Source organism: Pseudomonas sp. PWP3-1b2 (assembly GCF_049896045.1).
In the GTDB taxonomy this organism is placed as follows: Bacteria; Pseudomonadota; Gammaproteobacteria; order Pseudomonadales; family Pseudomonadaceae; genus Aquipseudomonas; species Aquipseudomonas antarctica_B.
The window spans coordinates 56164-109349 of the sequence record NZ_JAFCTN010000017.1 but is presented as its reverse complement, the minus strand read 5'-3'; the positions used below and the strand labels follow the sequence as shown (position 1 = coordinate 109349).

Annotated in this window: 52 protein-coding genes (1 of these 52 running past the window's edge); 29 read left to right on the top strand and 23 right to left on the bottom strand. The window is 61.5% G+C overall.

Annotation, left to right across the window (positions count from 1 at the left end; genetic code table 11):
• Positions 1 to 87 precede the first annotated feature (87 nt).
• Both ACP7A2_RS13660 and quiC read right to left on the bottom strand, forming a co-directional pair.
• Positions 88 to 753 carry a TetR/AcrR family transcriptional regulator gene (locus ACP7A2_RS13660; RefSeq protein WP_426134608.1) on the bottom strand — a complete coding sequence of 222 codons (666 nt, stop codon included), beginning with the start codon at positions 751 to 753 and terminating at the stop codon, positions 88 to 90.
• Positions 754 to 829: 76 nt separating this feature from the next.
• Positions 830 to 2731, bottom strand: a complete 1902-nt coding sequence (gene quiC / locus ACP7A2_RS13655; protein WP_426134607.1) for a 3-dehydroshikimate dehydratase QuiC — start codon at positions 2729 to 2731, stop codon at positions 830 to 832.
• 212 nt (positions 2732 to 2943) lie between these two features.
• Here quiC and ACP7A2_RS13650 point away from each other — a divergent pair, with 212 nt between their 5' ends.
• On the top strand, positions 2944 to 4278 hold the full coding sequence (locus tag ACP7A2_RS13650; protein ID WP_426134606.1) for an MFS transporter: 1335 nt from the start codon (positions 2944 to 2946) through the stop codon (positions 4276 to 4278).
• A 1-nt stretch (position 4279) separates the two neighbouring features.
• Here the strand turns inward: ACP7A2_RS13650 and ACP7A2_RS13645 are convergent, their stop codons facing one another.
• The gene (locus tag ACP7A2_RS13645) at positions 4280 to 5158 is read right to left on the bottom strand and encodes a DMT family transporter (protein WP_426134605.1); all 879 of its coding nucleotides are present in this window, start codon (positions 5156 to 5158) and stop codon (positions 4280 to 4282) included.
• Between the two features lie 185 nt (positions 5159 to 5343).
• Here ACP7A2_RS13645 and ACP7A2_RS13640 point away from each other — a divergent pair, with 185 nt between their 5' ends.
• The 3 genes from ACP7A2_RS13640 (at position 5344) to ACP7A2_RS13630 (ending at position 7805) form a co-directional block, all read left to right on the top strand.
• On the top strand, positions 5344 to 5760 hold the full coding sequence (locus tag ACP7A2_RS13640) for a membrane lipoprotein lipid attachment site-containing protein (RefSeq protein ID WP_426134604.1): 417 nt from the start codon (positions 5344 to 5346) through the stop codon (positions 5758 to 5760).
• A gap of 170 nt (positions 5761 to 5930) precedes the next feature.
• Positions 5931 to 6821, top strand: a complete 891-nt coding sequence (gene ypfJ, locus ACP7A2_RS13635; protein WP_426134603.1) for a KPN_02809 family neutral zinc metallopeptidase — start codon at positions 5931 to 5933, stop codon at positions 6819 to 6821.
• Positions 6822 to 7805, top strand: coding sequence for an alpha/beta hydrolase (locus ACP7A2_RS13630; RefSeq protein ID WP_426134602.1), 984 nt, complete (start codon positions 6822 to 6824; stop codon positions 7803 to 7805).
• A 164-nt stretch (positions 7806 to 7969) separates the two neighbouring features.
• Here ACP7A2_RS13630 and ACP7A2_RS13625 read toward each other — a convergent pair whose 3' ends face one another.
• Genes ACP7A2_RS13625 through ACP7A2_RS13615 form a run of 3 tightly spaced genes read right to left on the bottom strand, consistent with a single transcriptional unit; the run spans position 7970 to position 10031 of the window.
• Positions 7970 to 8557, bottom strand: a complete 588-nt coding sequence (locus tag ACP7A2_RS13625) for an HAD family hydrolase (protein ID WP_426134601.1) — start codon at positions 8555 to 8557, stop codon at positions 7970 to 7972.
• Entirely contained in the window at positions 8554 to 9423 is an 870-nt protein-coding gene (gene tesB, locus ACP7A2_RS13620; protein ID WP_426134600.1) for an acyl-CoA thioesterase II, read from the bottom strand. The genes ACP7A2_RS13625 and tesB overlap by 4 nt, the downstream gene beginning before the upstream one ends.
• 38 nt (positions 9424 to 9461) lie before the next feature.
• Entirely contained in the window at positions 9462 to 10031 is a 570-nt protein-coding gene (locus tag ACP7A2_RS13615) for a GNAT family N-acetyltransferase (protein ID WP_426134599.1), read from the bottom strand.
• Positions 10032 to 10106: 75 nt separating this feature from the next.
• Here ACP7A2_RS13615 and ACP7A2_RS13610 point away from each other — a divergent pair, with 75 nt between their 5' ends.
• The 3 genes from ACP7A2_RS13610 to ACP7A2_RS13600 all read left to right on the top strand — a co-directional run bounded on the left by ACP7A2_RS13610 (position 10107) and on the right by ACP7A2_RS13600 (position 12956).
• Positions 10107 to 11027, top strand: coding sequence for a histone deacetylase family protein (locus ACP7A2_RS13610; protein WP_426134598.1), 921 nt, complete (start codon positions 10107 to 10109; stop codon positions 11025 to 11027).
• A gap of 116 nt (positions 11028 to 11143) precedes the next feature.
• On the top strand, positions 11144 to 11371 hold the full coding sequence (locus ACP7A2_RS13605) for a hypothetical protein (RefSeq protein WP_348059160.1): 228 nt from the start codon (positions 11144 to 11146) through the stop codon (positions 11369 to 11371).
• A 358-nt stretch (positions 11372 to 11729) separates the two neighbouring features.
• On the top strand, positions 11730 to 12956 hold the full coding sequence (locus ACP7A2_RS13600; RefSeq protein ID WP_426134597.1) for a TIGR03862 family flavoprotein: 1227 nt from the start codon (positions 11730 to 11732) through the stop codon (positions 12954 to 12956).
• Positions 12957 to 13059: 103 nt separating this feature from the next.
• On the opposite strand, the gene ACP7A2_RS13595 is transcribed toward ACP7A2_RS13600, so the two are convergent.
• Both ACP7A2_RS13595 and yedA read right to left on the bottom strand, forming a co-directional pair.
• On the bottom strand, positions 13060 to 14394 hold the full coding sequence (locus tag ACP7A2_RS13595; RefSeq protein ID WP_348059156.1) for a DEAD/DEAH box helicase: 1335 nt from the start codon (positions 14392 to 14394) through the stop codon (positions 13060 to 13062).
• Positions 14395 to 14442: 48 nt separating this feature from the next.
• Positions 14443 to 15339 (bottom strand): drug/metabolite exporter YedA, encoded by an 897-nt coding sequence (yedA, locus tag ACP7A2_RS13590; protein WP_348059154.1) that lies wholly within the window; start codon positions 15337 to 15339, stop codon positions 14443 to 14445.
• A gap of 160 nt (positions 15340 to 15499) precedes the next feature.
• Between yedA and ACP7A2_RS13585 the strand changes: the two genes are divergently transcribed.
• The gene (locus tag ACP7A2_RS13585) at positions 15500 to 15961 is read left to right on the top strand and encodes an Lrp/AsnC family transcriptional regulator (RefSeq protein WP_426134596.1); all 462 of its coding nucleotides are present in this window, start codon (positions 15500 to 15502) and stop codon (positions 15959 to 15961) included.
• A gap of 266 nt (positions 15962 to 16227) precedes the next feature.
• Positions 16228 to 16536, top strand: coding sequence for a DUF3077 domain-containing protein (locus tag ACP7A2_RS13580; protein ID WP_426134595.1), 309 nt, complete (start codon positions 16228 to 16230; stop codon positions 16534 to 16536).
• A gap of 202 nt (positions 16537 to 16738) precedes the next feature.
• Here ACP7A2_RS13580 and ACP7A2_RS13575 read toward each other — a convergent pair whose 3' ends face one another.
• The 3 genes from ACP7A2_RS13575 to ACP7A2_RS13565 form a co-directional block, all read right to left on the bottom strand.
• Positions 16739 to 17350 (bottom strand): 3'-5' exonuclease, encoded by a 612-nt coding sequence (locus ACP7A2_RS13575; protein WP_348059150.1) that lies wholly within the window; start codon positions 17348 to 17350, stop codon positions 16739 to 16741.
• 25 nt (positions 17351 to 17375) lie between these two features.
• Positions 17376 to 17852 carry an NYN domain-containing protein gene (locus ACP7A2_RS13570; RefSeq protein ID WP_083356641.1) on the bottom strand — a complete coding sequence of 159 codons (477 nt, stop codon included), beginning with the start codon at positions 17850 to 17852 and terminating at the stop codon, positions 17376 to 17378.
• Positions 17853 to 17982: 130 nt separating this feature from the next.
• The gene (locus ACP7A2_RS13565) at positions 17983 to 18762 is read right to left on the bottom strand and encodes a DUF2076 domain-containing protein (protein ID WP_426134594.1); all 780 of its coding nucleotides are present in this window, start codon (positions 18760 to 18762) and stop codon (positions 17983 to 17985) included.
• A 180-nt stretch (positions 18763 to 18942) separates the two neighbouring features.
• Between ACP7A2_RS13565 and ACP7A2_RS13560 the strand changes: the two genes are divergently transcribed.
• Together ACP7A2_RS13560 and ACP7A2_RS13555 are read left to right on the top strand one after the other, a co-directional pair.
• Positions 18943 to 19602 (top strand): YciC family protein, encoded by a 660-nt coding sequence (locus ACP7A2_RS13560; RefSeq protein ID WP_426134593.1) that lies wholly within the window; start codon positions 18943 to 18945, stop codon positions 19600 to 19602.
• Positions 19603 to 19642: 40 nt separating this feature from the next.
• Entirely contained in the window at positions 19643 to 20731 is a 1089-nt protein-coding gene (locus tag ACP7A2_RS13555; RefSeq protein ID WP_426134592.1) for an endonuclease/exonuclease/phosphatase family protein, read from the top strand.
• A gap of 121 nt (positions 20732 to 20852) precedes the next feature.
• On the opposite strand, the gene hrpB is transcribed toward ACP7A2_RS13555, so the two are convergent.
• On the bottom strand, positions 20853 to 23360 hold the full coding sequence (hrpB, locus tag ACP7A2_RS13550) for an ATP-dependent helicase HrpB (RefSeq protein ID WP_426134591.1): 2508 nt from the start codon (positions 23358 to 23360) through the stop codon (positions 20853 to 20855).
• 254 nt (positions 23361 to 23614) lie between these two features.
• Here hrpB and ACP7A2_RS13545 point away from each other — a divergent pair, with 254 nt between their 5' ends.
• On the top strand, positions 23615 to 24034 hold the full coding sequence (locus tag ACP7A2_RS13545) for a polyribonucleotide nucleotidyltransferase (RefSeq protein WP_426134590.1): 420 nt from the start codon (positions 23615 to 23617) through the stop codon (positions 24032 to 24034).
• Between the two features lie 15 nt (positions 24035 to 24049).
• Positions 24050 to 24943, top strand: coding sequence for a cation diffusion facilitator family transporter (locus ACP7A2_RS13540; RefSeq protein ID WP_426134589.1), 894 nt, complete (start codon positions 24050 to 24052; stop codon positions 24941 to 24943).
• 2 nt (positions 24944 to 24945) lie between these two features.
• Here the strand turns inward: ACP7A2_RS13540 and ACP7A2_RS13535 are convergent, their stop codons facing one another.
• Positions 24946 to 25971 (bottom strand): DUF6515 family protein, encoded by a 1026-nt coding sequence (locus ACP7A2_RS13535; RefSeq protein ID WP_426134588.1) that lies wholly within the window; start codon positions 25969 to 25971, stop codon positions 24946 to 24948.
• 433 nt (positions 25972 to 26404) lie between these two features.
• Here ACP7A2_RS13535 and ACP7A2_RS13530 point away from each other — a divergent pair, with 433 nt between their 5' ends.
• Together ACP7A2_RS13530 and ACP7A2_RS13525 are read left to right on the top strand one after the other, a co-directional pair.
• Positions 26405 to 26884 (top strand): Lrp/AsnC family transcriptional regulator, encoded by a 480-nt coding sequence (locus ACP7A2_RS13530; RefSeq protein WP_003194418.1) that lies wholly within the window; start codon positions 26405 to 26407, stop codon positions 26882 to 26884.
• A 206-nt stretch (positions 26885 to 27090) separates the two neighbouring features.
• A complete protein-coding gene (locus ACP7A2_RS13525) occupies positions 27091 to 27300 on the top strand; it encodes a DUF2788 domain-containing protein (RefSeq protein ID WP_007975837.1) in 210 nt (69 codons plus the stop codon).
• Here the strand turns inward: ACP7A2_RS13525 and ACP7A2_RS13520 are convergent.
• From ACP7A2_RS13520 to ACP7A2_RS13500, 5 genes are all read right to left on the bottom strand, one after another.
• Positions 27295 to 27930 (bottom strand): pseudouridine synthase, encoded by a 636-nt coding sequence (locus tag ACP7A2_RS13520; RefSeq protein ID WP_426134587.1) that lies wholly within the window; start codon positions 27928 to 27930, stop codon positions 27295 to 27297. The two genes, ACP7A2_RS13525 and ACP7A2_RS13520, sit on opposite strands and share 6 nt — an antisense overlap.
• 70 nt (positions 27931 to 28000) lie before the next feature.
• Positions 28001 to 29473 carry an AMP nucleosidase gene (amn, locus tag ACP7A2_RS13515; RefSeq protein WP_426134586.1) on the bottom strand — a complete coding sequence of 491 codons (1473 nt, stop codon included), beginning with the start codon at positions 29471 to 29473 and terminating at the stop codon, positions 28001 to 28003.
• Between the two features lie 198 nt (positions 29474 to 29671).
• On the bottom strand, positions 29672 to 31324 hold the full coding sequence (locus ACP7A2_RS13510) for an acyl-CoA dehydrogenase family protein (protein ID WP_426134585.1): 1653 nt from the start codon (positions 31322 to 31324) through the stop codon (positions 29672 to 29674).
• 66 nt (positions 31325 to 31390) lie between these two features.
• Positions 31391 to 33790, bottom strand: a complete 2400-nt coding sequence (locus ACP7A2_RS13505; protein ID WP_426134584.1) for a hybrid sensor histidine kinase/response regulator — start codon at positions 33788 to 33790, stop codon at positions 31391 to 31393.
• On the bottom strand, positions 33726 to 34079 hold the full coding sequence (locus tag ACP7A2_RS13500) for a hypothetical protein (RefSeq protein ID WP_426134610.1): 354 nt from the start codon (positions 34077 to 34079) through the stop codon (positions 33726 to 33728). Before ACP7A2_RS13500 ends, ACP7A2_RS13505 begins: the two co-directional genes overlap by 65 nt.
• On the opposite strand from ACP7A2_RS13500, the gene ACP7A2_RS13495 reads away from it, so the two are divergent.
• The 4 genes from ACP7A2_RS13495 to ACP7A2_RS13480 all read left to right on the top strand — a co-directional run bounded on the left by ACP7A2_RS13495 (position 34078) and on the right by ACP7A2_RS13480 (position 37612).
• Complete coding sequence (locus ACP7A2_RS13495) at positions 34078 to 34875, top strand: hydroxymethylpyrimidine/phosphomethylpyrimidine kinase (protein ID WP_426134583.1); 798 nt, start codon at positions 34078 to 34080, stop codon at positions 34873 to 34875. The genes ACP7A2_RS13500 and ACP7A2_RS13495 overlap by 2 nt on opposite strands.
• Positions 34876 to 34907: 32 nt before the next feature.
• Positions 34908 to 35531, top strand: coding sequence for a thiamine phosphate synthase (gene thiE / locus ACP7A2_RS13490; RefSeq protein WP_426134582.1), 624 nt, complete (start codon positions 34908 to 34910; stop codon positions 35529 to 35531).
• Between the two features lie 17 nt (positions 35532 to 35548).
• Complete coding sequence (hemL, locus tag ACP7A2_RS13485) at positions 35549 to 36832, top strand: glutamate-1-semialdehyde 2,1-aminomutase (protein ID WP_375065131.1); 1284 nt, start codon at positions 35549 to 35551, stop codon at positions 36830 to 36832.
• A 225-nt stretch (positions 36833 to 37057) separates the two neighbouring features.
• Positions 37058 to 37612 (top strand): tetratricopeptide repeat protein, encoded by a 555-nt coding sequence (locus tag ACP7A2_RS13480; protein WP_426134581.1) that lies wholly within the window; start codon positions 37058 to 37060, stop codon positions 37610 to 37612.
• A gap of 128 nt (positions 37613 to 37740) precedes the next feature.
• Here ACP7A2_RS13480 and ACP7A2_RS13475 read toward each other — a convergent pair whose 3' ends face one another.
• The gene (locus tag ACP7A2_RS13475) at positions 37741 to 38067 is read right to left on the bottom strand and encodes a DUF1820 family protein (RefSeq protein WP_076952681.1); all 327 of its coding nucleotides are present in this window, start codon (positions 38065 to 38067) and stop codon (positions 37741 to 37743) included.
• Positions 38068 to 38198: 131 nt separating this feature from the next.
• Between ACP7A2_RS13475 and miaB the strand changes: the two genes are divergently transcribed.
• From miaB to lnt, 5 genes are all read left to right on the top strand, one after another.
• Positions 38199 to 39527: a tRNA (N6-isopentenyl adenosine(37)-C2)-methylthiotransferase MiaB gene (gene miaB / locus ACP7A2_RS13470; RefSeq protein WP_426134580.1), complete on the top strand. Its 1329-nt coding sequence runs from the start codon at positions 38199 to 38201 to the stop codon at positions 39525 to 39527.
• Positions 39528 to 39755: 228 nt separating this feature from the next.
• The gene (locus tag ACP7A2_RS13465; RefSeq protein ID WP_348059995.1) at positions 39756 to 40760 is read left to right on the top strand and encodes a PhoH family protein; all 1005 of its coding nucleotides are present in this window, start codon (positions 39756 to 39758) and stop codon (positions 40758 to 40760) included.
• Positions 40753 to 41211, top strand: a complete 459-nt coding sequence (gene ybeY, locus ACP7A2_RS13460) for an rRNA maturation RNase YbeY (protein WP_426134579.1) — start codon at positions 40753 to 40755, stop codon at positions 41209 to 41211. Before ACP7A2_RS13465 ends, ybeY begins: the two co-directional genes overlap by 8 nt.
• Before the next feature lie 42 nt (positions 41212 to 41253).
• Positions 41254 to 42093 (top strand): HlyC/CorC family transporter, encoded by an 840-nt coding sequence (locus ACP7A2_RS13455; RefSeq protein ID WP_015373027.1) that lies wholly within the window; start codon positions 41254 to 41256, stop codon positions 42091 to 42093.
• A gap of 8 nt (positions 42094 to 42101) precedes the next feature.
• Complete coding sequence (gene lnt / locus ACP7A2_RS13450; RefSeq protein WP_426134578.1) at positions 42102 to 43625, top strand: apolipoprotein N-acyltransferase; 1524 nt, start codon at positions 42102 to 42104, stop codon at positions 43623 to 43625.
• Between the two features lie 139 nt (positions 43626 to 43764).
• Here lnt and ACP7A2_RS13445 read toward each other — a convergent pair whose 3' ends face one another.
• Both ACP7A2_RS13445 and ACP7A2_RS13440 read right to left on the bottom strand, forming a co-directional pair.
• Complete coding sequence (locus tag ACP7A2_RS13445; RefSeq protein WP_426134577.1) at positions 43765 to 44526, bottom strand: YdcF family protein; 762 nt, start codon at positions 44524 to 44526, stop codon at positions 43765 to 43767.
• Positions 44527 to 44624: 98 nt separating this feature from the next.
• Positions 44625 to 44942, bottom strand: a complete 318-nt coding sequence (locus ACP7A2_RS13440) for a hypothetical protein (protein ID WP_426134576.1) — start codon at positions 44940 to 44942, stop codon at positions 44625 to 44627.
• Positions 44943 to 45203: 261 nt separating this feature from the next.
• On the opposite strand from ACP7A2_RS13440, the gene leuS reads away from it, so the two are divergent.
• From leuS to ACP7A2_RS13415, 5 genes are all read left to right on the top strand, one after another.
• Positions 45204 to 47810, top strand: coding sequence for a leucine--tRNA ligase (gene leuS / locus ACP7A2_RS13435; protein ID WP_426134575.1), 2607 nt, complete (start codon positions 45204 to 45206; stop codon positions 47808 to 47810).
• An 88-nt stretch (positions 47811 to 47898) separates the two neighbouring features.
• Positions 47899 to 48504: an LPS assembly lipoprotein LptE gene (gene lptE, locus ACP7A2_RS13430; protein WP_348060004.1), complete on the top strand. Its 606-nt coding sequence runs from the start codon at positions 47899 to 47901 to the stop codon at positions 48502 to 48504.
• Between the two features lie 39 nt (positions 48505 to 48543).
• Complete coding sequence (gene holA / locus ACP7A2_RS13425; RefSeq protein WP_426134574.1) at positions 48544 to 49581, top strand: DNA polymerase III subunit delta; 1038 nt, start codon at positions 48544 to 48546, stop codon at positions 49579 to 49581.
• 233 nt (positions 49582 to 49814) lie between these two features.
• Positions 49815 to 49979 (top strand): alternative ribosome rescue factor ArfA, encoded by a 165-nt coding sequence (gene arfA, locus ACP7A2_RS13420; protein WP_065908951.1) that lies wholly within the window; start codon positions 49815 to 49817, stop codon positions 49977 to 49979.
• Between the two features lie 61 nt (positions 49980 to 50040).
• Positions 50041 to 51366 carry a lytic murein transglycosylase gene (locus ACP7A2_RS13415; RefSeq protein WP_426134573.1) on the top strand — a complete coding sequence of 442 codons (1326 nt, stop codon included), beginning with the start codon at positions 50041 to 50043 and terminating at the stop codon, positions 51364 to 51366.
• A 108-nt stretch (positions 51367 to 51474) separates the two neighbouring features.
• Here the strand turns inward: ACP7A2_RS13415 and ACP7A2_RS13410 are convergent, their stop codons facing one another.
• Together ACP7A2_RS13410 and lipA are read right to left on the bottom strand one after the other, a co-directional pair.
• Positions 51475 to 52404 (bottom strand): S66 peptidase family protein, encoded by a 930-nt coding sequence (locus tag ACP7A2_RS13410; RefSeq protein WP_426134572.1) that lies wholly within the window; start codon positions 52402 to 52404, stop codon positions 51475 to 51477.
• 153 nt (positions 52405 to 52557) lie between these two features.
• Positions 52558 to 53186: the 3' portion of a lipoyl synthase gene (gene lipA / locus ACP7A2_RS13405; protein ID WP_375065436.1), read on the bottom strand. The gene runs 373 nt beyond the window's last position; only the last 629 of its 1002 coding nucleotides appear in the window; the start codon falls outside the window, past its right edge; the stop codon is at positions 52558 to 52560.

Below are 53186 nucleotides of genomic sequence, written 5' to 3'. Positions count from 1 at the left end.
CGGTGTGTCATTCACTGCAATGCTGACTGATCCACCGCATTCGCGAGCAAGCCCGCTCCCACATTGATTGCATTTCAGCCCGAGTGCTCAGGCCTGCAAATACCGCAGCACCGACTCACAAATCATCTCCCGATGCCGTTGCTTCACCGCTTCATCCGACAGTTCGATCTGAAAAATCTCACTGAACGTATGGCGGTTGGACACCCGGTAAAAGCTGAACGAGTTGATCAGCAAATGCACGTCCAACGGCTCCAGCCCCGCGCGAAATACGCCACTCTCGGCACCGCGCTGCAAGGTCGCGCCCAACGCTTCGAGGATGTTGCTGTTCATCGCCTTGATCGAATCCGAACGCTTCACGTACTCGGCATTGTGGATATTTTCGATGCTGACGATGCGCACGAAATCCACGTTCTGATCGTGGTGATCAAAGGTGAATTCCACCAACCGGCGGATCGCTTCGCGCGGTTCCAGCTCGGTAAGGTTCATGCGCGTTTCGGTGGTACGGATGTCGCCGTACAGCTTCTCCAGCACCTCAAGGTACAGCTGTTCCTTACTGCCGAAGTAGTAATAGATCATGCGCTTTGAGGTGTGGATGCGCTCGGCAATGGCATCGACACGCGCACCGGACAGGCCCTGCTGAACAAACTCGACAATGGCTTCCTGAAGGATGTTTTCGCGGGTCTTTTCCGGGTTGTTCTTGCGACTCTTGCGCGGTGCGTCTGACACCGCGGGGAGTTCGGGACTCGAGGTCATGGTGCGCTCACGGCCATTGTTGTTCGGCGGTGATTATGGGGCGCGATGCTCGCCGAAGGAAGCACCCGCCCCGCCCTTATAAACGCGCCTGACGCACCGCGCCGCTGCGCGATTTGGCCATCGCCGCCAGGCGCACCGCCACGTTGGCCGCGCCGTAGCCAGCGTAACCGTTTTTGCGCTGAATGATCTCGAAGAAAAACCGCCCCTCGAACGGTTCGGTGTACACGTGAAACAACTCACCGCCAGAGGCGTCGCGGTCATACAGCACGTTGTAGTACGCAAGCTCGCTGAGGAATTGCTCGTCGAAATCAAAGCGCGCCGCAAGGTCGTCGTAATAGTTGAGAGGGATATCCAGCAGCGGCACACCCGCCTCCTTGGCCCGGCTCACCTCGGCGAAAATGTCCGCGCAGTCGAAGGCAATATGGTGCACGCCCGAGCCGCGATAGCTCGACAGCGCGTGGGAAATGGCGGTGTTGCGGTTCTCGGAAATATTCAACGGCAGGCGAATCGAACTGCAACGGCTGCGCAACGCACGGCTTTTCACCAGGCCGTACGGGTCGGGCAACACCACTTCATCGTCGGCTTCGAAATCCAGCAGGCTCTTGTAGAACAGCACCCAGCTGTCGAGGCTGTCGGCCGGCAAGGCCATGGCCATGTGGTCGATGCGCAGCAAACCACCGCTGGACGCCGTCGCGGCTTGCAGGTTGAAGTCGGTGTCGTAGAGCGAACCCTCGCAGGAATCCACCAGATAAATCAGGCTGCCGTCCGGCGCGCGCACCGCCGCCAGCTCCTGCTCGTTCGGCCCGACCAGCCCGCGATACGGCTGGCCCTTGTAGGCCACCGCGCGTTCCAGGGCTTTGGCGCTGTCCTTGACCCGAATCGCCGTGGCGCACAGCGACGGCCCGTGGGCTTCGAAAAAATTGTGCGCGAAGGAATAGGGTTCACAGTTGAGGATCAGGTTGATATCACCCTGGCGCAACAGGCTCACGCTCTTGGAACGATGCTGCCCGGCCTTGACGAACCCCAGGCGTTCCAGCCAGTGCGTCAGCTTGGCGCCGAGGTTTTCGTCCACGGCAAATTCGAGAAATTCGATGCCGTCGTAGTCGCTGGCGGCGGGGGTATCAAACAGAATCTCGACGGGCTGGGCCGGCGCTTCCTGCTGCAAGCGTTCGCGGGTTTTCTCTTCCAGGTACAACAGCGAGCGCAAGCCGTCCGCCGCATTCGCCCGTGTCGGTGCCGCGCGGAAACCGTCGTTGAAAATCTCCAGGGACAGCGGCCCGGTGTAACCACTCTTGATGATCGGCGCCAGAAAGCCCGCCAGGTCGAACTCGCCCTGCCCCGGGAAGCACCGGAAATGCCGGCTCCACTCCAGCACGTCCATCGCCAGGATCGGCGCGTCGGCCATTTGCACGAAGAAGATTTTGTCGCCAGGGATCCCGGCGATAGCACTCGGGTCGCCTTTCAAAGACAAGGTGTGAAAGCTGTCGAGCAACACACCCAAGGCCGGATGATCGATCTGCCGCACCAGGTTCCACACCTGTTGCCAGGTGTTCACGTGCTTGCCCCACGCCAGCGCTTCATAACCGATACGCAAGCCGCGCTGCCCGGCCCGTTCGGCGAGCAGGCTGAGATCATCGAGCAAAATGCGTTCATCGCCCACCGAATCCGCTGAGGCATTGCTGCACACCAGCACCAGGTCGGTGCCCAGTTCCTGCATCAGGTCGAACTTGCGCTCGGCACGCTCCAGGTTGCGCGCGAGGCGGTCGCGGCGGCAGCCTTCAAAGTCGCGAAAGGGCTGGAACAAGGTGATGGCAATGCCCAGATCGGCGCACATTTGCTTAACTTCGCGCGGGCTGCCGTCGTAATACAGCAGGTCGTTCTCGAAGATCTCAACTCCGTCAAACCCGGCGGCGGCAATGGCTTCGAGCTTTTCCGGCAGGGTGCCGCTCAAGGAAACGGTGGCAATGGAACGTTGCATAGGGCGACTCCCGGCACTTGTTATTTGTGGCAAATTATTCGCCCCCAGCCTACAGGCAGCAATAAAAATGTACGAACCGGTTAGTTTTCGGTGCGATTATCGAACACTATGCCCCTTTGGCGAATTGACGATTTTTTAGTCGCTGCGCACCATCGAAAACGTAAGCAGACCCAGAACACACCATAAAAATTTCAAAAAACGGGTACGACCTCATGCCTTCGCAAAACTCCGTCCTGGCCGCGCGCCCGGGCAACCCGCACGCCGGCATCGGCGACAAAATCCGCGGCGCCCTGGCCGTGGGTAAAACCCGCTGGGGCATGCTGGCCCTGGTGTTTTTCGCCACCACCCTGAACTACATCGACCGCGCCGCCCTCGGTGTGATGCAGCCTATCCTTGCCAAGGAAATGAGCTGGACGGCGATGGACTACGCCAACATCAACTTCTGGTTTCAGGTCGGCTACGCGATAGGTTTTGTGCTGCAAGGCCGCCTCATCGACCGCGTGGGCGTGAAACGCGTGTTCTTCTGCGCGGTGCTGCTGTGGAGCCTGGCCACCGGCGCCCATGGCCTGGCCACCTCGGCGGTCGGCTTTATGGTGTGCCGCTTTATCCTCGGGCTGACCGAAGCCGCCAACTACCCGGCCTGCGTCAAGACCACGCGGTTGTGGTTCCCGGCGGGTGAACGCGCAGTCGCCACCGGCATCTTCAACGCCGGCACCAACGTTGGCGCAATGATGACGCCGATGCTGCTGCCGTTAATTCTGCACGTGTGGGGCTGGCAGGCGGCGTTTCTGTGCATGTCGGCACTCGGCGGCATCTGGCTGGTGTGCTGGGGCTTGAAGTACTACAACCCGGAAGACCATCCGAGCGTTAAACAATCCGAATTGGACTACGTGCAACAGCAAGCCGAACCGGAACAACCGCGCGTGCCGTTCAGCCGCATCCTGCGCATGCGCGGCACCTGGGCGTTCGCCCTCGCCTACTCGCTGACCGCGCCGGTGTTCTGGTTCTACCTGTATTGGCTGCCGCCGTTTTTGAATCAGCAATACAACCTGGGCATCAACGTGACCCAGATGGGCATTCCGCTGATCATCATCTACCTGACGGCCGACTTCGGCAGTGTTGGTGGGGGGATTCTGTCTTCGTTCCTGATCGGCCGTGGGATGAATCCGATCAAGGCGCGGCTGTTGTCGATGCTGCTGTTTGCCTGCTGCATCGTCGGCGTGATCATGGCGGCCGGCTCGAGCCAGCTGTGGGTCGCGGTGTTTGCCATTTCATTGGCCATCGGCGCGCACCAGGCCTGGACCGCCAACATCTGGAGCCTGGTGATGGACTACACGCCCAAGCACATGATGAGCACGGTGTTTGGTTTCGGCGGGATGTGCGCGGCCATCGGCGGCATGTTCATGACCCAGATCGTCGGCCATATCCTGACCGTGACGAACAACAACTACACCGTGTTGTTCACACTGATCCCGGCGATGTACTTCATCGCGCTGGTGTGGATGTACTTCATGGCGCCGCGCAAGATCCCGACCGTAGACGCCTGACCTAGCGCCGCCGCTGCTGCCAGGCGGCGGCCAGCCCGCTCATGCAGATCACCCCGATGCCGACCACCGTGGTCAGGTCGGGGGTATGGTTGAACACCAGCCAGCCCAACAACCCTGCGAACACGATCTGGCAATAGCCAAACGGCGCCAGCAAGGCCGGCGCCGCGAAGCGGAACGCCTGGGTCAACATCAAGTGCGCAGTCATGCCACAGGTACCCAGCGCCAGCATCAACACGCCGTGCCACAGCGTCGGCAACTGCCAGAAGAACGGCACCATCGCGCTCATCACCAGGGTATTGCACAAGCCGGCGAAGAAGTTGCTGGTGGTGGGCGTGTCGTATTTGCTGAGGATGCGCGTGAGCAACTGGTAGAAGCAGAAGAACAGCGCCGAACACAGCGGCAGCAACACCGCCGGGGTGAACAGCTCGCCGCCGGGGTGGATGATCACCAGCACGCCGATAAACCCGCAAATCACCGCCAGCCACTGGCCACGCGTCACGTGTTCGCCGAGCAACGGCACTGAAAGCGCGGTGACCAGGATCGGCGCCAGGAAGTTCACCGCCGTGGCCTCCGCCAACGGGATGTAATGCAATGCTGCGGTGAAAAACAGGCTGGTGCCCAACAGGCACAACGCCCGCACCACCTGCATGCCCGGCCGTTTACTGCGCAGCACGCGCAAGCCCGACTGCGGCAGGAAAATCCCGGCCATCAGCAAGGTGTGCACCAGGTAACGCGCCCACACCACCATCACAATCGGATAGAACCCGGCCAGGTATTTGGACAAAGCGTCGTGGCTGGAAAACAGAAACGTCGCCACCACAATCAGCAAAATGCCTTTGAAGGGATGGTTGACGCCGGAGAGAGGTGTGCTGACAGTCATTGAATTCTCTTGCATGGCGGGCTGAACGCTTTTGCACTCAACCCGGTAATCTAGCAGCCAAGCTTGCGTCTGCCCCAAGAGCATAACCAAACACCGTGCGAACAGCGCACTAAATCACGGGATACCAGTCCAACGCTGCACTTCTCACCGCGCGTTGAACACTTTTTAAACAAGGCCTGCCCGCTATGAAAAAAACTCTGTTTGTTCTGTCTGCCCTTGCCCTGCTCACCGCATGCAATAAAGAGCCAAAGGAAGCGTCCAAGCCCGCGCCAGCCTCGGTGCAAGCCACCCTCGTGCCAGCCACCCCGCCCACCGATAAATGGGTTGGCAAATGGATCGGCGTGGAAGGCCTGAACCTGACCATCGCCAAAGACGAAAGCATTGGCCGTGGGCATTATATTTTGACCATGCAATACGGCCTCGACGCTGACGACTCCGGCACCTTCAAGGGTGAAGCGAACGAAGATGGCATCGCATTTACCCGCCCGGACGGCCCGCAACAGCTGAGCGCCGGCGACGGTGAAGCCACCGGTTTGAAATGGCTGGCGGATAAAAAGGACTGCCTGGTGGTCGATACTGGCGAAGGTTACTGCCGCGACTGACCTGGCAAACCTGACACAACTTTCATCTGGCGCCCCTGCCGACACGGCCTGATAGCAGCGATACTAGGCCGCTCTCGTACCTGTCGGACAGCCGGGCTGGCGCCATGCCCATGCACCAACAACACTGCTTTGAACTAAGTGTTTCGCAGGTTTAACGAGAGGATTGCCCCATGCTATGGAAAAAAGGCCGACGCAGCGACAACGTGGTAGATGCGCGAAATGACAGTGGCGGCGGCGGTGGCGGGGGCATGCGGTTTGGCGGCGGCAAGGGCCTGAGCCTGACGGCGATTGTGCTGATCGTGGGCATCGGCTGGCTGACCGGCCAGGACCCGATGCAGATCCTCGGCCAATTGACCGGCCAAGGGGAACAAGCACCGTCGGTAAGCACGCAATCGCAGCAGGCGCCGCCGGCGAATGACCAACAGGCGGATTTTGTGCGCGCCATTCTGGGCGACACCGAAGACACCTGGGGCCAGGTCTTCAAGGAAAACGGGTTGGTGTACCAGAACCCGAAACTGATTCTGTTCCGCGGGCGTGTGAATTCCGCCTGCGGTGGCGCCAGCTCAGCCAGCGGCCCGTTCTATTGCCCGGCTGACCGGCAGGTGTATCTGGACCTGGATTTTTTCCGGGAAATGTCCCAACGCTTCCAGGCCGCCGGCGATTTTGCCCAGGCCTATGTGATCGCCCACGAAGTCGGGCACCACGTGCAAACGTTGCTGGGCATCTCGGCCAAGATCCAGACCGCGCGCGAGCAAGGTCGGCCGATGCAAGGCGACGGCGGCCTGCTGGTGCGCCAGGAGCTGCAAGCCGACTGCTTTGCTGGCGTGTGGGCCAACCGTGCACAAAAACGCCTGAACTGGCTGGAGCCCGGCGACATTGAAGAAGCACTGAACGCGGCCAACGCCATCGGCGATGATCGTTTGCAGCAACAGGGTCAAGGGCGCGTCGTGCCGGACTCGTTTACCCACGGCACCTCGGCACAGCGGGTTCGCTGGTTCAAGACCGGCTTTGCAGGGGGCCAGATCAATCAATGCGACACCTTTAACTCCAAGAGTCTCTAAATGAATAAACGATTGGGTTTGCTGCTCGGCTTAATGATTACCTGTTCCACCACTTGGGCCGCCGAGAAAGAACAGGGCGTCAAGGAAGTCAGCCCCGATCGTTTTCACCTGGATGGCGGCGACCTCAGCCTGGGCCTGAGCCAGGACTGGAGCAAGCCGCTGCCCCAAGTTACTCGCGCGTTGATCATCGTCCACGGCCGCCTGCGCAATGCGCAAACCTACCTGCAAAGCGGTGAAGATGCCGCCAAGCATGCTGGCCAGGCGGGCAATACGCTGGTGATCGCGCCGCAGTTTCTCAATCAATCCGACGTGAAGCGCAACCACCTCGACAACGGCGTGCTGCGCTGGAATGGCAATGACTGGATGGCCGGCGATGCCTCCACCGGGCCTGGCCAGATCAGCTCCTTCGGTGCCCTCGACCAGCTCATCAAGCACTTGGGCAACCGCAAACTATTCCCGGCGCTGAAAGAAATCGTGGTGGCCGGGCATTCCGGCGGTGGTCAGGTGGTGCAGCGTTTTGCGCTGACCGGCCATGATCACCCGATGCTGCAAACCGAAGGCATCAGCCTGCGCTACGTCGTTGCCAACCCGTCGTCTTACGCCTACTTCACGCCGCAGCGCCCGGTGAAGTTTGATGTCGCCAGTTGCCCAGGCTTCAACGACTGGAAATACGGCATGCAGCACCTGCCCGACTATGCAAAGGGCCAGAGCGCCCAGCAGCTTGAGCAAGCTTACGTTTCACGCGACGTGACCTACCTGTTGGGCCAGCAGGACACCGACCCGAACCACCCGGCGCTGGATAAAAGCTGCGAAGCCGAAACCCAGGGGCCGTATCGCCTGATTCGCGGGCACAACTATTTTGATTACCTCAAGGCGCGCCATCCGCAGTTGACGCACAAACTGGTGGAAGTGCCGGGGGTTGGGCATAACGGCGACGGGATGTTTACCTCGCCTGAAGGCGAGAAGGTACTCTTTGCTCAATAGTCACTGAAAAAATGCGATAAGAAATGTGGGAGCGGGCTTGTGTGGGAGCTGGCTTGCCTGCGATGGCATCACCTCGGTCTGTCAGCTATACCGAGGTGATGCTATCGCGGGCAAGCCCGACTCCCACACAAACTGGCTCCCACATTTGAACGCCATCGCCTGGGCTAAATCATTCGGCGCAAGGCAGAGCAATCTTCAGCATGCCAATCGGCAAGCCCCGGCCACGGGTTTTCCGGCAGGTTCACCAACACTGTCCGCGCCCCCGCCGCCCGGCCGCAATCCAGGTCAAAGCGGTAATCGCCCACCATCACCATCTCGCTCGGCGAAACGCCCCAGGCTGCAGCCAGCTTCAACAGGCCACCAGGGTCAGGCTTGGGCGGCGCATCTTCCCGCCCCAACACGTCTTCAATCGCAAAGCAGTCCGCCAACCCAATCGCTTCCAGCGTCACATGCGCCAACTCCTGCGCATTGCGAGTCAAAATGCCCAGGCGATAACCACGCCCGGCCAACTCGCGCACCAGTTCCACCGCACCCTCGGCCGCCACTGAAGCCAACGCCAGTTCACGCTCATGCTCCAGCAACCAGGCGTGTTTGGCCGCCGACACTTGCGCAGGCAACGCCGCCAGATGTGTGAGGATGTCGTCCTCGGGCGGAATCTCCAGCGCCACGCGAATCGCCGCAAAGTCATGCACGCCCACGGTCAGGGTGCCGTCCATGTCGAACACCCAATGCTTGATCTGCGTCAGGCTCATGCCCAATCCTTGCGATGGCGAATCAAGCCTTCCTGTGTCACCGAGGCCACAAGTTGCCCGGCGCGGTTGTACACGCTGCCCCGCGAAAACCCACGGGAATTACCGGCCCACGGGCTGTCCATGGCGTACAGCAACCAGTCATCGGCGCGCAGGTCGGCGTGGAACCACAGCGCGTGGTCGAGGCTGGCGACCTGCATGTCTTTTTGCCAAACGGTCTTGCCATGGGGCAGCAAGGACGTGGTCAGCAAACCGAAGTCCGAGGCGTAGGCCAGCAAGTATTTATGCAGCGCTGGCGAGTCGGCCAAGGCACCGTCGGCACGAAACCACACGTATTTGACCGGGTCCGACGCCTGCGGGTTGAACGGGTCTTTCTCGGTGACCGGGCGTACTTCGATCGGCTTGGGGCACAGCAGCTTCTCGCGCATGTGCTCAGGAATCAGGTGCGCACGCTGTTGGGTCAGCTCCAGCTCCGACGGCAGGTTCTCCGGGCCCACCACCACCGGCATGGTGGTCTGGTGCTCAAAGCCCTCTTCGTCGTACTGGAACGAGGCGCTGCAGGTGAAAATCGGGTTGCCCTTCTGGATCGCGGTCACGCGGCGCGTGCTGAAACTGCCGCCGTCGCGCACGCGGTCCACCGAATACACCACCGGCAACGAGGCGTCGCCTGGGCGCAAAAAATAGCCGTGCAGGGAATGCACGTGCCGCGCTTCTTCTACGGTCTGGCTGGCGGCCGACAACGACTGGCCGAGCACCTGGCCGCCGAACAACTGGCGAAAACCCAGGTCCTGGCTGCGGCCGCGAAAGAGGTTTTCCTCGATCGGCTCCAGTGTCAGCAAGTCCACCAGATCTTCCAATACTTGGCTCATAGAGCAACTCCTACAAACGGTGAGGCATTCCGGGCTGCTTATCCGTGCAGCGTGTCCAACCATTGGGCGCGGGTGATGCGGTACAAAACATGATGGCGCAGCGCGTCATCGGCTGCGACCTTGGGGTGTTCAAAATCTGCCTGCGGATCGTAATGCATACCGATGGCCTGCATGACTTTTTGTGATGGCAGATTGGTCTCGGTGGTAAAGGCCAGCACCTCATCCAGCTGCAAGCGATCGAAGCCGCAGCGCAATGCCGTCCACGCCGCCTCGCTGGCATAACCCAGGCCCCAATGCTCACGGGCCAGGCGCCAGCCGATTTCCACTGCCGGGGTGAAGCCAGCCTCGAAATTGACGTTTTGCAGCCCGGTCAGGCCGATGAATTCGCCGGTGTCCTTGCGCTGCAACGCCCAGAAGCCAAAGCCATACTCAGCAAAGTGCCCACGAATGCGGCCGATCAGCGCCGCGCTTTCCAGATGGCTCAGCTTGGCCGGGAAATAACGCATGACCTGCGCGTCGGTGCACATGCGCGCAAATTCCGTCAGGTCGCTGTCGCGCCATTGGCGCAGCACCAACCGTGCGCTTTCCAATTCCAGTATCGGCTCCATGGGGCCCCTCCCTTGCCATGTGCGTGAGTGTACAACGCGGGTAAGATGCGTCGCAGGTTCCCGTCAGAAAATCCCATGCCACTGCCCCTGATCTACCACGATGACTACAGCCCCGAGTTCCCGGCGGACCATCGCTTCCCCATGGACAAATTTCGCCTGTTGCGCGACCACCTGGTGGACAGCGGCCTGACCAAGGACAGCCAACTGCTGCGCCCCGAACTGTGCCCAACCGAGATTCTGGCCCTGGCCCATGACACCGGGTATATCGAACGCTACATGAGTGGCGAGTTGTCCCGCGAAGACCAACGGCGCCTCGGCCTGCCGTGGAACGAGGCCCTGGCCCGACGCACCGTGCGCGCGGTCGGCGGCTCAATCCTCGCCGCCGAACAGGCGCTGGAACACGGCCTGGCCTGCCACCTGGCTGGCGGCACCCACCACGCTCACTACGATTACCCGGCGGGCTTTTGCATCTTCAATGACCTGGCCGTGATCAGCCATTACCTGCTGGCCAGCGGCCGGGTCAACCGCGTGCTGATCTTTGATTGTGACGTGCACCAGGGCGACGGCACCGCGCGCATCCTCCATGACACGCCGGATGCCATCACCGTGTCGCTGCACTGCGAAAAGAACTTCCCCGCGCGCAAGGCCCAAAGCGACTGGGACATCCCGCTGCCCATGGGCATGGGCGATGCCGACTACCTCCAAGTGGTCGACGACGCGCTCAACTACCTGCTGCCGCTGTATCAGCCCGACCTGGTGCTGTACGACGCCGGCGTGGATGTGCACAAGGACGACGCCCTCGGTTACCTCAAGCTGACTGACGCAGGGGTTGCGGCCCGTGATGAAAGCGTGATGCGCCACTGCCTGGGCCGCGACATCCCGGTGATGGGCGTAATCGGCGGCGGCTACAGCAAAGACCGCCCTGCCCTGGCCCGCCGCCACGGCATCCTGCACCACAGCGCACAACGGGTGTGGACGTCATCAGGTTGTCATTGAGGTGTGAGCGTTACCCACAATGGCTGTGGAACCACCTGTGGATAACTTGAGTGTAAGCCTCTGAAAGCACGCAAGCACTTGGGCTGCAGAAAACTGTACGTTTTTTGACCAGATACTTGTCCACAACCTTCGCCGGTGTGCTGGGCTGGGCGGCAGCAGGCGTGGGCATCATCACCTCGTTCGTGTTCCCGATCATCGAAGTGGTCAAGCGCGAGAAACAACAAGACCAATTCTTCGGCGCCCTGGTGCCGGTGCTCGACAAATACGGCCTCACCGGCGGCCCGATCACCGACGCCGACCGCGCCGACGAGTACCCGCCAAACACCAACACCGGCTTTGCCTGACCCCGCCGGCTGCGCTCCCCCTTGTGGCGAGCGAACTTGTTGTGGCGAGCGGGCCTGTTGTGGCGAGCGGGCCTGTTGTGGCGAGCGGGCTTGCCCCGCGTTGGGCTGCGTAGCAGCCCCAATAAAGTCGCTGCGTTTCCTCAGAAAGAACGCGGTAGCAGTATTGGGGCTGCTACGCAGCCCAACGCGGGGCAAGCCCGCTCGCCACAACAAGCCTGCTAACCACAACAGGCCCGCTCACCACAACAAGCTCGCTAACCACAACAGGCCCGTTCACCACAACAACCCTTTTCCCACCCCCACAACCGCGCGGCATCTCTTACAATGGGCGCCCTTTCTTTACACGCCAGGCCTGCTGATGTCCGCCACTGCCCCTTCCCACGTCGCCATTATCGGCGGCGGCCCTGCCGGGCTGATGGCCGCCGAAGTCTTGAGCCAGGCGGGCGTGCGGGTAGACCTTTACGACGGCATGCCGTCGGTGGGCCGCAAGTTCCTGCTGGCGGGCGTGGGCGGCATGAACATCACCCACTCCGAAGACTACCCGGCGTTTTTGTCGCGCTATGCCGAGCGTGCGCCGCACGTGGCGCCGCTGCTGCGAGCGTTTGGCGCCGAGGCGTTGTGTGAGTGGATTCATGGTTTGGGGATTCAGACCTTTGTCGGCACTTCCGGTCGGGTGTTTCCTACCGACATGAAAGCCGCCCCGCTGCTGCGCGCGTGGCTCAAGCGCCTGCGCGATCAGGGCGTGGTTATCCACACCCGTCATCGCTGGATAGGCTGGAATGCTGACGGTGACTTACTTATCCACAGCCCGGACGGCGAGAAAGTTGTCCACAGCGACGCGGTGCTACTGGCGCTCGGTGGCGGCAGTTGGTCACGCCTGGGCTCCGACGGTGCCTGGCTCAAGTTGCTGGAGGACAAAGGCGTGCCTTACGCCCCGCTGCAACCGAGCAACTGTGGTTTCGAGGTGTCGGCCTGGACTAAATTGATGGTCAGCAAATTCGCCGGCGCGCCGTTGAAAAACGTTGCCATCGGGTCGGCGGATGACAAGCCCCGGCTGGGCGAATGCGTGGTTACCGCCAGCGGGATCGAAGGCAGCTTGATCTACGCGCTGTCGGCGCCGATTCGGGAAGCAATCAACCGTGACGGCTCGGCGACCGTGCACATCGACCTGCTGCCGAGCAAGCCACTGGACAAGGTGCAGGCCGCCTTGGCCAAGCCCCGTGGGTCGCGGTCGATGAGCAAGCATTTGCACAGTCACTTGGGGCTGGATGGGGTGAAAGCTGCGCTGTTGCGTGAACTGGCGCCCGCTGAGCACTTCAATGACCCGGCGCAACTGGCGGTGGATATCAAGGCGTTGCCGCTGACCCTGGTGAAAACCCGGCCGATGGACGAAGCGATCAGCACCGCCGGTGGCGTGCCGTTTGAAGCGCTGGACGAGCGTTTGATGCTCAAGCAACTGCCGGGGGTGTTTTGTGCGGGGGAGATGCTGGATTGGGAAGCGCCGACCGGCGGGTATTTGCTGACGGGGTGCTTTGCCAGTGGCAGAGCGGCTGGGCGCGGCCTGTTGGAATGGCTTAGCCGCTGAGACCGCTATCGCAGGCAAGCCAGCTCCCACATTTTGATCGGTGAATACGGTCAAAGGTGGGAGCTGGCTTGCCTGCGATGAGGCCATCAGCCACACCGCACCATCACTTCTTCTTACGCGGGCCTGTATTAAACACCGGCACCTTGCGCACCGGCTTGATCGAAGGCTCCGGCGGCGTCGCCTCCCCGCTGTCCACCCACTTGCCCAGGTTGCGCTTGCCGCCACCGCCCGACGTTTTAGGTTTCTTCGGTTTCTTCGGCTTCTTCACCACCTGCCCGCTGGCATCGGTGTCCGGCACGCGGTGTTCCGGTTCGAAATCCTGCTCCATCTGGCGGGTCAAGGTCTGACGCGTCAGCATCTCGATGGCCGAGAGCATGTTCACTTCATCGGCGCACACCAGGGAAATCGCTTCACCGGTGTTGCCCGCGCGGCCCGTGCGGCCGATACGGTGGATGTAATCCTCGGCCACGATCGGCAGGTCGAAGTTGACCACCAGTGGCAGGTCTTCGATATCCAGGCCACGGGCCGCCACGTCGGTGGCTACCAGAATCTGCACATCACTGGACTTGAAACGGTCCAGCGCGCGTTGGCGGGTCGCCTGAGGTTTGTCGCCATGGATGCCGTCGGCATTGATGCCCAGGCCCTGCAACTTGTCCACCAGCGCGTCCACGCCGTTACGGGTTTTGGCGAACACCAGCACCTGCTTCCAGCGGCCTTTGCGCATCAAGTGCACGAACAGCTCGGCCTTGCGCTTCTTGTCCACCGGCACAACCCATTGCTTCACGGTGTTGGCAGCCACGTTGCGCGGGCTGACTTCAATGCTCAGCGGGTCGTTGAGCATCTGCCCGGCGAGCAGGCGGATATCATCAGAGAAGGTCGCGGAGAACAGCAGGGTCTGGCGCTTCTTCGGCAGCATGCGATAAATGTTCGCCAGCTCCTCGGAGAAGCCTAGGTCGAGCATGCGGTCGGCTTCATCGAGCACCAGGGTTTGCAGCTGGTTGAGCTTCAGCGCGTTCTGGCGGAACAGGTCAATCAGGCGGCCCGGCGTGGCGACCAGAATGTCGACGCCCTTGCGCAGCTTCATCATCTGCGGGTTGATGCTCACGCCGCCGTAGACCGCGTACGTGGTCAGCGGCAGGTGTTGCGCGTATTCGGCGACGCTGGCGTGAACCTGCTCGGCCAGCTCGCGGGTCGGGCACAGGATCAGCGCGCGCGCCGAGTTGGCGGCGACTTTCGGCCCTTCCATCGTCAGCAGTTGCAACAGCGGCAGGGCGAAACCGGCAGTTTTGCCGGTGCCGGTCTGGGCCGCGGCCATCAGGTCGCGACCGGCCAGCACCGCCGGAATGGCTTGCGCCTGCACCGGCGTCGGGGTCTGGTAGCCAAGCGTCTCAAGGGCGCGCAGCAAGGGTTCGATCAGGCCAAGGGAGGCGAAAGTCATGTATTTACCGTAGGAAAAATTCAGCGCAAAGCCGTAATGCGCCGCAGTTTACCTTATTTCCGGCTTCGGCTTGCGCCACTGGGGCAGGCTGATCAATAGCACCGCGCTGATGATCACCAGCATCGCCAGGGCTTCTTCCATGCCGATGGTTTCACCGACGAACACAATTCCCAGCAACACCGCCACCGCCGGGTTCACATAGGCATAGCTGGTCGCCGCCGCCGGGCGCACGTGCTTGAGCAAGTACATATAGGCATTGAAGGCGATGATCGAACCGAACACCGCCAGGTAAGCCAACGCGAGCCAGCCCTCAATCGGCGGTATGGCGTGCAGGCGCTCACCGGTCAGCGCACTGCCGACCAACAGCAGCGCACCGGCGATCAGCATTTCCGCCGCGCTGGCCATGGCGCCCGCAGGCAGCGGCAAATGCCGGCTCCACACCGAGCCAAAGGCCCAGGAAGCGGCAGCAAACAGCAACAACATCGCGCCAGTCGGGCTCGATTGCAGGTTGGAACCCATGTTGAGCATGGCAATGCCGATAATCCCCAGCACCACGCCAGCCCACTCCAACCGCGTATTACGCGCGCCCCAGAAATAACCGCACAACAAGGTGAACAAAGGCACCGTCGCCACCGCCAGCGCAGCTACACCCGAGGCCACGCCTGTGTGCTCGGCCACCGTCACCGCGCCATTGCCAAAGGTCAGCAGCAACACGCCAATCTTGGCCGCCGCCTTCCACTGCACCCACGTCGGCGCCGGCGCCCCGCGCCAGCGTAAATAGCCATACATCGCCGCGCCCGCGAGCAAAAAGCGAATCCCGCCGAGCATCAACGGCGGCCAGTATTCCACGCCAATGCGGATCACCAGGTAGGTAGACCCCCAAATCACATACAACGCAAAAAAGGCGGCGATCAACGGTAAAGGGAAGCGACGTGGGCCAGGCATTGGGCAGCTCTACGGCAGGAAACGGGAGGTTTATTCTAGAAAAGCAGCCCGATAAAAATAAGTTACAAAACCTGTTTAAAGCGCCCGTACACTTTTCAAAACATGGTTATGAAGGCTATAAACCGTGCTTTCGAAAGCCCTGCGCAATTGGAGCCTTATCATGGACAAATACGACCGCATGCTCCTCAGCGCCCTGCTCGAAGACGGCCGCGCGTCCTACGCGCAACTGGCCCGCACGGTAAACCTCTCCGCCCCCGCCGTGGCCGAACGCGTGGCCAAGCTGGAAGCCAGTGGCGTCATCACCGGGTACCAGGCCAAGGTGGACATGTCCAAAGTGGGCTTGCCGATTCAGTGCGTGATTGAGCTGCGGCTGACCAACCATGGCAGCCAGAAAGTGTATGACGCACTGAGTGAAATCCCTGAACTGACAGAATGCCACCGCGTGACAGGCGACCCGTGCGTGATCTTGCAGGCAGCGGTGGGCTCGATGCCGGAGTTGGAGAACTTGATCAACCGGATTGCGAAGTTCGGGTTCAGCAAGACGTCGATTATTTTGTCGAGTGCGATAGAAAGGCGGGTGCCGTTGGGGCAGTTGGAAGGCAATGGGAAAAATGGTGGCTGAACCAGCGCTATCGCCGGCAAGCCAGCTCCCACAGTGACCGAGTCGTCAGGGCTGGATGCAATCTACTGTGGGAGCTGGCTTGCCGGCGATGGCGTCAGTTGCTTCACCACTTCCCGTTCTCTTGCAGGACATTTCCGAGCGACGTTTCAAGCCTTGTTCTGCCGGGATCTCACCACTAATCTGCACAACGTCGTCGGCCCTTCGATGACCGGAAGTGCAAGTCCGAATACGCAGGAGGAGATGGTTAAAGATTCGGGAGATTCACCATGGTCAAAGCAACTTCTACTTCAACTGACACCCAGGCAAACTTCCTCAGCGAAGACGCCCTGCTCAACCGCCGAGCCATCGACTACTACCTCAAAGCCTGCGCCCCGGATGCGCCCAATTTCGTGCTGAACGACAACCTGAGTTTCGAAGATGCCCTGGCCCATGCGGCTGACTTGCTGCATTGCGCGGTGGAGACAGCGCCTTCACTGGATGAGGCGGCGAACCCGCAGCAGCGGGCGGTGATGCATTTGGTGGGGATGGCGAAGGAGGTGGTGGATCGGGCGTTGGAGTGTGTGCAGCCTCGATAGCCTCAAGGACGCCATTTTGTGGCGAATGGGCTGTTGTGGTGAGCGGGCTTGCCCCGCGTTGGGCTGCGCAGCGGCCCCAATAAGGGCGCCGCGTTCTTTCAGTTAAGACCGAGTGTCAGGTTTGGGGCTGCTGCGCAGCCCAACGCGGGGCAAGCCCGCTCGCCACAACTGGCGCTCTAGCCGCATGAGATGCGCGCGGGGGTTAGAACCCGCGATGTTTTCTCAGGTGTTCATTGATCTTCGCCGCCGGCACTTTCTGCAAGGTGCACAGCAGGTCGTGGGACAGTTCGCGCAAGCCGTGGGTGCCGCGCAGTTCCTGGGCCAAATGCGCCGTGAGGTTGGCGGCCATTTCCGCATCCGCCATCGCTCGGTGAGCCTTGCCGGTGTGGGGCAGTTGGGCGAAGGTGTTCAGGGTGCCGAGCTTGTGGTTGGGCGCCGACGGCATCAGGCGGCGCGCCAGCAGCAGCGAACAGGCGAATTTCTGCAGGCGGGTGCGGCGGATCTGGCTCAGTTCGTAATCCCAGAATCGTTGGTCGAACGCGGCGTTGTGCGCCAGCAATGGCGTGGCGCCGACGAATTCATTCACTTCATTCATCACCCGCTCAGCCGGCGGCGCGCTGCGCAGCATGGCGTTGCTGATGCCGGTGAGTTGTTCGATGAAGCCCGGCACGCGTACGCCTGCGTTCATCAGGCTCTGGTAGCGGTCCACAATTTGGCCACGCTCAAGGATGACCACCGCGATTTCCGTGGCGCGGCAATAGCTGCTCGGGGTGATGCCGGTGGTTTCAAAGTCGATGACCGCTATACGTTCCAAACCTGTTCCAACTCCGTCTAACTGATTATTTGAGCAGCAACGCGCCTTCGATGGGCACGTAGCGGCTGGCAGCGCGTATCAGTGAATTGGCCGTCAGCCCAGGCACGCCGTAGGCCACGGCTTCAACGCCATGCTTTTGGATGATGCGGTCGAGCAGCATATCGAAGTCACCGTCGCCGGAGGCCAGCACCACTTCGTCGACGTGGTCGGCAGCGTCCATGATGTCGAGGGTGATGCCCACGTCCCAGTCGCCTTTGGCCGAGCCGTCGGCGCGCTGGATGTAGGGCTTGAGTTTTACCGTGAAGCCCAGGTTGCGCAGGATCTGCTGGAATTGCTGCTGCTTGCTGTCACCACGGTCGATGGCATACGCGTACGCCTCGACGATCTGCCCGCGCGAGCTGATGTCAGCCCACAGGGCGGCGTAGTTGAAGTGGCAGCCATACGCCTGGCGCACGGTGTAATAGAGGTTTTGTACATCGGCGAACACCGCAATTTTCTTCACCGCACTTCCCCATGGCTGCCGCTCGGGCCTCGGACGCGTAGGTCCGCAAAGGCGCCAGTATGCCAGCCATGGGAAAGTTTCAGCGAAAAATCAGCCCGGGGCGACGAAGCGCACCGGGCTTGAGGGAGTGTCAGACGAAGGTATCGTCGTCGCCGAACGAGGAGGAGTCGTCGGAATAGTCGCTGTCGGCGAAGCTGTCCGAGGCATTGTCGCTGCCCCAGCTGTCGTTACCGCCGGCAAACTTCTGGTCGTCATTGCCCCAGTTGCTGTTGCCGTTGTCGCTGGCAGGCGCCGGCTCTTCGCGGATGATTTCTTCCACCACTTGCGGCTGTTGCGAGTTGTGGTTGAACAGGCTGCTGATACCTTCGGCCAGCATCACACCACCGGCCACGCCGGCTGCGGTTTTCAGCGCACCGCCGAGGAAACCACTGCCAATGGGCGCGGCGGGTGCTTGCGGCGGCTGTTGATAGTTCTGCTGTGGCGCGCCGTAGTTTTGCTGTGGCGCAGGCTGGCCAAACTGAGGCCGCGCCGGTTCACGCCAGCCGCCACCCGATGAAGGGGGCGCGCTCTGTGCCGGTTGCGAATCGCGGGCGCCGCCGCCACCAAAGATGCTCGACAGGAAACCGCCGCTGCTCGGCGCCGATTGCGCGGCCTGAGACTTGGCTTGTTGCAGTTCATCCTGCAATTGCTGGATTTGCAGCGCCTGCTGCTTGTTCTGCGCGTCGAGGCTTTTGATCGCGTGTTCCTGCACCAGGATCGACTGGGTCATGTAATACCCGGCCGCCGGTTGGCGAGTCATGTGTTCCTTGATCCGCGCTTCGGCCAGGGCGTCGCGGGGGGCTGAGTCCGTTTCGGCTTGTTGCAACCGTGAAAACAGTCCATCGATCAGGGTTTGCTCTTCGCTGTTCATGGCGACCTCGTTAGATTGCCGGTAAAAATCATGGTCCTGCCTGAGTTCAAGCAAGCTACGCCTTAGTTATGGGGGTGTTACGAAACGTTTCAATGGTCTTTACCTAAGGTTTACGTTTGCGTGTGCCCAGTCATGATCGGTTAAAGTGTGGCCCTTGCTTTCAGGCCTGTGATCAAGCTGATGAATCCGTTAGACGTGCTGCGCGACTCCTTTCGTTTCACTCGAGGCAACCTGGGCGCCATCGTCCAGTTGTGCCTGCCGTTGGTGATTCTCGAAGCCCTGCTGCAACAGGTGCTCGACCACACGCTCGGGCCGGATGCCTTCCCCGGTTACAGCGTGGTGGTGGGGTTGCTGGTGTACCCGCTGTACACCGGCGCCTTGATCCTGTTTCTCGACGCGCGCACCCGTGGCGAGTCGCCGAGCACCAAGGATGTGTGGGCCATGGCCCTGGCGCTGTGGCCGCGTTTCGCGCTGCTGACGGCCATGAGCACCCTGCTGATTTTGCTCGGCCTGTCGCTGTATTTCCTGCCGGGGCTGTGGCTGATGGTGGTGCTGGCGTTTGCCGAGTACCTGCTGGTGTTGCGCGGCATGTCGGCGCTGGAAGCGATGAAGGAAAGTTTTCGCCTGACCCGTGGGCATTTCTGGCGGATCCTGGTGTGCCTGCTGTGCGTGATGACGCCGTTGTGGTTGCTCAAAGGCGTCAGCGTCGAGGCCTATCCAGACCCCGCGCCGCTGCTGGGTGTGTTGATCGACAGCGCCCACAGCTTCCTGCAACTGTTCACCAGCGTAGTCCTGTTCCGTTTATTCATGCTGATCGGTGGCGACGCCGACGCGCGGTGATATGCTCCGCGGCACCTTCCAAACGCTATAAGCCGAGCCGATGACCCGTTTATTGCGCATAACCGTGCTGAGCCTGTTGATGCTCGCCGCCGTGTTCACGGCCCTGGTCTACAGCCTGACCTGGCGCCCTGACGACAAACACGTCCTGCCCGTGCGCTGCGTCGCGCCCCGCGCGCCAACCTTGCTGCCAGGGCAGGCGCTCAAGGTCATGACCTGGAACGTGCAATACCTGGCCGGCAAGAACTACGTGTTCTGGTACGACACGGCCAATAGCAGCGGCCCGGACGACCGCCCTACCGTCGAAGACATGGCCGCCAGCCTGGATGAAGTGGCGCGGGTGATTCGCGATGAACAGCCCGACATCCTGTTGTTGCAGGAACTCGACGAAGGCGCCAAACCGTCCCACTATCAGGACCAGGTTGCGCTGCTTCAGGAGCGCCTGGTCGACCTCTACCCGTGCAGCGCCCAGGCCTTCGACTGGAAAGCCGACTTCGTGCCCAGCCTGCATATCTTCGGCAGCGTCGGCCGCAAGCTTGTGACCTTGAGCCGCTACCAGATCGAACACGCCGAGCGCCTGCAACTGCCGGTGTCCCCGGCGAATTTCATCACCCGCCAATTCCAACCCAAACCGGCCTTGTTGCTGACCTACCTGCCGTTGAGCGACGGCGGCCAATTGGCCGTGCTCAATACACGCCTGGATGGCGACATGCCAGGGCGTACGGCGGTGCAGGAGCAAGTAAAAGCCACGGTGAAGTTGCTGGATAAATTCGAAGGCCGTGGCACGCCGTGGCTGATTGGCGGAGATTTCAACCTGCTGCCGCTGGGGCAATTTTTGCGGTTGGACGCCGGTAAGCGCGGGCGGTATTCGCCGGACAGTGAGCTGCATTTGCTGTGGGATAAATACCCGATGATTCCGAGTAACAGTGAGTCCAGCGGGATTGATCGAGCGAAGTGGCTGACAAACTTCCCCAATGACCCGAGCCTGGATGGGCCGGATCGGACGTTGGATTACCTTTTCTACAGCCCACGCATCAAGCGGGTCGAGGCCAAGGTGCGCCAGGAAGACACGCTGCGCATCTCCAACCACTTACCCGTGATTGCGCGGTTCCTGCTGCCCGCCGCGCAATAAAAACACTACGGAACCCCTGTGGGAGCTGGCTTGCCTGCGATGCAGACAACTCGGTCCCTCAGTTACACCGCGGCGATGCTATCGCAGGCAAGCCAGCTCCCACAGGTGATCTTTGTTGTGGCTACTTGCGGGGTTTGATCCGGGCGGTTGCTTCGGCCACCAAGGGGTCGTCCGGCCAATAGTGCTTGGGGTAGCGCCCCTTCAAATCCTTCTTTACCTCGGCGTATGTGCTGCGCCAGAAATTCGCCAAGTCCTGCGTCACCTGCACCGGCCGCCTTGCCGGGGACAGCAGGTGCAGTTTCACCACCTGACGCCCACCGGCAATGCGCGGCGTGTCTGCCAGCCCGAACAGCTCCTGCAAACGCACCGCCAGAATCGGCGGCTGTTCGCTGTAATCCAGACGCACCGACGAGCCTGAGGGCACTTTTACATGCTGCGGCGCCAGCTCATCCAGGCGCTGGGGCAGCGGCCACGGCAGCAGGTTGTGCAGGAAACTGGAAATATCCAGGTTGGAAAAATGGCTCAAGCGCGAAACTTTGCCCAGGTACGGCATCAGCCAGTGTTCGAGGCTGGCAAGCAGGGCGCTATCGCTGATATCCGGCCACTCGCTGGTGTTGCCAGCATCCAGGTGGCGCAGCAGCATGACGCGGGATTGCCATTGGCGCAGTTCCGGCGTCCACGGCAACAACTCCAGCCCTTTGCGCCGCACCAGGTTAACCAGCGCCTGGCTGCGCGCGGATTCGTCCAGGCCAGTTAACGGCTCTCGGCTCAGCACCAGTTCGCCGACTTTGCGCTGGCGTTCAGCGCGCAACACGCCTTCGCGTTCGTCCCAATCCAGCTGGTCAACGTTGCGCACTTGCTCGGCCAACACCGTGTCGAACAGCGCCGGATCAAAGTCCGCCGCGAGGTAGATACGTTCTTCGCGCTGACCCTGGCGGCTGCCGAGGTCGGCGATCACCAGCCAGGGTTGTTTCATCAGGCTGTCGGCTTCGGCGAACAGCGCGGCGCGCCCGTTGGCCAGGCGGTATTCGGCACCACCGGAACGGCGTTGCTGGGCGACGCGGTCCGGGTAGGCCAGCGCCAGCAAGGCGCCGAGCCAGCGCGGGTGGTCAGGGTCGGCCACGGGTTGGGTCGCCTTTCCTCTTAGATAGCCGCGATATTGCCGGGCGAGTTGCTTGGCGCGCTGCACGCCGCCTTGCGTTCCGCGCGCGCGTTCTTCGCCGCTGAGCAAGGCCAGACGGCTGTGCACATCCGCGCCGCCGCCGCGCAAGATATCGCGCTCACCCAACAGCGCGGCAACATCACACGCGGTGGTCGCCAGCCCCAAGTCCTGCCCGCGCAACAGCAGATGAGCGATACGCGGGTGCGCAGGCAGCTCGGCCATCTTCTGGCCGTGGGCGGTGAGTGTGTTGTCATTCAAGGCACCCAGGCGCATCAGCAAATCCTGGGCCTGGGCGTAGGCGGCGCTCGGCGGCACATCCAGCCACACCAGTTGCGCAGGCGTAACGCCCCAACGCGACAGCTGCAAGGCCAGGCCTGCGAGGTCGGCCGCGAGAATTTCCGCACTGCCATACGCGGCCAGACCTTCATGCTGGTCTTCGGACCACAGGCGATAACACACGCCCGGCTCCAGCCGCCCTGCCCGACCGGCGCGCTGGGTGGCACTGGCGCGGGAGATGCGCTGGGTGTCGAGGCGGGTCATGCCGCTGCCGGGGTCGAAACGCGGCACCCGCGCCAGACCGGCGTCGATCACCACACGCACGCCGTTGATGGTCAGGCTGGTCTCGGCGAGGTTGGTGGCCAGCACCACTTTGCGTTTGCCGGCGGGCGCAGGGTCAATGGCGGCGCGCTGGGCGTTGAGGTCGAGTTCGCCATGCAGTGGGCAGAGCAGCACCTGCGTGCGATCGCCGAGGGCATCGGCCAGTTGCTGGTTGACCCGGCGAATCTCAGCCTGACCCGGCAGAAACACCAACACGCTGCCGGTTTCGTCGTGCAGCGCTTCGAGGATGGTTTGCACCACACGCGGCTCGATAAATTCACCGGCCTGATACGGCCGCCCCCAGCGCATCTGCACCGGGAACATGCGCCCTTCGCTGCGCAGGATCGGCGCGTCGTTCAGCAACGCCGACAGGCGCTCGCCTTCGAGGGTGGCCGACATCAGCAGGATTTTCAGCGGTTGCTCGTCGCGAAACAGCTCGCGGCCGTTGAGGCTCAGGGCCAGTGCGAGGTCGGCGTCGAGGCTGCGTTCGTGGAACTCGTCAAAGATCAGCAAGCCCACGCCGTCCAGCGCCGGGTCGTCCTGCAAGCGCCGCGTGAGGATGCCTTCGGTGACCACTTCGATGCGCGTGTTGGGGCCGACTTTGCTGTCCAGGCGAATGCGATAGCCGACGGTTTCGCCGACCTTTTCGTCCAGCTCGCTGGCCAGGCGTTCGGCCGCTGCGCGTGCAGCGAGGCGGCGCGGTTCGAGCATCAGGATGGTCTGCCCGGCCAGCCACGGCTCGTTCAACAGCGCGAGGGGCACACGGGTGGTTTTACCGGCGCCGGGCGGCGCTTCCAGCACGGCTTCATGGCGAATCGCCAAGGCGTCACGCAGGGCGGGTAAAACATCATCAATCGGCAACGAATTCATACTGGCTCCAAAGCAGAGCGGCGAGTATAACGGCGAACTGCCGGATGCCGATGCTGGTCTCACAGGCACCGCTCATTGACTGGACAACACCATCACATGTGGGAGCGGGCTTGTGTGGGAGCTGGCTTGCCTGCGATGCGAACAACTCGGTTTGCGCAGTGATGCTATCGCAGGCAAGCCAGCTCCCACATTAGAGCGGCGGCGTTCGGTACATCTGGCTTATAGTCTCGTAATAACTGTTCAGGAGAGTCCCAATGCGTATCGCTTCCCGTGTCATCGGCGGTGTCCTCGCCGTTACCCTGCTGAGCCAACTGACGGCCTGCGGTTCGATTTTCTACCCTGACCGCCGTGGCCAGATCGACGGCAAGATCGACCCGGCCATCGCCGTGCTCGACGCCGTGGGCCTGCTGTTCTACGTGATCCCGGGCCTGATTGCGTTTGGCGTCGACTTCGCGACTGGCGCCATCTACTTCGAACCGGGCAAGACCGCCCAGGTCGCGCCGGAGAAACTTCACGAAGCCATCGGCGCCGACGGCAAGGTCGACACCGCCAAGCTGCAAAGCATCATTCAGAAAGAAACCGGCCGCACCTTGCCGCTGGACGACCCGCGCATGATCCAGTTCAAGGGCAGTGTGCAACAGCTCGCATCCCTGGGCCTGCAACCCGCCGCCTAAGGACGTGAGCCGCCTATGACCAGCAGCCCCGAACACGCCAGGCTCTTGCGCCTGGCCACCCGCGCGTCGGTGGGCGTGGCCTGTGCGCTGATTATCACCAAGGCCATCGCCTGGTGGTTCAGCGGCTCGGTGAGCATGCTCGCCGGGTTGACCGACTCGCTGCTCGACGGCGTAACCTCGCTGCTGAATTTGCTGGCAGTGCATTACGCGCTGCGCCCGGCCGATGACGACCACCGTTACGGGCATGGCAAGGCAGAGTCGCTGTCGGGTATGGCCCAAGCACTGTTTATTGCGGGCAGTGCGGTGTTGATCGCGTTTCAGGCATACCAGCGCTTGCAGCACCCGGAACCTGTGGGCGCGCCCTGGCTGAGCATCGGCGTGATTGTGTTTTCGCTGGCGATGACGGTGGCGCTGCTGATGCTGCAACACCGGGTAATCCGTGAAACCGGCTCCAACGCGGTGCGCGCGGACTCGCTGCATTACCGCTCGGACCTGATGCTCAACGGCAGCATCCTGGTGGCGCTGGTACTGGCTGGGTTTGGCTATCACCAGGTGGACGCCTGGTTTGGCCTGGGCATCGCCGCCTACATTTTGTGGAGCGCGATCCAGATCGCCCGGGAAAGCTTTGCGGTGTTGATGGATGAGGAACTGCCGCCGGACGTCAGCCAGCACATGCTGGAACTGGCGCGCGGAGTGCCGGGGGTGTTGGGTGCGCATGATTTGCGCACGCGGATTTCCGGCAGCCACTGGTTTGTGCAGCTGCACCTGGAATTGCCGGGGGAATTGACGCTGTCAGTCGCCCACGGCATCAGCGATCAAGCCGCCGACGCCATTCACACCGCCTACCCGCGTGCCGAAGTGCTGGTGCACGCCGACCCGCGGGAAGTGGTGACGGGCAACAAACCCTAGCACTACTGCACCTGATACCCGCGACTGCTCAAGCAGTTGCCCTGGGCCTGGCGGTAGGTTTGCACAACCGCAGGGTCCGGGGCGTAGGTAACGGTGCGTGGGTCGAAGCCACTTTGTTGCACCGCCCAGCGATAACAGTCGTAGCCGTCCTGCTGCACCTGGGCCGGTGACTGGCCGTTGGCCGGATAGGCAACCACGTCATAGCCATTGCTCTGCGGCGCAGGCGCCGGTGCTTGCGCCGGCGGTTGCACCACCACGTACTGCTGGGAGGTGCTTTCGTAGGTGTAATACGCGCCGGCTGCGACGAAGAACAGCGTACTGCCGACCCACACTTCCCGCGCGTAGTCCGGCAGGGTTTGCACGCGAATCCCATACGGCGGCGTCACCACCACATAACGCGGGCCTTGCGGGCGATACCAGTAGCCGCCGGAGTAGAAGTAATCCTGGCCACGGTATGGCACGCGGTAATTGCGATCGGGGAAGCGGTCGACGATAAAACCGGGGCGATACTGCGGGCCTGGGCCCCAGCCATTGCCATGCCCATCGGGGCGGCCTGGCCAGCGGTTGTCGTTGGGATGGCCATTGTTGAAGCCGCCGCCCGGACGCGGGCCGGGGCCATTGCCGGCTTGCCAATGCGGGTTGTCATCGTTGCGACGCGGGATGTCTCGGTAATAACCCTGACGCGGTTCCTGAGTCTGGCGAACCGTGTCCGGGCGGCCCTGGATCGGCAGGTTATTCGAAGGCTGCTGCGCGGGCCGGGGCTGCTCGGCGCCTTGCGGGCGACCTTGCCACTGGCCACGGCCCTGCTGCTCGGCACGCTCGAAGTGCTGATTTTGCGGGCGTGGCTGATTATTCTCGGGGCGCGGCTGGTTGTTTTGCGGGCGCGGCTGCTCGTTGCCTGGCCGCCCACCTTCGGGCCCTCGTTCATGCTGACCACCGTTCTCGGAACGCGGGTCGTCGGCCATTACTTGCGTGCCGATGCTGATCATCAACAAACCTACACCTGCCATACGCCAGATGCGCTTCATGCTATTCCTCACTGCGGGTTTGGGCCTGGAATGTCGGGCCTCACGGTATAAGACTGGAAAAGCCTCACCCGGTTCTGAGACAGGTTATCAGTCACGAGAACAATTTTCTGAAGACAAAGAAAAAGGGGCGACCCGTCGGCCACCCCTTGAGAACTTCGTCCGTGCTCAACGCTTTTGACGTTGGCTCACCTCACGCCGTCTTGTGGACAGTGTGCAGCCTGGAGGCCGGCTCAACCCTGCTGGGGCGGCGGCCGCAGCGCACCTGATTCGGCGAGCTGCTGTGGACTGTTTGTCCAGGCGGTGATTCTGTTAATAAAGATACCCGCAGGCGCCCGACAGATGATTGCGAAGATTGCGTCAATAAACAGTGCTTGCGCAATTTTTAACCCTTCATGGATAATTCACCGCAATAGTTACGACAAAGGCCAACCCAATGAGCAAGCTTGACCGATACGACCTGAGTATTTTGGCGGAATTGCAGCGCGACGCGAGGATCTCCAACCAGGAGTTGGCCGAGCGTATCGGCCTGTCGCCTTCGCCCTGCTCGCGGCGGGTCAAGCAATTGGAAGACGACGGCTACATTGCGCGCCAGGTGGCACTGCTCGACCGCAAGATGCTCGGCTTGAGCCTGACGGCCTACGTGCTGATCGGCATGGACCGGCATACGCCTGAGCGTTTCGAGAATTTCGAAGCCGCCATCCGCACCCTGCCTCAGGTGCTGGAATGCAGTTTGGTGACGGGAATGGATGCGGACTATCAGTTAAAAGTGGTGGTGCCGGACATGGACCACTATCAGAAACTGCTGCTGGGGCATTTGACGCGCATTGAAGGCGTGACCAGCGTCAGGTCGAGTTTTGTGCTGAATCAGGTACTCAACAGCACCGAATTGCCGCTGACTCACCTGCGTACCTGATCCCAAGCCCAATGAAGATCCATTGTGGAAACTGGCTTGTGTGGGAGCTGGCTTGCCTGCGATGCAGGCAACTCGGAGTACCAGGCAGACCGAGGTGATGCTATCGCAGGCAAGCCAGCTCCCACATCGATCCAGGTCAATGTTGAACCTGCAGCCCTGCCTTATACTTCCCGCCTGCCCTGTCGGAAAAATCCCCCATGAACAACATCGACCCCGCCGTTTTTGAAGAATGGATGATGACGGGACTGGTCACCATCCTGATCATTTTCATGGGCTTTATCGTCTGGGACCTGGCGAAGAAATCCAAGGCCGGGCGCTTTGGTTCGTTCATCCTGTTTTTTGTGCTGGGGCTGGGCGTGGCCGCGTTCATCATCAAGAGCGTGGTGATCGGCCTGATCGAGTCCGGCGCGTTATAACCGCGCCGGTACTTCCTTCCATTGGCCTTGATCCAGGCCGTCAATTGACCACTCGCCAATGCGCACGCGCACCAGGCGCAGGGTCGGCAAGCCCACCGCCGCTGTCATGCGTCGCACCTGGCGGTTGCGCCCTTCACGAATCACCAATTCCAGCCAATGGGTCGGCACGCTTTTGCGAAACCGTACGGGCGGGTTGCGCGGCCATAACTGCGGCTCGTCCAGTTGCCGCGCTTCGGCGGGCAAGGTTTTGCCGTCATTCAGCTCAACGCCGTCGCGCAGGCGTTGCAGCTGCTCTTCGGTCGGCTCGCCTTCCACTTGCACCCAATAGGTTTTTGCCAGTTTGTGCTTGGGGTCGGCAATACGCGCCTGCAACTGGCCGTCGTTGGTCAGCAGCAACAGGCCTTCGCTGTCACGGTCCAGACGGCCCGCCGGGTAGATGCCGGGGACGTCGATAAAATCCTTGAGCGTCGCGCGGCCGCCTTCGTCGCTGAATTGGGTCAGCACGTCGAAAGGTTTATTGAACAGCACCAGCTTCGGCTCCGCCGGTGGCGCCTTGGCGACACGACGGGAAGCTGCGTGTGGAGGTTTCACGCCAGGGCGGCGCGAATCGGGACGGGTGGGACGGGACATGGCGAAGGCAATCTAACGGTCAGGACCGACAATGCTAGTGGCCTGACCGTTAAATGACCATCCCAACCGCTTAGCGGAACGGCGGTTCGTCGAAGCTACGCAGTTTGCGCGAGTGCAGCGAGTTGAGTTCGGTGCGCAACAAATCCACCGCCTCGATGCCGATCTTCAAGTGCTGGCTGACCGCGCGCTCATAGAACGCGTTGGCCGAACCCGGAAGCTTGATTTCACTGTGCAGCGGTTTGTCCGACACGCACAGCAAGGTGCCGTACGGAACCCGCAGGCGATAGCCCTGGGCTGCGATGGTGCCGCTTTCCATGTCCACGGCCACGGCGCGGGACAGGTTGATCAGCGGCCGTTCCTGGGCCCAACGCAACTCCCAGTTACGGTCGTCGTAAGTCAGCACGGTGCCGGTGCGCAGGCGTTTTTTCAGCTCTTCGCCTTTTTCGCCGGTGACGTTGGCCGCCGCTTGCTGCAAGGCCATCTGCACTTCGGCCAGCGCCGGAATCGGGATGTTCGGCGGTACCACGCGGTCGAGAATCCCGTCGCGGCGCATGTAGGCGTGAGCCAGTACGTAATCGCCGATGGTCTGGGATTGGCGCAGGCCGCCGCAGTGGCCGATCATCAGCCAGCAATGCGGGCGCAGCACGGCCAGGTGGTCGGTGATGTTCTTGGCGTTGGAAGGGCCGACGCCGATGTTGACCAGGGTGACGCCGTGGCCATCAGATGCCTGCAAGTGGTAGGCCGGCATTTGGTAACGGTGCCACACCACGCCGGCCGCAATAGCCGACGCTTCGCCGTGGTCCATGCTCTTTTCGATCACCACGTTGCCCGGCAGCACCATGCGGATAAACCGCGGGTCGCTGCGCAATTGCTCCAGGCCATGCACGATGAACTGGTCGACATAGCGGTGGTAGTTGGTCAGCAGAATCCACGGCTGCACATGGCGCCAGTCGCTGCCGGTGTAGTGCACCAGGCGGCGCAGGGAGAAGTCCACGCGGGCCGCATCGAACAGCGCCAGCGGCAGCGGGTCGGTGTTTTCCCAATCGTAGAGGCCGTCGGCGATGCCATCGGTGGCAGCCGACAGGTCGGTGCTCGGGAACACACGGGCCAGCGTTGCTGCGGTTACGCCGGAGCCGGCCAGTTCGTCGCCCTGCTCCACCACGTACGGGTACGGAATGTTTTGCTGGCTCACACCCACTTCCACCGTCACGGTGAAGTCGTGCATCAGCGGCACCAGTTGCTCCAGCAAATATTTACGGAACGCGGCGGGATGGGTGACGGTGACGCTGTAGGTCCCCGGCAATTGCACCTTGGCGTAGGCGCGGGTGGTCTGTGGGACTTCGCCCTGTACCAGGTAAGTCAGGCGCAGTTCCGGGTAACGAAACATCGCGCGTTGTGCGGCGTCAGGCTCGACGCGGTCTTTGAGGTATTGCTTGAGGGCTTGGTTAAGTGCGCCGGTGGCGCGCTCATGCAGAGCCGCCAGCCGATCCACGGCCTCTTCGGCGGTTTGAACGACAACAAAAGCTTCGGTCACGGTAAGCATCCTGTGTTCTGACGTGCAGGCCGTTATCTTGCCTGTATCCCTGTCAGACGCAAACTTTGAATTGGAGTGCCCACTCAAGATGGGTGCAATCCCTGTGGGAGCTGGCTTGCCTGCGATAACGGTAGGTCAATCAGCAATAATGTGACTGATAGACCGCTATCGCAGGCAAGCCAGCTCCCACAGTTTGACTGTATTTATTCAGAGGGATTGAGGCGTTGAGCGGGCGACGATAGCTTCAACATCAACGCCGCGTGGCAGGGTGCCGTAGACGCGGCCGGACGACTCACCCAAGCGGCTGGCGATAAAACCGTCGCTGACCGCCGCGTTCCCCGCCTCCAGCAACAGCTTGGCCTGCAACGCCACGGCAATATCCTCAGTCAATTGCCGCGCGCGGTATTGAATATCCTGGGTGTCCATAAACGCCAATTTCAGCTGCTCGATATGCCGCGCCAGCCTGTTGTCGCCATGCACGTCTCCCAGTTCAACAAACAACGCCTCCAGCACGCCCGGTTCTTTCGACAGTGCACGCAGCACGTCCAGGCACTGCACATTGCCGGAACCTTCCCACGTCGAATTCACCGGCGCCTCACGGTACAGGCGCGGCAGGATGCTGTCTTCGACATAGCCGGCACCGCCCATGCACTCGGCGGCCTCGTTGATCATCGCCGGCGCACGTTTGCAGATCCAATACTTGCCCACCGCCGTCACCAACCGGGCGAATTTGGCCTCTTGTTCATGATCGAGATGGTCCAGCGCGCGCCCCATGCGCAGGCTCAAGGCCAATGACGCTTCGCTTTCCAGGGCCAGGTCGGCCAGCACGTTTTGCATCAACGGCTGTTCGCTGAGCACTCGACCGCCGACCAAACGATGGGCGCAATGATGGCTGGCCTGGGTCAGCGCCTGGCGCATCAGGGCGCTGGAGCCGACCATGCAGTCGAAACGGGTCATGGCGACCATTTCAATGATGGTCGGCACGCCACGACCTTCCTCGCCGATCATCCACGCCAGCGCGCCGCGAAATTCCACTTCGCTGGACGCGTTGGAGCAATTGCCGAGTTTGTTTTTCAGGCGCTGGATGTAGAACGCGTTGCGCGTGTCGTCCGGGCGGTGCCGGGGCAGCAGGAAACAGGTCAGGCCCTTGTCAGTCTGGGCCAGCGTCAGGAATGCATCGCACATTGGCGCCGAGCAGAACCACTTGTGGCCCACCAGTTCATAGGCTTGCCCTGGGCCGCCCGCGCCCACCGGATAGGCGCGGGTGGTGTTGGCGCGCACGTCGGTGCCACCCTGCTTCTCGGTCATGGCCATGCCGATAGTCGCACCCGCCTTATGAGCGATGCCGACATTGCGCGGGTCGTAGGTGGTGGCAAGAATTTTCGGCAGCCAGATGTCAGCCAGGTCCGGCTGCAGGCGCAGGGCCGGAACACTCGCAAACGTCATGGTCAGCGGGCAACCGGTGCCCGCCTCGGCCTGGCTGTGCAGGTAGGTCATGGCCGCGCGGGCCACGTGCGCGCCGGGTTGCGGATGTGCCCACGGCAGCGACGGCAGGCCATGTTCGACGGCGGTACGCATCAACTCGTGATAGGCCGGATGAAACTCCACCAGGTCGATGCGATGACCATAACGGTCATGGCTGTTGAACACCGGCTTGTTCTGATTCGCCAGAAACCCGGCCGCCATCAGCGGCCCACCGGCCAGCGCGCCATACGTATCGATGCGCGTCTCGGCCCAGCCGGCGCCAAAGCGACGCGACCACTCTTGCAACGGCAAGTCGATGCGATACAGGTTGGTGCCATCAAGCGATGGCGGCTGGTTGGTGACGTCGTGGGTTTCGGCGAACGGGTGCAGGTTCATGACGGGCCTCCGGAAACAGGCCACGTGCGGTGAGGCCTGAATTTCAGTTAAGCACCGTCAACCGGCTTAAAAAAGTGGCATACGCGCCGAATGCTCGGCGCTTTCACCCTCTACCGGGTTCAGCAGACGGCGCTCCAGTACCGCCTGCAAAGCGTCGAAACGCACCGGTTTGGCCAGGCGATCGGTGACACCGATGCCATGGCAGCGCTCTCGGTCAGGCGCCTGCATCGATGCGGTCAGGGCGATCACCGGCAACTCCCCGCAACCGGGCAACGCACGGATCTGGCAGCACAACGAGAAGCTGCCCTCGGGCACATCCAGCAGCACCGCATCAAAATGGCCGCCCTGCAAAGTCGCCAACGCGGCCGGGCCGCTGTCCACGGTTTTGACCCGGTAACCGAGCTTGAGCAGCATGCCGCGCACGGCGAGCTGGCCGACGCTGTTGTCGTCCACCAGCAATACCGCGCATTCCTGCGGCGCGCGCTGCGTGAGAGGCGCCTGCCCGGACGCTTTCAGCTCAGGCGGCGCCGCAGTGACACACACCTCCAGCTGGAAACGGCTGCCCTTGTGCGGTTCGGAATGATGGGTCAGGCGCCCGCCGAGCAATTCGATCAACTGCCGACAAATCGCCAGGCCAATGCCCAACCCGCCGTATTCACGGGTCATCGAACCGTCGACCTGGAAGAAGCGCTGGTACAGCGTGGCCTCGTCGAGGAAAGCGAAGCCGATGCCGGTATCGGTGACGATAAAGCTCACGCGCAACGCGCCATCGCTTTGGGGCACGCCGACCACACGCAGGCGCACCGCCCCTTCGTGGGTAAACTTGAAGGCATTATCGAGCAGGCAATCCAGGCACTGGGTGAGCTTGCCGGCGTCGCCGATAACCCGGTCCGGCAGTTCGTCTGCCACGTCGATGGAAAAGGCCAGGCCCTTGCTCTGGGCGCTGGCGCTGAATTGCTGACGCAAGGCGTCGAGAGTGCCGCGCAGGCTGAATGCCTGAGGCTGGGGAGTGAGGCGCCCGGCCTGCAGCTCGGTGAGGGTAAGGATGCCGTTGACCATGCGCATCATGTCCCGCGCCGAGCCGGCGGCGGTTTGCTGGTACTGCGCGAGGTCGTCGTCCAGGGGCATGGTTTGCATCAGTTCGAGGGAGCCGATAACGCCGTTCATTGGCGTGCGCAATTCATGGGTCAGGGTGGCGAGAAATTCGTCCTTGAGGCGGTTGCTGCGGGCCAACTGCTGGTTGAGCACTTCGAGCTTCTGGCTGGCGTCGAACATAATCTGCGCTTGCTGCTCGCGCATGCCGTTGATGCGGTCAGCCAGGGCCAGGGACAACAGCGCCACTTCGATGGCCGAGCCGAGCTGGCTGGCGTACATGGTCAAGAACACGTTAGGCAAGTAACCCAACACCATCAGGGTGTTCACCACCCCGCCGAGCAGGAACGCCGACCAGGCAATGATGAAATAGCGCGCCATGCGCTGGCCGCAATACCAGGCCTTGATGGCGGCGACGAAGATGGTCACGGTGAACACCAGCGCCAGGCCGGTGGCCAAACGCAGGGCCACGGCGTAGCTGGTCAGCAGGGCCAGCGCCATCACCACGGCGCCGCAGGCGGCCAACCCCAGCAGTATCCGGTTGAGCCAACGGCTGTGTTGCGCGGTGTGCAAGAAGCTGCGCGCGAACAGGCTGCCGAACAACGCCGCCGCGCCGATCAGAAACGGCACCGCCGCGTTCGCCCACCACGGGTTATTCGGCCAGAAATACTCCACGGCCACGCCATTGACCGACAGCTGATACAGGCCGAACGAGGCGATATAGAGGATGTAGTAGAGGTAACTGGTGTCGCGCACGCTCAGGTAAATGAACAGGTTGTAGATCAGCATCCCCAGCAATACGCCGTAGATGGCGCCCAGCACATACAGGCGTAGGGGTTGTTCTTCGAGGTACGCGGTGCCGGCCCAGAGCGTCAGCGGGGCCTGGATCGAACCCTGGCTTTGCAGGCGCAGGTAAACGGTTCCCTGCTGGTCGGGCACGAAATTGAGCTTGAACAGGTAGTTGCTCTGGCGCACTTCGCGGCTGGAGAACGGCAATGCGCTGCCGGTGCGCGTGGTCAGCCGGTAATTGCCGGTGCTGTCGCGCTGGTACATATCAAGATGATTGAGCGGCGGGTAGGCCAGCTCCAAAAACCAGGTGCGCGGGGAGCGGGGGTCTTTGGCCACGTAATGCAGGTCGACCTTGAGCCAGAACACCGAGCGCGAATAACCGGCATTAAGGGTGGCCTTGTCGTGGGTCTTGAAACGGGCAGCGTAAGCGGGGGAACTGACGTCGGCGATGGTCAATGCATCGGTGGGGTCTTCAAGCACTTGCATCAGCCGGCCAAGCGGCAGGCTTCGAGTGCTCTGATCAAACTCGACGGCGCTGGCGAGCATGGGGAGCCCGCACAATATTAAGATCAGCAAATAGCGCATAGAGCCCCAGCGTGGCCTGTCCGGTTATGTCAAAAGCCCCCCATTCCTTTTGAGATGACGTATTCCGGCGATACATTAAGTTGTTTGGATCCACTCTAGCATAGCCGGTAAAGGCCATTGGACACCATTGAAATAATTTTTCAAGAGGCTCTAGAACAAGGCTTTCAGCGCATTTAACGTGCAGCAAGCAGTAATAGCCAACCGCTACATTCGCCAACTGGCAGTGGCGAAATTCAACAGTCGCCGGAAGGCCACGCAAAAAGCGTTTGGTGGTAAGCTCGCGCACCATGAATATCTACAGCTCTCGCCCTGTTGTCCTCTGTCTCTCCGGCCATGATCCCAGTGGTGGCGCCGGCTTGCAGGCAGATATCGAAGCCCTGCTCGCCCACGGTTGTCATGCGGCCCCGGCCGTCACCGCCCTGACCGTGCAGAACACCGTCAATGTCAGCGATTTCCGCGTGCTCGACCGCGAGTGGGTGCTGGCTCAAGCCAACGCCGTGCTCTGCGATTCCGACGTTGCGGCGGTCAAGCTGGGCATGCTCGGCTCCACCGCAATGGTCGACACCGTGGTCGAGTTGCTGCAGGCGCACCCGCACCTGCCGGTGATCTGCGACCCGGTATTGCGCGCCGGCGGCGGTGGCAGCCTGGGCAAGGACGAAGTCGGCTACGCGATGCGCGAGCGGCTGCTGCCGTTGTCGCTGATTGCCACGCCCAACCTGCCTGAAGCACGCATCCTCGCCGAATTGCCGGAAGGCACGGCAGACGAATGCGCCGAAAAGCTGTTGCCGTTTATCAAGCACCTGCTGATCACCGGCGGCCATGGCGATGAGCGGGAAGTGCATAACCGCCTGTACAGCCGCGACGGTACGCAGCAGACCTTTACCTGCCAACGCCTGCCCGGCAGTTATCACGGTTCGGGCTGCACGCTGGCGAGTGCGCTGGCCGGTCGAATCGCTCAGGGCGAAGGGCTGGTCAGCGCTGTGCAATCGGCGCTCAACTACACTTGGCGCACCCTGCGTGACGCCGAACAACTCGGCCAGGGCCAGTTTGTGCCGCGCCGTTTGCCGCTGGATTTCTGCTCGTAATTGTCTGCTGTTAACAGCAAGGGGCTTGCCCGATGAAACTACGTGGCCTTTACGCCATTACCGACAGCCAGCTGTTGGCCGGCAAATTCCTCGCCTACGTCGAAGCGGCGTTGGACGGCGGCGTGACCCTGCTGCAATACCGTGACAAAAGCAGCGACGAAGCCCGTCGCCTGCGTGAAGCCGAAAAGTTGCGCGAGCTGTGCTCACGCTACAAGACTCAGTTGATCATCAACGATGACGCCGAGTTGGCCGCGCGCCTGGGCGTGGGCGTGCACCTGGGCCAGACCGACGGCCCGCTCACGCCCGCCCGCGCGTTGCTCGGTTCCAAAGCAATCATCGGCGCCACTTGCCACAGCCAGATCGAACTGGCCGAACAGGCCGCCAGGGAAGGTGCCAGTTATGTCGCCTTTGGCCGCTTCTTCAATTCCAACACCAAGCCCGGCGCGCCGGCCGCCACCGTCGACATGCTGGCCGAGGCCCGCACGCGCTTGCAGTTGCCGATCTGCGTGATCGGCGGCGTCACCCTGGAGAACGCCGAACCGCTGGTGGCCCACGGTGCCGACTTGCTCGCCGTGGTGCACGGCCTGTTCGGTGCCGACAGCACCCGCGAAGTCACGCGCCGCGCCCGCGCCTTTAACGAACTCCTCAAGTCTTGAATTCAGAGAGCCCCATCATGTCCCGTTCCGAAACGCTGTTTGCCAATGCCCAGAAACACATCCCCGGCGGTGTGAACTCCCCCGTGCGTGCGTTCAAAAGCGTGGGCGGCACGCCATTGTTCTTCAAGCATGCCGAAGGCGCCTACGTTACCGACGAAGATGACAAGCGCTACGTGGATTACGTCGGTTCCTGGGGCCCGATGATCCTCGGCCACAGCCACCCGGACGTGCTGGATGCCGTGCGTCAGCAGTTGCAACACGGCCTGTCCTACGGCGCGCCGACCGCGATGGAAACCGAGATGGCTGACCTGGTCTGCTCGATCGTGCCGTCGATGGAAATGGTGCGCATGGTCAGCTCCGGCACCGAAGCCACCATGAGCGCGATTCGCCTGGCGCGCGGTTTCACCGGTCGCGACAGCATCATCAAGTTCGAAGGCTGCTACCACGGCCACTCCGACAGCCTGCTGGTGAAAGCCGGCTCCGGCCTGCTGACCCAAGGCGTGCCAAGCTCGGCCGGCGTTCCGGCCGACTTTGCCAAACACACCCTGACCCTGCCGTTCAACGACATTGCCGCCGTCGAGCAGATGCTCAATGAAGTGGGCCAGGACGTTGCGTGCATCATCGTCGAGCCCGTGGCCGGCAACATGAACTGCGTGCCTCCGGCGCCGGGCTTCCTCGAAGGCCTGCGCGAGCAATGCGACAAACACGGCGTGGTGCTGATTTTTGATGAAGTGATGACCGGTTTCCGCGTTGCCCTCGGCGGCGCCCAGGCGCACTACGGCGTTACGCCGGACCTGAGCACCTTCGGCAAGATCATCGGCGGCGGCATGCCGGTGGGCTGCTTTGGCGGCAAGCGGGAAATCATGCACCACATCGCGCCGCTGGGCCCGGTGTACCAGGCAGGCACGTTGTCGGGTAACCCGCTGGCCATGGCCGCCGGCCTGACCACCCTGCGCCTGATCAGCCGCCCGGGGTTCCACGCCGAGCTGACCGACTACACCACTCGCCTGCTCGATGGCCTGCAACAACGTGCCGATGCAGCCGGTATTCCGTTTGTCACCACCCAGGCGGGCGGCATGTTCGGCCTGTACTTCAGCGCTGCCGACGACATCGTTACCTTTGATGACGTGATGGGCAGCGATGCCGATCTGTTCAAGCGCTTCTTCCACTTGATGCTGGAAGGCGGCGTGTACCTGGCACCGAGCGCGTTCGAAGCCGGTTTCACCTCGATCGCCCACGGCGACGCCGAGTTGAAACTGACCCTGGATGCTGCCGAGCGCGCCTTCGCGGCACTGAAATAAGGGGCAATGATTCCGGCGTCGCCCTTGGCGGCGTCAGAATTTGCTGGTTTGCTTACAGAGATTTCCTGTATTTCTCGAGAAATGACCTGCAATCCGGCAGATAACTTGCCCACGCAGCAGAAAAACGAGTAAAGACTTTGTAAGCAGGTGCCTGCTTATTTCATAATGCGCGCTTATTGGACTCCCCGAGGGTCCGCGCGCCCCGTCAGAGGTAAGTCGATACCCATGAAACGCACCGGCCGCACCCTGGTTCTGGGCTGCCTGTTGCTCCTTCAGCCGCTGCTGGCACATGCACAAGCAGGCGGCAACTCGTTGTTAATCCCAGCGATGGGTCGTTGCACCCTCAATACCCAGCCAGACAGCCAGGCCGAAGCCCTGAGCGCGTGCCAGAAACAGGCTGACGATGGGGATGCGCAGGCGCAATACGAGTTGGGTGAGTACTTCCACGACAGCCAAAACCCCGCGCGCGACCTCAATAAAGCCTTGAGCTATTTCGAGAAAGCCTCGTTGCAGGGCCACGCGCAGGCGCAATTCCAGTTGGGTAACATGTTCTTCAAAGGCGAAGGCGTGCCGGCCAACAACGTGCAGGCGTACATCGTGCTGAAGATGGCGGCGGTCAATGGCGCCGAAGACGCGCTGGACACGGCCGACGAAGTGGCCGAGCACATGCAGCGTGATGAGCTGGAAGTGGCCACCCAGGTGCTGGGGCAAATCTTCCGCAATTACCTGCAGGAATTGCAGAGTGCTGACGGGCGCTCGCCCTTCTCACCCTTGCCCTGAATACAGCTAACCCCTTCTATTGCTATCGCAGGCAAGCCAGCTCCCACATTTGACTGCATTCCAACGTTGGAACTCGGTCAAGTGTGGGAGCTGGCTTGCCTGCGATGGGGCCAACGCGGTCTAACGCCCTACTTCTCAGGCATCGGCATCGGAAACGGCATCACATTGCTGGTGCCACGGGCCTCGCTGATCTTCGGCGTGCCCATGCGCTCCACTTCGTCGATGCGCACAATCGAATGCATCGGCACAAAACTGCGCACCACGCCTTCGAACTGCGCCTTGAGTTTTTCCTCGCCCGGGTCCACGACCAGCTGCGTACGCTCGCCAAAGACGAACTCTTCCACTTCCAGGAAGCCCCACAGATCACTTTGATAGATCTGCTTGGCGTACATTTCGAACACCTGGCCCTGGTTAAGGAAAATCACCTTATAGATTGGAGCTTCACGTTTGGTCATGGTGGGCGGATAACACATCGGGGATATAAAAGAGGGCGCGAACTATAGCATGGCACCCGATGCACAACGCTAGGAACCAATGGGCATGCCCCCTATAATGCGCGGTTCTTTACCACCAGTTGACGATTCCCATGGCCAAGAAGCTTTACATCGAAACCCACGGTTGCCAGATGAACGAGTACGACAGCTCGCGCATGGTCGATCTGCTGGGCGAACATCAGGCCCTGGAAGTTACCGCCCGCGCCGAAGATGCCGACGTGATCCTGCTCAATACCTGCTCGATCCGCGAGCGGGCCCAGGACCGTGTGTACTCCCAGCTGGGCCGCTGGCGTGAACTGAAACTGGCCAACCCGGACATGGTGATCGCCGTCGGCGGTTGCGTGGCCAGCCAGGAAGGCGCCGCGATCCGCGACCGCGCGCCGTATGTCGATGTGGTCTTCGGCCCGCAAACCCTGCACCGCCTGCCGGAAATGATCGACGCCGCGCGCGTTACCAAATTGCCGCAAGTGGACGTCTCGTTCCCGGAAATCGAAAAATTCGACCATTTGCCCGAGCCGCGCATCGACGGGCCGAGCGCCTATGTGTCGGTGATGGAAGGTTGCAGCAAGTACTGCACCTTCTGCGTCGTGCCTTATACCCGGGGTGAAGAAGTCAGCCGGCCGTTTGATGACGTGATGGCAGAAATTATCCATTTGGCCGAAAACGGCGTGCGCGAAGTGACCTTGCTGGGCCAGAACGTCAACGGCTATCGCGGCCAGACCGAAGACGGCCGCCTGGCCGACCTGGCAGAGCTGATCCGCGTCGTGGCGGCGGTGGACGGTATCGAGCGCATTCGCTACACCACGTCGCACCCGCTGGAGTTTTCCGACAGCCTGATCCAGGCCCATGCCGATGTGCCGGAGCTGGTCAAACACCTGCACTTGCCGGTGCAATCGGGCTCAGACCGCATTCTGTCGGCGATGAAGCGCAACCACACGGCCCTGGAGTACAAATCCAAACTGCGCAAATTGCGCGCGGCGGTGCCGGGTATCTGCATCAGCTCGGACTTTATCGTCGGCTTCCCTGGCGAGACCGAGAAAGATTTCGAGCAGACCATGAAGCTGATCGAAGACGTCGGCTTCGACTTCTCCTACTCCTTCGTCTACAGCCAACGCCCAGGCACGCCCGCTGCCGATTTGGCGGACGAGACCCCGGAAGCGCTGAAAAAAGAACGGCTGAACGCGCTGCAGCACCGCCTGAATCAGCAAGGGTTCGAGATCAGCCGACAGATGGTCGGCTCGATCCAGCGGATTCTGGTTACCGATTATTCGAAAAAGGACCCTGGCGAGCTGCAAGGCCGCACCGAGAACAACCGCATCGTCAACTTCCGCTGCGACACGCCCATACTGATCGGGCAGTTTGCCGACGTGCACATCGATGCGGCGCAACCGCACTCGCTGCGCGGCTCGCTGGTTAACTGATTTCAGTACAAATGAAGTTCAAATGTGGGAGCTGGCTTGCCTGCGATAGCGGTGTAACAAGACACATCTCTTTTGGATGTGCCGTCCCCATCGCAGGCAAGCCAGCTCCCACAGTGGATCTTCGTAGTTCTTGAGAGCGAGCACGGCCTATATAAGTGCTTTCGCACACAGGCGGCTGGCGTTATCCTCTCTTTCACCTCAACTGCCAAAGGGCGGCTAAAAGCGACCTTGAACGCACCCATCGTAGAACCCCATCGTTTTCTCCTCGAGCCCTTTGAGGCTCGCCGTTTCGCCAACCTGTGCGGACAGTTCGACGAGCACCTGCGCTTGATCGAACAACGCCTGGGCATCGAGATCCGCAACCGCGGCAATCAGTTCGAGCTCATCGGTGAAGCCCAAGACACTAAATCGGCAGAAAACCTGCTGCGCCGCCTCTACCGCGAAACCAAGGGTAGCGAGCTGTCGCCAGAAACCGTGCACCTGTATTTGCAGGAGTCGGCTGTGGAAGACTTGGCCAACAACCCTGTCGCCGAAGCCAGCGTGGCCCTGCGTACCAAAAAAGGCATGATTCGCCCAAAGGGCTTGAATCAGCAGAAGTACGTCAAGGCAATCCTGGGTAACGATATCAATTTCGGCATCGGCCCCGCCGGTACCGGCAAGACCTACCTGGCCGTGGCCTGCGCAGTGGATGCCCTTGAGCGCGAGCAAGTGCGGCGTATCCTGCTGGTGCGCCCGGCGGTTGAAGCGGGCGAAAAGCTCGGCTTCCTGCCCGGCGACCTCGCCCAGAAGATCGACCCGTACCTGCGTCCGCTCTACGACGCGCTTTACGAGATGCTTGGCTTTGAATACGTGGCCAAGCTGATTGAGCGTCAGGTGATCGAAATCGCCCCGCTGGCCTATATGCGCGGCCGCACCTTGAGCAACAGCTTCATCATCCTCGACGAAAGCCAGAACACTACCGTGGAGCAGATGAAGATGTTCCTGACCCGCATCGGGTTTGGCTCCACGGCCATTATCACCGGCGACATCACCCAGGTTGACCTGCCCAAGGGCACCAAGTCGGGCTTGAGCCATGTGATTGAAGTGCTCAAGGACGTGCCGGGCATCAGTTTCACGCACTTCTCGCCCAAGGACGTGGTTCGCCACCCGCTGGTGCAGCGCATTGTCGAAGCCTACGAGCGCTTCGAGCACCGTGACGACGGTTTGTCCAAGGACGCCCGCCACAATGCTTGAGCTAGACCTGCAGCTGGCCACCGAAGCGCCCGCCCCCAGTGAAGAACAGTTCCGTCAATGGTGCGCCCTGGCCTTGCGCCAGCGCACCGCCGACTCGGAATTGACCATTCGCCTGGTCGATGAGCCCGAAGGCCGTGAACTGAATCACACCTGGCGCCAAAAGGACTACGCGACCAACGTGCTGTCCTTCCCTGCCGACGTACCGGATGAGTTACTGGATATCCCGTTGCTGGGCGACCTGGTGATCTGCGTCCCGGTGGTGGAACGTGAAGCAAAGGAACAAGGCAAGGAACTTGAGGCCCATTGGGCCCATCTAGTCATCCACGGCTGCTTGCATCTCTTGGGTTACGACCATATAGACGATGACGAAGCCTGGGAAATGGAAACACTGGAACAAACGTTGCTTGCTGAATTGGGTCACCCTGACCCTTATGCAGATGACGAAAACTGATCAACACTCAACTGACACAATAAAGGATTTAGAGTAATCGCTATGAGCGAAGACCGATCGAGCAACGGGCAGAAGTCATGGCTGGGTAAACTGACCCAGGCTTTTGCCCACGAGCCGAAAAACCGCCAGGAGCTGCTTGAGCTGCTGCGCGAGGCCCATCAAAACAAGTTGCTGGACAGCGAAGCGCTGGCCATTGTCGAGGGCGCCATTCAGGTGGCTGACCTGCAAGTCCGGGACATCATGGTCCCGCGTTCGCAGATGATCAGCATCAAGGCGACCCAGACCCCACGGGAATTCCTCCCGGCCGTGATCGACTCGGCGCACTCGCGCTACCCGGTGATCGGTGAAAGCCATGACGACGTCATGGGTGTCCTGTTGGCCAAGGACCTGTTGCCGCTGATCCTCAAAGAGAACGGCGACAACTTCAATATCAAGGACTTGTTGCGCCCTGCGACCTTTGTGCCTGAATCCAAGCGCCTGAATGTGCTGCTGCGCGAGTTTCGCGCCAACCACAATCACATGGCCATTGTGATCGACGAATACGGCGGCGTGGCCGGTCTTGTGACCATCGAAGACGTGCTGGAACAGATCGTCGGCGACATCGAAGACGAACACGACGTTGAAGAAGACAGCTACATCAAGCCACTGCCAAGCGGTGACTTCCTGGTGAAAGCGCTGACGCCGATCGAGAACTTCAACGAGTTCTTCGACAGCGAATTCTCCGACGACGAGTTCGACACCGTCGGCGGTTTGGTGATGAGTGCATTTGGGCACCTGCCCAAACGTAACGAGACCACCGAGATTGGCGCGTACCGCTTCCGCATCCTGAATGCTGACAGCCGCCGTATTCACTTGATTCGCCTGACACCTATTGCCCGCTAAGGACTGACATGCGCCGTCTCATTGCTCCCGGCTGGCCCGGTAATTTGCTGGCCGTGGTGGCCGGCGCCATCACTACCCTGGCGCTGGCGCCGTTCGATTTGTGGCCGTTTGCACTGGTGGCGGTCGGGCTTTTCTACATCGGGCTGCGCGAATTGAGCCCACGTCAGGCCCTGGGCCGTGGCTGGTGTTTCGGTTTTGGCCTGTTTGGCGCCGGCACCAGCTGGATCTACTACAGCATTCACCACTTCGGCGGCGCTTCGGTGCTGCTGGCGGGGTTCCTGATGCTGCTGTTTACCGCCGCGATTGCGCTGTTCTTCGCCCTGCCCGCCTGGCTATGGGCGCGCTGGCTGCGACGCAATGAGGCGCCGCTGGCCGATGCCTTGACGTTCGCGGCGTTGTGGGTCGGCCAGGAAGCCTTTCGCGGCTGGTTCCTCACCGGTTTCCCCTGGCTTTACTCCGGTTACAGCCAACTCGACGGCCCCCTCACCGGCCTCGCGCCATTGGGCGGGATGTGGCTCATTTCCTTCGCCCTGGCGCTGACGGCTGCGGTGTTGTGCAACCTGCCGCGCCTGCTGGCGAGTAAACGCAACGGCTTTATCGGTGCGGGCCTGGTGCTGTTGGTAGCGCCTTGGGCGATTGGTTTGGCGCTCAAGCATCACGCCTGGACCACGCCGTCCGGCCCGCCACTGACCGTCGCCGCGATTCAGGGCAACGTCGAACAGAGCATGAAGTGGGACCCGGAACAGCTCAACGCGCAGCTCGCGCTGTACCGCGACATGAGTTTCAGCTCCAAGCGAGTCGACCTGCTGGTATGGCCGGAAACAGCCGTGCCGGTGCTTAAGGAGTCCGTTGAGGGCTACCTGGGCATGATGAGCAAGTTTGCCGCCGACCGGCACAGCGCGCTGATTACCGGCGTGCCGATCCGTCAGGAAGTGCATCACCAGAAACGCTTCTTCAACGGCATTACGGTGCTGGGCGAAGGCGAAGGCACTTACCTGAAGCAGAAACTGGTGCCATTTGGCGAATACGTGCCGCTGCAAGACATGCTGCGCGGTTTGATCGCCTTCTTCGACCTGCCGATGTCGGACTTCGCCCGCGGCCCTGCCGACCAGGCAATGCTGCAGGCCAAGGGCTATCAGATTGCGCCGTTCATTTGCTATGAAGTGGTGTATCCGGAATTCGCTGCAGGCCTGTCGGCACAGAGCGATTTGCTGCTGACGATCAGTAACGACACCTGGTTCGGCCGCTCGATCGGCCCGCTGCAACACCTGCAAATGGCGCAGATGCGCGCGCTGGAGGCCGGCCGCTGGATGATCCGCGCGACCAACAATGGCGTGACCGGGCTGATCAACCCCTTTGGGCAGATTACCGAGCAGATTCCGCAGTTCGAACGCGGGATTCTCTACGGTGAGGTCGTGCCGATGCACAACCTGACGCCGTATCTGGAATGGCGTTCGTGGCCGTTGATCATTGCTTGCCTGATGTTGTTTGGCTGGGCGCTGCTGGCGGGCCGCATGGCCAAAACCGTCTAACCGCCAAACTCCAAAACCAAGGTGGGATGGGTTTATGTGGGAGCGGGCTTGCTCGCGAAAGCGGTGTGTCAGTCAGCATGTTCGCTAGCTGATGCACCGTATTCGCGAGCAAGCCCGCTCCCACATTTGATTTGCGGTGTTACCTATAAAACAGCCGATACCCCACCTGCCCCACCGCCTCGTTGATCAACTGCCCACTGCGCCACACCGACACAAACTCTGGCATCCAGCCGCCCAGCGGCCGGCCATTGTCTACGCCCAGAAAGCCCACCGGCGCCGGCACCACGGTAAAACCGGCCTGTTCAAAACTCCACACCGCACGCGGCATATGCCAGGCCTGGGTCACCACCACCACGCGCTTGATCCCTTGCGGCAACAACATCTCGGCGCTCATCTGCGCGTTTTCCCAAGTGGTACGGCTGCGCTCTTCCTTCCAGCGCACCGTTACGCCGAAATCATCCAGCATCGACACGGCCATCAGCTGCGCCTCACTCGGGGGCGTACCGTAGTGCAAGCCGCCGCTGGTCAACACCGGTAACCCGGACGCCTTGGCCAGTCGCGCGGCATAGCGCTGGCGCTCCAGCCCAACGCCGGTGGGTTGGTCAGTCCCCCACGCAGGGTCACCGCGTTCGCGCCCTGAGCCCAACACCACAATCGCATCGGCTCGTTGCGCCAGCGTGGCCCACTCTTCACGGGCCAATGGAGGCTCGGTTTCCAGCGCGTACGCGCCCCACTGCACCGCCACTGGCAGGCTGATCAACCACATGCCGCCCAACCCCGCGGCAAAGCAAAGCCCGGCCACGCGAGGGCGGCTTTTACGCAACCACCAGGCAAGGGCGAGCAGCAGCAAGAAAATGCCGGGCGGCAAGAGCAATTGTTTAATGAAATAACGAAAAGGCATCGGGCATCTCCATAGATGCCCGAAGCCTAGATGCAACAGGGTTTTGCGACAATCTTTACAGGCGCCTTTTCAAGAACGCGAACGGATGACGCTGTGTGTCACTTGCACCGTACGACCCGACGCTTTTCGGGGCCGCGACCGGCTGCCACGTCCTTCAGCCAGATAACCTCTGCCGAACGCGAAGGCCCCTGGGCGGGCGGGGAGGCCTGCCCTTGAGAGGCGCGGTGGTGATTCAACTCCAGGTAGCGCTGGATCAATTCAAGTTCTGCCTGGCTCAAGCCTCGCAACTCCAGCTCCACAGGCCGCTCATCTCGCAAGTGGTCTGCGGTTTTTACTGCATCCAATGCACGACCCAAACGGTCGATCAGTCCTTCGTACAATTGTGGTTTCGTTAAAGTTCGCTGCGATTCAGCCATCCCTCACCTCATTGAAGATAAGACTCACTCCCCACTAAACAGCGTAGTCCCCATGGCTGCGCGCGCCTGGCGCCGCGACAGACGGCCCTGCCTGCGTAATCAGGGTTTCCCTCGATAGAGTGGGGTCATGTATGCTACGGCGCTTCCTGTAACTCCACTTCCCGCAGGGTTTGGGCACGGACGCGCCGCTTTTTGGTGTCGATGAACCTGAACGTTGCACCGAAGAGGATTAGGCCACCCCTATTCAGTTCAAAAGTAGCCATGCACGAACAATATCAGCCCCGTGAAATAGAAAATGCCGCTCAGTCGTTCTGGGACGAGCAAAAGTCCTTTGAAGTCAGTGAACAGCCAGGCAAGGAGACTTTCTATTGCCTATCGATGTTCCCTTACCCCAGCGGCAAGCTACACATGGGGCACGTGCGTAACTACACCATCGGCGACGTGATTTCCCGCTACCAGCGCATGCTCGGCAAAAATGTCCTGCAACCTATGGGTTGGGACGCCTTCGGCATGCCGGCGGAAAACGCCGCGATGAAAAACAACGTGGCCCCCGCCAAGTGGACCTACGAAAACATCGCCTACATGAAGACCCAGCTGCGCAGCCTGGGCCTGGCGGTGGACTGGTCCCGCGAGGTCACCACCTGCAAGCCGGATTACTACCGCTGGGAACAATGGCTGTTCACTCGCCTGTTCGAAAAAGGTGTGATCTACAAAAAGAGCGGCACCGTGAACTGGGACCCGATTGACCAGACCGTTCTGGCCAACGAGCAGGTCATTGACGGTCGCGGATGGCGCTCCGGCGCGCTGATCGAAAAGCGCGAAATCCCGATGTACTACTTCAAAATCACCTCCTACGCCGATGAGCTGCTGTCGAGCCTCGACGACCTGCCGGGCTGGCCTGAACAGGTCAAGACCATGCAGCGCAACTGGATCGGCAAATCCAAGGGCATGGAAGTGCAGTTCCCGTACAACGTCGATTCCATCGGCGAAGCGGGCGCACTGAAAGTCTTCACCACCCGTCCAGACACCTTGATGGGCGCGACCTACGTCGCCGTGGCCGCCGAACACCCGCTGGCCACGAAGGCCGCACAGAACAACCCTGAGCTGCAGGCGTTCATCGCCGAATGCAAAGGCGGCAGCGTGGCCGAAGCCGACGTCGCCACTCAAGAGAAAAAAGGCCTGCCGACCGGTTTGTTCGTCGAGCACCCGCTGACTGGCGAGAAGTTGCCGGTATGGGTCGCCAACTACGTGCTGATGCACTACGGCGATGGCGCAGTCATGGCTGTGCCCGCTCACGACGAGCGCGACTTCGAATTCGCCACCAAATACAGCCTGCCGATCAAATCGGTAGTGCGTACCAGCGCCGGTGACACCAACCCGGCCCCGTGGCAGGACGCCTACGGCGAGCACGGCGAACTGATCAACTCCGGCGAGTTTGACGGCCTGGACTTTGCCGGTGCCTTTGACGCGATCGAAGTCGCACTGATCAAGAAAAACCTCGGTGCTTCGCGTACCCAGTTCCGCCTGCGCGACTGGGGCATCAGCCGCCAGCGCTATTGGGGTTGCCCGATCCCGATTATCCACTGCCAAACCTGCGGTGACGTGCCGGTGCCGGAAGACCAGTTGCCGGTCGTCCTGCCGGAAAACGTGGTGCCGGACGGCGCCGGTTCGCCATTGGCGCGCATGCCCGAGTTCTACGAGTGCAGTTGCCCGAAATGTGGCGCGCCTGCCAAGCGTGAAACCGACACCATGGACACATTCGTCGAGTCGTCGTGGTATTACGCCCGCTACGCCTCGCCGCATTACGAGGGTGGCCTGGTCGAGAAATCCGCAGCTGACCACTGGTTGCCGGTGGATCAGTACATCGGCGGCATTGAACACGCGATTCTTCACCTGCTCTACGCGCGCTTCTTCCACAAGCTCATGCGTGACGAAGGTTTGGTGAGCTCCGACGAGCCGTTCAAGAACCTGCTGACCCAGGGCATGGTCGTCGCCGAGACTTACTATCGCCGTGAAGCCAATGGCGCTTACACCTGGTTCAACCCGGCGGACGTCGAGCTTGAGCGTGACAGCAAAGCCAAGGTCATCAGCGCCAAACTGATCGCCGACGGCCTGCCGGTGGAAATCGGTGGCACCGAGAAGATGGCCAAGTCGAAGAACAACGGCGTCGACCCTCAGTCGATGATCGATCAGTTCGGCGCCGACACCTGCCGCCTGTTCATGATGTTCGCCTCGCCGCCTGACATGAGCGCCGAATGGTCCGACTCCGGCGTTGAAGGCTCGCACCGCTTCCTCAAGCGCGTCTGGCGCCTGGCTCACGCCCATGTCAGCCAGGGTCTGCCGGGCAAACTGGACGTGGCCGGCTTGAGCGACGAACAGAAAGCCATTCGCCGCAGCACTCACCTGGCCATTCGCCAGGCGAGCCAGGACGTTGGCCAGAACCACAAATTCAACACCGCCATCGCCCAGGTGATGACGCTGATGAACGTGCTGGAGAAAGCGCCAAACGCCACAGAACAAGACCGCGCGCTGATACACGAAGGCCTGGAAACAGTCACCTTGCTCCTGGCCCCGATCACGCCGCACATCAGCCACGAACTCTGGAACCGCCTGGGCCACAGCGGCGCCGTCATCGACGCGCGCTGGCCGGTTCAGGATGACAGCGCCCTGATACAGGACACGCTGCAACTGGTGATTCAGGTCAACGGCAAACTGCGTGGCCAAATCGACATGCCGGCCAGCGCCAGCCGTGAAGACGTTGAAGCCGCTGCACGCGTCAACGAGAACGTGCTGCGTTTTACCGAAGGCCTGACGATCCGCAAAGTGATCGTGGTGCCCGGCAAACTGGTCAACATCGTCGCAAGCTAATCGGATCGGGCGCAGGGCTTGAGCCCTGCGCCGAACAAAACCTTCAGGGCCTCGATAAGGCCGACATGGTTTCAAGGGGAGCAACAAAATGATCAAACGCAATTTGCTGGTGATGGGCCTTGCCGTGCTGCTGAGCGCCTGCGGCTTCCAGCTGCGCGGCACCGGCACCAATGAGCTGTCCATCAAGGAACTCGACGTCAGCGCCCGCAACGCCTATGGCGAGACCGTGGTGCAGCTGCGCCAGACTCTGGAAAACAGCGGTGTGCGCGTTTACACCGGCGCAACCTACAAACTGGCCCTGGTGGACGAGCAAGAGACCCAGCGTAACCTCAGCTACGCCAGTGCCGGCCGTGCGTCGGACATCGAGCTGAACACGAAGGTGGTCTACGAACTGCGTGGCCGCGACCAGTTGCCATTGATGGGTGACAAGATCGAAGTGCAGAAGGTTGTGAGCCACGACGGTAACAACCTGGTGGGTTCTGACTCGGAAATCATTCAGGTTCGCAAGGAAATGCGTCGTGAGCTGATCCAGCGCTTGATGGTCCGTTTGCAGCAGCTGAACCCGGAAAAACTCGCAGCCCTGCAACAGACCGCCGACAACAAGGCCAAGGCTGACGCCGACGCTCTGAAAGCCGCGCAAGAGTACGAAGACAACACGCCGAAACAATCGCCTGCAGAAGTTCCAGTCGAGTAAGCCAGACGGGGCGCCCCAGGCGCCCCGTTCGACCCGCCTATGAAACTCGCCCCCGCCCAACTCGCCAAACACCTGCAAGGTGGCCTCGCGCCTGTCTATATCGTCAGCGGTGATGATCCGCTGCTGTGCCAGGAAGCCGCAGATGCCATCCGCAACGCCGTGCGCCAGCAGGGCTTTGACGAGCGCCAGGTGTTCAGCGCCGACGCCAGTTTCGACTGGGGAACGCTGCTGCAAGCCGGCGCAAGCATGTCGCTGTTCGCCGAGAAACGCCTGCTGGAGCTGCGCCTGCCTTCGGGCAAGCCCGGTGACAAGGGCGCGGCGGCCTTGATGGAATACTGCTCGCGGCCTGCTGAAGACACGGTGTTGCTGATCAGCCTGCCCAAGCTCGACGGCAGCGCGCAGAAAACCAAGTGGGGCAAGGCGCTGGTCGAAGGGCCGCACACTCAGTTCATCCAGATCTGGCCAGTGGACAGTAACCAGCTGCCACAGTGGATTCGTCAGCGGTTGTCTCAATCGGGGCTGTCGGCGACGCAAGACGCGGTGGAACTGATCGCCGCACGGGTGGAAGGCAACTTGCTTGCCGCCGCCCAGGAGATCGAAAAGCTCAAGCTGATGGCCGAAGACGGCCAGATCACCGTCGAAACCGTGCAAGGCGCCGTGGCTGACAGTGCGCGTTTTGACGTGTTCGGGCTGGTGGATGCAATTCTCAACGGCGAACCCGCCCACGCCCTGCGCATGCTCGAAGGGCTGCGCGGCGAAGGCGTCGAGCCACCGGTGATTCTGTGGGCGCTGGCCCGCGAGTTGCGGGTACTGGCCAATATTTCCCTGCAATACAGCCAGGGCATCCCACTCGACAAAGCCTTCAGCCAGGCCCGGCCGCCGGTGTGGGACAAACGCAAACCGCTGATGAGCAAAGCCCTGCAACGGCACTCGGCGCAACGCTGGGCGCAGCTTCTGTTGGAGGCGCAGCGTATCGACGCGCAGATCAAGGGCCAGGCCGCTGGCTCGCCGTGGATGAGCTTGAGTCGGTTGTCACTGCTGATGGCTGGCCAGCGCCTGACACTCCCCGCCGAATAACCCCACGTTCAAAACCACCACAACTCGCATGTGGGAGCTGGCTTGCCTGCGATGCTGGCACCTCGGTGCATCTGGCGCACCGAGGCGATGCTATCGCAGGCAAGCCAGCTCCCACAGTCTTATGCGCGCCCACTTGATTTGGTGAAAGTGCCTACACATCGCCGGGCTTTACAGCCGCACCACTTCGGCAGATGATTTGCACCGCTCCACCCCACCTATCGAGAGTAACCATCATGAGCAAAAAGCCATCCAGGCATGGCCCCAACAAGGCCAAATCCATCATCGCCCAGCCACTGTTCCGCAGCCGTCAGGAACGCGCCGGCAAGGGCAAAGGCAGCTACCGCCGCGAAGCCTTCCAGTCTAATAGCTGGGAGGCTTCTTACTTTCTGGCTGCCTGAAGGCAAGCGCCCCTCCGGCATGATAAGGTCTGCATCTGATTTGTAATCCCTGGACCTGTGCATGCCCTCTAGTCTTTCCCGTCGTTGGCACCTTCGCCAATTGATCGCTGCCTCCAGCCTCATTCTGCTTGTCGCCTGCGCGGAGAAACCTACCGCCGCGGACGCGCAACCCCTGCCAAAACTGCAGACCGTACCGGCCGTCGCGCCTGCTGTGGTCGCGCCCCTGGCGGTGGACAACCTTGATATCCAACCGACCCAGACCTTTGCCGAATGGCAGGCGGGCTTTCGTGTGGACGCCCTGAAGGCCGGTATTACTGCTGCCGTCTTCGATAACGCCTTTGCCAACGTCACCCCCGACATGGCGGTGATTCGCGCCGACCGCAGCCAGCCGGAGTTTTCCCGCCCAGTGTGGGAATACCTCGACGGCGCCCTGTCGCCGGTGCGCGTGCGTAACGGCCAGGCCCTGCTCGTCAAATACGCCGACATCCTGCAAAGCATCGAGCAACGCTATGGCGTTGATCGCCAGGCGCTGGTCTCGGTGTGGGGCATGGAAAGCAACTTTGGCCAGTTCCAGGGTAATAACTCGGTGATCCGCTCCCTGGCGACCCTGGCCTACGAAGGCCGTCGCCCGGCGTTCGCCCAAGCGCAACTGCTGGCTGCGCTGCAGATCATCCAGCATGGCGACATCCAGGCCGATCAGATGAAAGGCTCCTGGGCCGGTGCCATGGGCCAGACCCAATTTATCCCGACCACTTACAACACCCACGCCGTCGACTTTGATGGCGACGGTCGCCGTGACATCTGGAACAGCCCGGCCGACGCCCTCGCCTCCACGGCGCACTACCTGCAAAGCTCCGGCTGGCAGAAAGGCCAACCGTGGGGTTTTGAAGTGCAGCAACTGCCGGCGAATTTCGATTACGCCCTGGCCGACGGCGGCACCCGCAAAACCGTTGCCGAGTGGCTCAGGCTGGGGATCCAACTGCCGCCTGGCGCGAGCATGCCGGCGAATGTCGACCAGCTGTCTGCCGCCCTGCTGCTGCCGGCCGGTTACCGTGGCCCGGCGTTCCTGGTGCTGGATAACTTCCGCGCGATTCTCAAATACAACAATTCGTCGTCCTACGCACTGGCCGTGGGCCTGTTGTCTGAACGGTTTGGCGGGGGCGGGGTAATCCGTGGCAATTGGCCAAAGGATGAGCTGCCGCTGAGTCGTTCGCAGCGCATGGACCTGCAAACAGCGCTCACTGCCAAGGGCTATGACGCGGGTAACCCGGATGGGATTATCGGAGCGAATACGCGTAAGGCGATTCGTGCGGCGCAGCAATCGCTGGGCTGGCCAGCGGATGGGTATCCAACGGTGAAGTTGCTGGAGTCGTTGCAGACCCGGTAGATCGCTGTAGGGCGACTACCGCTATCGCAGGCAAGCCAGCTCCCACACTTGGAATGCATTCCCCTGTGGGAGCTGGCTTGCCTGCGATGGCGCCATAGCAGACGACAGCTATTTCAGAACCACATCCTGCTCCAACACCAGCCGCTGCTCCCCCGCATCCAACCGCACCAGCGCGCCCATCGGCAGCGTGAGGTTCGGGTCACAATGCCCACTGCGCCAGCCGGACAACACCGGAATGCGCAAGGGTTCAAAGGTTTGTTTGAGCAACCGCTCCAGCGCGACCTGATCCACCCCCGCCACATCCCCCACCAGCACGCCCGCCACCTGGGCCAACTTGCCCGCCAGGCGCAGGTGAGTCAGCAAGCGGTCAATGCGGTAGATCGGCTCGTTGACGTCTTCGATCAACAGGATGATGCCCTCAGCGTCAATCTCATACGCCGTGCCCATCACGGCCGCAATCATTGAGAGATTGCCTCCCAACAAACGCCCACAGGCGATGCCAGGCTCGATGGTGGTCAACGGGTAGGCCACCGGGTGCGCCAACACGCTACCGGCGACGAGGTCACCGCGCAGCATGCTTAACAGCGAGGTCTCGGTGGGCGGCTGTTTGTCGCCAAGCAGGTCGGCGTTGAGCATCGGCCCATGGAAGGTTACGAAACCGGCATAACGACTGATCGCCAGGTGCAGCGCGGTGATGTCGCTATAACCCACGAGGGGCTTGGGATTGGCGCGCAACAGGTCGAAGTCCAGACGATCAAGCAAGCGTGGTGTGCCGTAGCCGCCGCGCAGGCAAAAGATGGCGTCGATTTCAGGGTCGGCGAAGGCGGCATGGAGGTCACGCAGGCGCACGTCATCGCTGCCGGCAAGGTAGCCATCGCGCTCGTAGACGCCGGGGAAAATGCGCAATTCGTAGCCACGGGCGCGCATCCATTGCCCGGCTTTTTCAACGTCCAGCGCGGCAGGGCCGGCGGGGGCGATAAGGCCGATGGTGCCTTCAGCGCGCAGGGCGGGTACGGGGGTGGCTAGCGCAATGCTCATCCATGAACTCCCTGTGTAAACGCAAAACGAACGGTGGGAGCTGGCTTGCCTGCGATGCAAGCACCTCGGTATATCTGGCGCACCGAGATGATGCTATCGCAGGCAAGCCAGCTCCCACAAAAGCCAGTTGCCACCTGTGTGGCAGCGGCGTTGTTACGAAACCAGGCTAGCCTTGACCAGCTTGGCCTGCTCGTCGGCGTGGTAGGAGGAACGTACCAGTGGGCCCGAGGCCACGTTCTTGAAGCCCATTTTGTAACCTTCCTCGGCGAACCAGGCGAACACGTCCGGGTGCACAAAACGCTGCACCGGCAAGTGGCTGCGGGACGGTTGCAGGTACTGGCCGAGGGTCAGCATGTCGATGTCGTGTTCGCGCATGCGCTGCATGACTTCGATGACTTCTTCGTCGGTCTCGCCCAGGCCCAGCATCAAGCCGGATTTGGTCGGAATGTGCGGCATCATCTGCTTGAATTTCTGCAGCAGAGTCAGCGACCACTGGTAGTCCGAACCCGGACGCGCAGCCTTGTACAGGCGCGGCACGGTTTCCAGGTTGTGGTTGAACACATCCGGCGGCTCGGCGGCGGTGATTTCCAGCGCCACGTCCATACGGCCACGGTAGTCCGGCACGAGGGTTTCAAGCATCACGTTAGGCGACAGCTTGCGAATCTCGCGGATGCAGTCGGCAAAGTGCTGGGCACCGCCGTCGCGCAGGTCGTCGCGGTCCACCGAGGTGATCACCACGTATTTGAGTTTCAGGTCGGCGATGGCGATGGCCAGGCTTTCCG

Coding starts and splice junctions, on each gene's coding strand:
- ACP7A2_RS13540 (WP_426134589.1), top strand. CDS start 24,050: ATGACCAGCAGCCCCGAACACGCCAGGCTCTTGCGCCTGGCCACCCGC.
- ACP7A2_RS13410 (WP_426134572.1), bottom strand. CDS start 52,404: ATGAGCATTGCGCTAGCCACCCCCGTACCCGCCCTGCGCGCTGAAGGC.
- ACP7A2_RS13565 (WP_426134594.1), bottom strand. CDS start 18,762: ATGAACAGCGAAGAGCAAACCCTGATCGATGGACTGTTTTCACGGTTG.
- ACP7A2_RS13440 (WP_426134576.1), bottom strand. CDS start 44,942: ATGGCTGAATCGCAGCGAACTTTAACGAAACCACAATTGTACGAAGGA.
- thiE (WP_426134582.1), top strand. CDS start 34,908: ATGAAACTACGTGGCCTTTACGCCATTACCGACAGCCAGCTGTTGGCC.
- ACP7A2_RS13520 (WP_426134587.1), bottom strand. CDS start 27,930: ATGTCCCGTCCCACCCGTCCCGATTCGCGCCGCCCTGGCGTGAAACCT.
- amn (WP_426134586.1), bottom strand. CDS start 29,473: ATGCTTACCGTGACCGAAGCTTTTGTTGTCGTTCAAACCGCCGAAGAG.
- ACP7A2_RS13505 (WP_426134584.1), bottom strand. CDS start 33,790: ATGCGCTATTTGCTGATCTTAATATTGTGCGGGCTCCCCATGCTCGCC.
- ACP7A2_RS13415 (WP_426134573.1), top strand. CDS start 50,041: ATGCCCTCTAGTCTTTCCCGTCGTTGGCACCTTCGCCAATTGATCGCT.
- ACP7A2_RS13625 (WP_426134601.1), bottom strand. CDS start 8,557: ATGAGCCTGACGCAGATCAAGCATTGGGTGTTCGACATGGACGGCACC.
- leuS (WP_426134575.1), top strand. CDS start 45,204: ATGCACGAACAATATCAGCCCCGTGAAATAGAAAATGCCGCTCAGTCG.
- ACP7A2_RS13495 (WP_426134583.1), top strand. CDS start 34,078: ATGAATATCTACAGCTCTCGCCCTGTTGTCCTCTGTCTCTCCGGCCAT.
- ACP7A2_RS13555 (WP_426134592.1), top strand. CDS start 19,643: ATGACCCGTTTATTGCGCATAACCGTGCTGAGCCTGTTGATGCTCGCC.
- lptE (WP_348060004.1), top strand. CDS start 47,899: ATGATCAAACGCAATTTGCTGGTGATGGGCCTTGCCGTGCTGCTGAGC.
- ACP7A2_RS13535 (WP_426134588.1), bottom strand. CDS start 25,971: ATGAAGCGCATCTGGCGTATGGCAGGTGTAGGTTTGTTGATGATCAGC.
- ACP7A2_RS13610 (WP_426134598.1), top strand. CDS start 10,107: ATGCCACTGCCCCTGATCTACCACGATGACTACAGCCCCGAGTTCCCG.
- ACP7A2_RS13585 (WP_426134596.1), top strand. CDS start 15,500: ATGGACAAATACGACCGCATGCTCCTCAGCGCCCTGCTCGAAGACGGC.
- ACP7A2_RS13455 (WP_015373027.1), top strand. CDS start 41,254: ATGAGCGAAGACCGATCGAGCAACGGGCAGAAGTCATGGCTGGGTAAA.
- ybeY (WP_426134579.1), top strand. CDS start 40,753: ATGCTTGAGCTAGACCTGCAGCTGGCCACCGAAGCGCCCGCCCCCAGT.
- ACP7A2_RS13580 (WP_426134595.1), top strand. CDS start 16,228: ATGGTCAAAGCAACTTCTACTTCAACTGACACCCAGGCAAACTTCCTC.
- tesB (WP_426134600.1), bottom strand. CDS start 9,423: ATGAGCCAAGTATTGGAAGATCTGGTGGACTTGCTGACACTGGAGCCG.
- ACP7A2_RS13545 (WP_426134590.1), top strand. CDS start 23,615: ATGCGTATCGCTTCCCGTGTCATCGGCGGTGTCCTCGCCGTTACCCTG.
- quiC (WP_426134607.1), bottom strand. CDS start 2,731: ATGCAACGTTCCATTGCCACCGTTTCCTTGAGCGGCACCCTGCCGGAA.
- hrpB (WP_426134591.1), bottom strand. CDS start 23,360: ATGAATTCGTTGCCGATTGATGATGTTTTACCCGCCCTGCGTGACGCC.
- lnt (WP_426134578.1), top strand. CDS start 42,102: ATGCGCCGTCTCATTGCTCCCGGCTGGCCCGGTAATTTGCTGGCCGTG.
- ACP7A2_RS13630 (WP_426134602.1), top strand. CDS start 6,822: ATGAATAAACGATTGGGTTTGCTGCTCGGCTTAATGATTACCTGTTCC.
- holA (WP_426134574.1), top strand. CDS start 48,544: ATGAAACTCGCCCCCGCCCAACTCGCCAAACACCTGCAAGGTGGCCTC.
- ACP7A2_RS13475 (WP_076952681.1), bottom strand. CDS start 38,067: ATGACCAAACGTGAAGCTCCAATCTATAAGGTGATTTTCCTTAACCAG.
- ACP7A2_RS13600 (WP_426134597.1), top strand. CDS start 11,730: ATGTCCGCCACTGCCCCTTCCCACGTCGCCATTATCGGCGGCGGCCCT.
- ACP7A2_RS13480 (WP_426134581.1), top strand. CDS start 37,058: ATGAAACGCACCGGCCGCACCCTGGTTCTGGGCTGCCTGTTGCTCCTT.
- ACP7A2_RS13660 (WP_426134608.1), bottom strand. CDS start 753: ATGACCTCGAGTCCCGAACTCCCCGCGGTGTCAGACGCACCGCGCAAG.
- ACP7A2_RS13650 (WP_426134606.1), top strand. CDS start 2,944: ATGCCTTCGCAAAACTCCGTCCTGGCCGCGCGCCCGGGCAACCCGCAC.
- ACP7A2_RS13510 (WP_426134585.1), bottom strand. CDS start 31,324: ATGAACCTGCACCCGTTCGCCGAAACCCACGACGTCACCAACCAGCCG.
- ACP7A2_RS13530 (WP_003194418.1), top strand. CDS start 26,405: ATGAGCAAGCTTGACCGATACGACCTGAGTATTTTGGCGGAATTGCAG.
- yedA (WP_348059154.1), bottom strand. CDS start 15,339: ATGCCTGGCCCACGTCGCTTCCCTTTACCGTTGATCGCCGCCTTTTTT.
- ACP7A2_RS13615 (WP_426134599.1), bottom strand. CDS start 10,031: ATGGAGCCGATACTGGAATTGGAAAGCGCACGGTTGGTGCTGCGCCAA.
- ACP7A2_RS13560 (WP_426134593.1), top strand. CDS start 18,943: ATGAATCCGTTAGACGTGCTGCGCGACTCCTTTCGTTTCACTCGAGGC.
- miaB (WP_426134580.1), top strand. CDS start 38,199: ATGGCCAAGAAGCTTTACATCGAAACCCACGGTTGCCAGATGAACGAG.
- ACP7A2_RS13640 (WP_426134604.1), top strand. CDS start 5,344: ATGAAAAAAACTCTGTTTGTTCTGTCTGCCCTTGCCCTGCTCACCGCA.
- ACP7A2_RS13645 (WP_426134605.1), bottom strand. CDS start 5,158: ATGACTGTCAGCACACCTCTCTCCGGCGTCAACCATCCCTTCAAAGGC.
- ACP7A2_RS13595 (WP_348059156.1), bottom strand. CDS start 14,394: ATGACTTTCGCCTCCCTTGGCCTGATCGAACCCTTGCTGCGCGCCCTT.
- ACP7A2_RS13445 (WP_426134577.1), bottom strand. CDS start 44,526: ATGCCTTTTCGTTATTTCATTAAACAATTGCTCTTGCCGCCCGGCATT.
- arfA (WP_065908951.1), top strand. CDS start 49,815: ATGAGCAAAAAGCCATCCAGGCATGGCCCCAACAAGGCCAAATCCATC.
- ACP7A2_RS13500 (WP_426134610.1), bottom strand. CDS start 34,079: ATGGTGCGCGAGCTTACCACCAAACGCTTTTTGCGTGGCCTTCCGGCG.
- hemL (WP_375065131.1), top strand. CDS start 35,549: ATGTCCCGTTCCGAAACGCTGTTTGCCAATGCCCAGAAACACATCCCC.
- ypfJ (WP_426134603.1), top strand. CDS start 5,931: ATGCTATGGAAAAAAGGCCGACGCAGCGACAACGTGGTAGATGCGCGA.